This is a genomic window from Legionella lytica, from assembly GCF_044626755.1.
Classification (GTDB): Bacteria; Pseudomonadota; Gammaproteobacteria; order Legionellales; family Legionellaceae; genus Legionella; species Legionella lytica_A.
Window position 1 is genome coordinate 57,672 of sequence record NZ_JBGORX010000005.1, and the last position, 57,671, is coordinate 115,342.

Below are 57,671 nucleotides of genomic sequence, written 5' to 3' on the forward strand. Positions count from 1 at the left end.
TTATATTTAATAAATCCTGTACATTAAACGCAGGCTCACCAAAGAAATCGCCACCGCCCTGCGCCTCTAACTCTACAATTTTACGCATAATGGTGCCCGTTGATGAAGCGGCAACTGAACCATAACTGGCTTCAATTTTGGCATTTCCTTCCTTCGTTTGTACAAATTGTAATAGGCATTTAACATCGGCTAAATCAATAAGGGGTAGATTTTCTTGCTTGGCGTATTGAAATAAGATAGCAATAACCCCTTCTTGGGTGTCATTTACATCCAGCATTCGAGAAAACAGGACAGAACCAAAACTTTCTACAGTAGCGCGTAATGGAACTCCCGCAGATGACTCATTCAAGGTCAAAAACTCGACCGGATAACCTCTAGGAGTGTAGGATAAGTTTAGCGAATGGCTTCTTGCTTCCAGTGTATCGCTCATTTGCCCTGGCATTGCTATTCCGGACACATCTCCTTTGATGTCCATTACCAAACTAGGCACCCCTGCTAAGGACAGTTGTTCACTTAAAACTTGAATGGTTTTTGTTTTCCCACTGCCCGTTGCACCAGCAATAAGACCGTGTCGATTTAATGATTTTAAAACCAAAAATACAGGGGCATCGGAAATTAATTTATTATCCACGATAATTCCACCTAATTGCAGTGCCGGTGTATCGGTTACTTTATAAGGCGCACGCAAGTCATCGTACATGATTTTTTCCTTCCATAAGCAATAGCTTAAGTATAATCCTTAATTATTTTTCTTGCCTCATCTGTCTTATTTTAATTGTTAGCGCGGAGGATTTGCAGTCACCCTCCACGATCAGAATTGCATTGAGGCCGGACCATCCGTTAGTTACGGGGTAGAGTCGGTACGAGTGAGTTCTGTTGCGCAGCGTTCATTTTGTTATGCTTCTGAGGAGGAAAAAAACTATTCAGTGAGCCAAAATGTTGTGCTGTAATGCGATCTATTTTTTTTAAAAACTAATTGCATTAGAAACCCAGCTGCCCGTTCGTAGTCAAATCGAAAATTGCCCTCCAAAGCCTGTGCCAACATATATTAAAAATGAGAGGCTCTTAGCGACTTAACCCATTCCTACATAAAAAGGTTTATCCTCTTGCGAATACTGAGACTCTATTAACTCAACTACCTGGGGAATGAGGCTTTGGCAGCTATCAATTCGTTCTCCACCCTTTAAATTAGCATCAAAAAAGCGACAGGTTGTGCTCTGTCTACTTTTCTTCCCTAAATAGACCTCATGAGCATCTTTCTGTTGAGGAAAAGTAATTAATAGATGCTGATTATTTTCCAGTAGATGAGTCACTTTTTTGGGGCTCAGCTCATTTTTTTTAAAGGTTGCGTCGGTATGGAAGATATTATTTTCTTTAAAAGAAAAATGATCAATGTCGGTCTCCCCTGCTTGGATCGCAAACAGCTCTTTATTTTCCTCATGAATGGATAATGCTAAAAATTCTTTATCGTCTGCTAAATATTCCGTTGGATTTTTTTCTTTTAAAATAAGATCTAGATAGGTATTACTCATCGGTCTACACATTCCCACCAATTCACCATTATCGTTAATACCTTGGTCATATTTTTCTAAAATTTCACGTTGGTTAGTGAAAGGCGTCTTCTTCTGAGTAATCCCTGAAAAAAAAGTCTGCAAAAATTTCAAAGCAATTCTCCTCGTATGCATTTTTAAATTATCTCAAGTTTTCTTTAATCCTCTTAAAAACAAATTCTAACTGCGTTCACAGTTAGAATTTAAAATGAGGTTAAGATTGCCGTAGCGAACTTCGGTTCTTACTTACAGTTACGATAGTAATCCAGGGTGACGCCCGTAGCGAAATCATCCTCATGAGCGGTATAAGCATTTTGAGCAGCCTTTGCTGCACCAAACAGAGTATGAGCGAATACACCCACACTAGCGTACACCTTTATTCTGGGATCGGCGTTAGCACCTTTTAGTGTTTCATTCGTATATTCTTCATGAAATGAGGCTACAATTTTAGTTTCATTTTTTATGCTTTTAGCGTTTTTAATGAAATTATGAATATAGGCACACCCATTCATAGGTACGGTGTGAGTATCAATATCAGTTCCTCTTTTAAAATGATCAATGTGCCCTTTATGTAAATCAATTCCTTCTTTATCAAGATACTCATTAACTGATTGGACATGAGGGGGGACATGATGATGCAAAGTTTCTCGAGTGGGGTAGGTATACTTATGGTCTGATTGCACCCTTGGAAATAGCCCAGCCTTGATCACATTAACCGCCGCACTGAATAGGTTTGGATCTTGATTTGTTTTTCCATTATTCTTAGACATGATTATTCTCTCTAGTGGTTTATAATTTATCTTAGAGATTACAGAATATACAATTAGACTTAAGTGGGTCTTAGGATGGAATGAAAGAAAATACTGATTAATTCTTATACAGAATACAGGCGCCCAGGGCTGAAAACTGGCTTATCAGGAGTAACTTAAGGTTTTTACTGCTATTATTTATTAATAAGCAAAAGATTTTAAGGAAGTTCACGATGGATATCGTAGAAATTAAATCGTTTCTGGCTGTAGTAGAATACCGCTCTTATACACTCGCGGCCAAAAGAGTGTATGTTACGCAATCGACGATGAGTAAAAGAATTCGCAGGTTGGAAGATGAATTAGGTTCTCGATTATTTATTATGGATGGGGCACGTCTGATTTTAACTGAGGCTGCCAATCATTTTATTCCCTACGCCCGCCAAATAGTGGCCGCGTATAATAATATGGTCAAATCGTTTAAAGAACAGGCTCAGTCTTTTGAACACTATTTATTAATTGGCGCCACCGTATTTGTATCCCACTATGTATTACCCCAATTTATTAGCTTTTTAAAAAATACAGATTCGCGATTACAAATTTATATAAAAACTATGGCGGAATATGATGTAGAAACTTACTTAAATCATGGTTTAGTCGATGTGGTAATTAGTCCAGAAAGGGATATATCGGATGCATTTAGTACTGTCAACCTATGGAATGAGGCTTATGCACTTAAGGTTAATAAAACCCACGATTTGGCAAAACAAAAAAAAATCATCTCGCTTGCTGAATTAGCATCTTTTCCTGCAGTGTTAAATGAACAAACTACCTCATTACGCGATAAAATTGAATTGGTATTTCAAGAAAATTCTTTGGATTTAAATATAGGGTATGAAATATCCACTGTAGATGGCATCAGGGCCATGGTAGAACATGGTTTAGGTTGGAGTTATTTACCTAAAGATGTAACTTCTAACGAACTATGCGAACTTCAAATAAATGAAATAGATGTCAATCTCAATTTTAATGCCTATTTTCAAAAACGCAGGAGCCATGAAGTGAGCATTCAGACCTTTCTTAATTATTTTAATAAATGGCAAAAAACATAGCCTCAGGATGGTTGGGTATTGGCCACCTAATTGAGTGGTGCCAAGCCCCACCTGAAAGTAAAAATTCATCGATAATTTCCCCATCTGAATTCCTTATTTTGCTTTGCTAACATTATTTATGTAACTCATTGTGCTATAAAGACTTTTTATCGGGTGTCAATAGCAGGTACAATGGGGTGGGATTGGCAGGAATAGACCAATCCTTTTATACCCATAACATTGAAAGCAGTATTGCTTAAGGACTTTTATGAAAAATACTTTTTTATGGCGCGGCACGCTTGCTGGTGCAAGTATGTTTTTGTTATCAACTGCCTATGCAGGAATACCCTTATGGAGCTTTGAAGCCCTAACGAGTACTAATTTTCCACTTGGTCCGACAGATACCGCAACGGTACAATACACCGTTTATAATCAGTCCCAAAGAGCAAAAACCTTAGTTCTTCACTCCTCCCTAACCCCCGGCGTACAACAAACAAGCCCCTGCATTTTGGCCCCTAAAAGCCAACAAGGTACTTGCTTGTTAACGCTTAAGGTCAGTGGTAATGCCTTACCCGCAAATGGGATTCATGGTGGACCTGTTCTTTGTCAGGCAAATGCTGATGGAAGTCCCAATCCAAACCAATGCTACCGACCTAGCCCAGCCTCTGCACTCAATATACAAAAAGTAAATACTCCGGTCCTTGCTTCTTTAGCGGTGAGTTCAAATGCTTTGCAACTGCAAACTTTTGGTTCCGCACAAACCATAACAATTACCAATCTATCAACAAATATCACCGCAACTAATGTTAATGCTCTGTTCATTGGAACCCCTTTAGCAGGAGCGGTGACTGCAAGTACCTGTACTTCGATTGCACCTCAAGGTAGTTGTACGATGACATTTACCCCAACCCGTATCGCGGTAGCGCCATCGATGTTTACCATTCAAGGGGCAAATACTAGCGTTGTTAGTACTCAATTAAATGTTCGTGAATCGTATGTTTATGTCACAAAGGCCGACGGTGTGGCTCGTTGTATCATTGATGACAATGCTGCTCCGGGTAACTGTGAGCAAATGACAGGAGAATTTAATCTTCCTCAAGGAATTGCATTTAATAAAACCAAAACATTAGCCTATGTGGTGAATTATGCTACGAGTGATGATACTCCTGTGGTTAAGTGTACTATTGACAGTGAGGGTAAATTTGATACCTGTAGTTCCGCTTGGAATTCGAGCACGCAAGGACTGGGAGGTATTGCCTTAAGTACGGATGGCAGTAAAGCATATATAACCCAAATAGCTGGGGGTAGTGGAACTACCATTTGGAATTGTGAGGTAGCAGATGATGGCAACTTAAACTGTAATGGCCAAGCAATTAGCGCGAGTTACTCGCCTAATGGGATTACCCTTAATAAAAATAATACACTCTCATATGTCGCTACACTTGGACTTTCTGGTAATGATCAAATAGGTCTTTGTCCTATCATTAATGGCTCTTTAAATAGTTGCGAAGGGACGCCTCCAACCTCTTCTGGGTCTACTCCATTTTTAGGTGCTCACAATATTGCTTTGAATAATCAAGAAACCATAGCTTATGTTACGAACACAGGGTATGACGTTCATACGGATCCTACTAACCCGGGATTTATCTCTGTTTGTTCCATAAACAGTGGGGGTGCATTTAGCGTATGTAATTCCATTGCTGATCCATATACTCCGGTATCTGGTTTAATTAACCCAACTGGTTTGGCTTTAACAGTCAATGGAGCCTATGCCTATATTGCGGATTTTGACGCGAATATTTTGGTCCGTTGCCAGGTAGGAAATAACACTCTAACGAATTGCCTCTCATCATCTCAGGTTGAAGGAAGTGGGTTAGTTTATCTTGCTTTAGGCTAATCATCACTTCGGAAGGAGCGCTATAGCGCCCCTTCCGGTTTAATTTAAATTAAGCATGAAGTGTTTTTTCCTGATACACTCCTTGATGTTCCAGTTGTTTTCTATATGCTAGCACTCGCTTATCCATCACTAACCGCCAAAGAGGGGGAATTAAGGCAAGCACGATCATGCCTAGATATCCCGATGGGAGCTGAGGACTTTGCTCCATATGACGTAAAATTTGATATGGCCGAGCTCCATAGGTGTGATGATCTGAATGACGTTGCAAATGAAATAAAATGCTATTACTTAACCAATGATTGGCATTCCATGAATGGTAAGGGCTGACTTTTTCATAGCCGCCATTTGCTAATTTCTTCCTTTCTAAGCCATAGTGCTCTATATAGTTAACTACTTCCAAGGTCATTATGGCCATGAAGGATTGCAATAGAAAAAAGACGAGGCTCCCTACTCCTCCAAAGAATAAACAACTTAAGCTGATTGCAACAGGAATGCCAATTATCCACCAGAAATTATTATGAATGCTCCATAACGCACATTTCTTCTGAGCAAGGCGTTTTTTTTCCAAATGGAGCGCTGATTTCAATGAGCCTATCAATGTCTTAGGTATAAATTGATAAAACGTTTCACCCAATCGGGCGGTCGCTGGATCCTCGGGCGTGGCGACCCGAACATGATGCCCTTTAACATGCTCAATAAAAAAGTGTCCATAACATACACTAACCAATAAAACCTTGCTGTAAAATTGCGCCACACGATTATTTTTATGCATCATTTCATGAGCTAAATTAATACCCGCACCTCCGGATATTAATCCTAGGGACATAGTAAAACCTAACCACTCATTCCATAGTAAATGCTGAGTACTCACTACATAAGCGCCATACGCGAACATGAGTATTTGGGCGAAGACATACACATAGGTTAAGTATTTGAAATAATTATCTTTTACTAACTGCTTTTCCTGCTCTTTGCTGGGATTCGAAGGGTCTCTAATGAAGAAATCGACGAATGGAATAAAAGCAAAAACGATAAGAAAGGGAAGAAAAGTAAACCATCCCTGAAAATATAAGCCCATAAGGGGAAGAATTAACAATAAATAGATCATTAAAAAACTATATTTTTTCAATAAACACATGACAATGACTCCTAGCCTAAACTAATTACTTGCTTTATGAGTGTCCATGTTGTTTCAATCTAGGACTTACACATTTACGGGCCCATACAGGTGTTGTTTATTTATCAGAAATACTGCATTCCTGATTAAAACTGCAGGCCCCATTGTCTTCGATGGTTTGACACGCTCCGGCCCCTAATTTTGAGACTTTCAACGTAAAAACTCAATCCCTAATTGTCATGAAATAATCGACGAGGTCATTCCAGTTTTTCGTTTGCCAAACCTATTTTCATGGATCTGGGGGCAATTTAAGCTTTCAACAAATTTACACTACTCCCGATTCAAAATCTAATTACAAGAGTTATCAACACTAATCCCAGAACCCTTTTAAATTGAATTACAGCCCGTTCAATACTGGGGACTCAAAGCCCCCCATTCTCTTTTAGCACATGCCATTCCTCTTATTCAAAGCAGCTTAAGCCTGCCAACAGACTGGGGCGCTATGATTAACATAAGAAGCTTATGAGGAGAATGACATGAATGAGCAAACAAAAGAAATACACTCTACTCTTAAACAAAAAACAGAGGAACTTGCAGAACAGATTTCCAATGCAAAAACTAATAAAACTCAAGCAACCAATTTACCCGGAGAGGCAGCTGGCACCCCAGTATCAGAAAAAATTCCTGGCTTTATTAGTTTCTTGCATTCGCTCACCACACTTGGACACGGATTAACATCCATTGCTCAATTGAAACACCTGCCCAGAGCCACCAATGCAGGTAATGCATTTAGCATTATTGATGCAGCCTTATCTGGTATTAACTTTATCAGTATGCCACTTATTTATTTTTCCGCCCTACTGGCTGGAGAGAAACCTCCTTTTCCTATATCCACCCCAATGAAGTGGGCCTATTCTGGTGTTGTTTTTGGTTTAGCACTTGCAGGAATACTCGCCCCTGCGGTAGCAGGATTGCCTATCGCGTTAACGGGAGCCAGTTTGGGTATCGCTACAAGCCTGCTTTTTTTAGGGCAAGATATCTATAATCGTTATAAAGCCTCACGCGAAGCTAATAAGTTAAATAGCAATATAGAAACCACAACCGAAGCTTTAGAAAACGAACTAAAAAATAACCAGGAATTGCTTGCTCAACTAGAAGCCCCTGGGCTTGATGCGTTGCAAATTGCAAACCTCAAAGCAAATATTGAAAAAAATAATGAGTCAATGACGCAACATCTGGAAACCATGAAACAATTAAATGAACGTAAGCAAGGCAATGAAGCAGTTTTATCTGAATTAGGGGCCTCCCGTTTTGTTGGAAACACCGTGGGAATAACCTTATCTCTAGCTGCTCTGACCGGACTTGTTTTAGTTCCTTTTTTCCCACCAGCAGGTCTTGCTGTACTTGCAGCAACGTCAATTACTGGAGGCTTATTGACCGTTACTCCAGCCTGCGTTAAAGGAGCAAGTTTCCTCTATGAAACAATAAAAAACCGAATAATTGGCCAAGCTTCAGAACCAGATGTGCAGGCAAGCGCCAATAATTCAACAGCACAAATGCTCTCTGCATTGACCAACAATGCCAGTGTGGCAGTAGCCAATACAGCCGCGGTGGTAGCAACCAATGATGCCAGTGCGGCCGTAACCAATGACGCCAGTGCAGCAGTAACCCATGAGGTCATTGCAATAAAAGCCAATCAGGTTAATGTAGATGGAGACGATGAATATTTAACGCGTTGTGCTCCTTCCCTATAAGAAGCCATCTACAGTAAGCCAATAATTCGTTGAAGTAATTCCAGGATGTATCTCTAATAAAAACGAGATGCATCCTTTCAATCCACATCATTCACAATATCCATACTCAAATACTCCCTACTTAGTCATAATCCAAAAAGTATTTTGCAAAGAGATTGAATAAATCACTTGCCCATTCCCTATTAAAAATCATCATTTCAAACCACAAAAATCAATCGTTATTTGTTGTACAGATAGTGCAGGCTATTTAATTGCGATGATTCCTAAGGGAACGTGAAGCAAGGAATTATTTATTTAAAATCAATTGCATTGGTAAGGAAATTAAAAGCTTGCTTAATCAACGCGGTATTAGGGGTGATAATCCGGGCATTTTACTTGCGCCATAAAGGGGTTCTTCCACAGAACCCCTCAGAGGTGTTAACTTGTAAGACTGACACATGAAATATTTTTTTTTGGTACTTTTTAAGACATCCTCTAGGTGGGCGGATGCCTTAGGCAGGTGTTATATAAAACATTTAGGCTGTTGTATTTCTTCGATCTGGTGCAAATGCAATTTATTTGGAATTTGCCATAAATCGTCTCTTGATTCATCATTTAAAATAGCAGTTAAATTATATCTTTGTTTATCTACCAAGGTATTAGCTACTTTTTGAATCATGTATGCATCGATGAACTCACTTTGCACGAGCGGATTCATTTCTAAATACTCCAAAAAAACAGCCAGTAGTTCATCTGCGTCAATTCCTAAATTCGCAAGAGAGATCGCGGCAATTTTCCCGGCAATTTCTGAAAAAAACAAAGGCTTCTCTTCAGGATGACGCATGAAATGTGACATTTCTTTGGGGATTGTATTGAGTTTGGTTATTATTTCTTGCAAATAGGTTATGGTTAGCCCCATATCTTCTAATTTTTCTCCCGTATGCAAAGTCGAGGTAATGAGCTCATGGAGAACCTCTTGTGTTGGGGTTTTCAGGCATTTTAGAATGGGCGTTAATTGTTCAAAGTTCATACCTTTATTTTCTTTCATGGTACGCAGAATGCGAAAAGCAACTTCTTTAATATTACTAGTTAGTTTATTATCGGGCAACGTAAATATAGGAGCAGAATTTGAGGCCGCGCAAAAATCTTTTTGACATGAAATTAACAGGTTAATGTAACTTTCTTGAAATAGGTGCAACTCGTGTTCTGTTAATGACTGATTTAAGGCCAATTGAGTAAGCCCTTGTTTGATGCATGCGGCATGAGCCAATCCTTCTTTATTTTTTACCCACTCATGGAATCGAGGGCCAATACATGTACGTGAATTATAAAATGCATTCAAACTAATGGGTAATAGATTTTCAAAATGAATATATTCTGGATATCTACCAACCGCTATATTTAAAAAAGGAACTAATTTGTTTTTAGTTGCATCAATGCGTTGTATTTGCAGTGTGAAACTTTCTTTGCCACCAGGAGAAAAACTGATAAATAATTGCCCTAACTTTACCTGAACCATGCTACGTCCGTTGGATTCTGGTGGAATGACGAAGTCTTGAGGAGCAAACAACATGGATGGTAGGAACTGTGCTGTGCTGACTTTTTTAAGTTGGGTAATATCATATACTCGTTCCGCATAGATATTGAGTGTTTTAGTAGCCATGGAGTAATGCACTTCTGCATTATCTTTCGAGTCTTTTTTTACTTGATGACTCGACTCATCATGTATTGCATAGGTTTTTGTCTTTTCATTAAAGCTGCTTGCAAAAACAGTCATTTTATCATTCATCACCTCTATACTCAGAGAGACAAAATCAAAGTCTGGATGTGTTGTCGTCTGATAAGCTTTACTCCAGGACAATGCTCTGTAAGGCTTTTCGGCACGTAAGGGATGTCCTTCAGGGGGATTTTCTGTAGTTTCAGAATCGCTTTTTACTACCTGTAGTTCACTGCACGTATTTTTTATGTTTGTCAGCATTTAATTATTTTGAATTGGGACGGTGTAATGGAGTATAACACCGGGGATTCAATAATCGAAGCGTATCTTCGCGCTCTTCATTTGATCATGCCCTTTTACCAGGCTCCCGGTCGGGGGGCAGAAAGGTGTCTGTGAAGTAATAGATATGAAACTCGAAGAAAACCAGGCAGCTCATAGTCCCGGGGCATAAAGAGAAAAAACCCTTATCTCAGAAGAGATAAGGGTTGAGTATTAGTGAGGAGAGACAACAGATTGATGTTGTGGGGCATGTACTTCAAAAAGATTGTCCAATGAAGCACATTCCAGTTGCTGAAGATTCTTTTGAATGCAATCCTTTAAGCGTCCATTTGAATAAATTCCATTAGCTAAAAATGCTGTATCCACAGAATGACCCTCTCTAAGAGCTTTTAAAGCATCATTAAGACGAGTTGCACTCTCTATTTTCGCACTCTTGCTATAGCCCGCAAAGAAACTCCCGTAGCTATTGGGCTCACGAGCAACAGCCTCGATGTATGCCCCCAGAGAAGCTATAAAATTATCGAGAAGGGTCTCTACAGAGGACTGCGCACTCTTGGGTGTCTCTTTTGTTAGCACTACCGAGCGTTTCATCATTACCCAACTGCTCGAGTTTAAATCGCTCTCAGCCAGACTTGGAACATTAGGATGTTCAGTAGGTTCTTCCGCTGCACTATTCTCCGCTGAAGCAGGTATTGGTGCATCAACTAAATTATCCCCAATATCAATAAATTCCGAAATACTCAAACTTAAATCGCTATCGGCAAGATTCTGAACATGGGGATTTTCAGAAGCCTCTTCCGCTACATTGTTCTCAACTAAAGCAGGTAAATTCTCAGAATCATCAGCAGACACCGACACCCAAGCACTCAAATCATTAATAGAGTCTTGTAAGGACTCCCAATCATTAAGAAGCACACTTAAATCAATGGAATTTTTACCAAACTCACTAATGTTCAGAAAGGAATTTAGCAGGTTAACAGGCGCCTTATTAAGCATGATATTTAATTCATTTTCATACTCCTGCAATAATACCTTCGCTTGGATAAAGGGTTCAAAGGGCAGGCGATCCGACTTCGAGTCCAATTGCTCGTAATTACTAATTTGTCCTTTTAATGCTTGAACCTCACGAAGTACACCATGAAGATAACTGCTCAATGCACCCGATTTTACTAATCCATTATTTTCTGACATTGTTGAAACAAATTCGTGCGTTGTCTCAATAGTTTGCTTGATTAGTTCGGCATATTTAGGATTATGCGCCACTCTCAACTTATCCGATGAATTGTGATAGCTAAACATTGTTTTTTGTGCTTTAGAAACTAAGAAATTGCTCGCCTCCAATTCAATGAGCATCGAAGGAGTCATCGGTTTAGATGCATAAGCTAAATCAACTCGAATTACATCAGCGACATAGCCAAGGTGTTCCACCGAGAGCGGAACCTCTAAAGGGCTGTTAATACGAGGACCATCCTTATCAGGCTCAATAAAGAGCATTTGGTTTAATGCATTATCCAGTACTATTTTTGCATCCAGCAGTAATTTTTTCTCAACAAATTTCTCAATTTTACTGCGGACTTCAGCGTCAACTCCCAAATTATTGGAATCGTATAAATTGGCTAGTTGTTTAATTAATAAAGTGCGATATAAAATGAATTCATTGCTGTTGTTAAACGGAGTGTCTAAATTATTTGTGGAATCAACCTTTGAGCTTTTATTAAGTGAGTAAAGAAAATTGAATGAACTATTCAGATACTCTTCAATATTGGCAGAACTTATTTTGTTTTCCATTCGCTCTGAGCCATTCTCAATGGGCAAGCCTAGCATCGCTCTATATTGAGCGTCTCCCAGCAAAATAGACTCTTTTTCCCTCTTATGCAAAGCATCGTCGAAACGCTGTGCTGCAACCAGCATTAAAGAATAAGGATGTTTTTTGTCAGGGACTACAGTCTCATCCACCACAGGTGCCAATTTATTTACTTGAGATAAATCTTGAGCTAATCCACCAAGTCCACCCTCTGCAATTGGGCTAGTGTAGAATGTCATGAGATCTTGAGGTATATATCCCCCCGCAGGCACAACCGCGACAATCTCCAAAACTTGTTGTTTAATTTTTTCCACCAACCCGAAATTCTTGATGAATTCCTGATTATCAAGTTTACTTAAATAAGCTCTGGTATTAACAATATAATCGCGTAATCTAGGAATATTATCCGCGTTTTCACTACTTTGAACTAACTTTAAGGCATCTTGTAATGAACTGGTTTGCTCTACAGCCTGATTGATTATATCTTTTTGCTCCTTTTGCAAATCAATTTCAATGGCTTTGCTGTGTCGATAGCGTGAGGCATAGTCCCTTACCCAAGCAGTGGCAGCTCCCATAGCTACTTCAGTATTTCTATTCAAAATATAATCTACCCAGCCCTTCTCAGCTCCTTGGCTTTTAAACTTGCCGGCTTGGGTTATGTCTTCAGGGCTAGTTTCTACGACTTTTTGGACCAGGCTTTTTAAACGCTCCACTTCCTTACTTATATTTTCTATCGTGTTTTTAATCGCACTACGATTTTCAGTACTGCGCGCAAATTTTAATGATTCGATATTATTAATAGAGAAGTAGATAGGCACAGCAGTTAAGCAAGCCACCACTAAAGCAATTGAGGCAATACCAAGAGTAATCGGGCCACCAATTATAAGGGTAGCCAAGCCAAGTACAGCAGCGCCCGCGATTAATCCACCAATACTTGCCGTTGCAGAAGGATATTTAGCAAAAAAGCTGGGTTCTAACATTTCCTTTTCCAGAAAACCCAAGCATTGTTCCATAAATTCGATTTGCATTTTTTGGGTAAACTTCTGTCGTTCCTGAGGATTGTTGAAATAGCTCTTAATCCAACTTAACACGGGATGCTCATTTTTATCATCTTGAATTTCTTGTTCATGAATCTCATAAATGTCGCGAAACGCGTTGTTAAACAGCTTATTTAATTGAGCTAAAAAATATACTTCAATCGCTGCATTTAAGGTCTCATCGGTGTAATCTGCAGGGTAGTCTTTCTTAAATTCAGCTCGCATATTCGCGCCGCTATTATCGACTAAGCCTAAAAGAACACATTCTCTAAAGTGAAATAATCGAACCAATTCTTCTGATAATTGAGCATATTTTTCATTAGTAAAACCTGCACTTTGCATCATGCTTTGAAATTCTGCCAAATTAACCCCGGCTGGATTTTCTGCACTGGCCTGCCACGCTTTATAAGCTAAGGCAGTAACTCCGACCCCTAAAGCGGCACTAAATGTTCCTGAAATCAAGGTACTCGCGCCTGCCAAGGGATTGAGAAAAGCAATGGGCGAAAGATTATTATTTGTAGCCAAAAAGGCCACCCCACCAGCCCCTGCTCCTATTAAAGCGGCTAAGGCACCATGCCCAATCTTCGCACTGGTAGATAATTGCTGAATCGCATCATTCAGGTAACGTGTTTTTTTATTGTGATAAAAGGCTAAGTTCTCAGTATATTTTTCAATAAGACTTAGATTTTCACCTCCTGCAGCTTCTAAGTGGGTTACCATATTGTGCTCTAAATATTTTTTATGATTTTCTTTAATCATATTGAAATAAGTGTCCGCATTGAGTCGTTTAGGCATGATAATCTCCAAGGTTTTAATGCTTCTATATCACTTATTATGGCAAGCAGGGTTTAAGGAAAGCTTAAACTGGCGCGAATAATATTCATGCTCAATAACGTTATAGAATAAGCCCCCCTATTAAGTCGTATGAGTTTAATTTGGGTAGGAATAGGGATAAGGAAAAAATGAATGAATCATCAACGTGATAGACAATAAATAGTGATAGTGAGGTGTTATCGAGAGAAGATTTAGTGGAAAAGCACCCTACTTAAAAATCCTAACTTTAAGTACCTAAATAAACCGCGATAAAGTACAATTTAAAAGAAGAAATGCAAGCAGCATAGTAAATTGATACCTAATTACGTCCCATAGTACCGAGGCATCAGAGCCAATTGAGAACTATTTAGCACCCATCTAAGCTAGGGTTTGTACGGAGATACCTATTGATAAATCACCAATAGTAACATGTTGTAAAAGAAAAGCTCGGTCATGGATTGCTTCAACATAGGGGGAAAAGTGAGGAAGCCCCAACATTATTCCTCCATAAATATGCTCATTAAGTCTGGATTTAATGCCACCCGAAATAATGTTCAGCGCCTCATTTAATGCATCACTCATCTGCTCATTATCCACTAGCTCCTCTGGAGTTAAAGCAAGCATTTTTTGTGTGATCCGCTTCATGTTTTCCATATTGGCATGTAATCCAATTTCAACCTGATGATCATCACAGCTAAGTATTAAATAAGAACCAAAGAGCTGCTGCGGGTCGTCGATTTTGGAACGCTCCATAATTGAAACTGCCGCATTTTCTTCACCCAACCCCATACCTACAAAATCGTTCATCGCATCAGTTGCCGCATTGAGCCAGATTTCAGAAGTATTCACGATAGACATAGCATTATCCTTTAATTGATAAATTAATGTTTGATCTTCAATTGATAGCAAGGGACTTTATCAATACCTGCACGTTCAAATTGATCATTAATACCCATGGTTGTTTCCGCACCACCCAAAAACAAATATCCTGAAGGGTGTAATGTATTTTCTACTCGCTGTACGATTTCTTTTTTGGTTTCTACACTAAAATAAATTAAAACATTACGCATAAATATCAAATCCATTCGGGGTATTGTCCAAGGCTTCATTAAATTAATCTTCTGGAACTGCACCATATCCCGTATTTCTTGGCTAATTTGCCACTCCGAACCTTTTTTTTGAAAATATTTTGCTAAGTAGGGTAAAGGTAGACCTCGATTCACCTCCAGCTGGTTATAAATTCCATTTTTTGCTCTAAAAAGCATCTTTTCAGAAATATCACTGCCGATAATATTAATTACCCAGCCTGCAAGAAGCGTTTCAAGCTCTTTAATAATCATGGCAATAGTATAAGGCTCTTGCCCGCTAGACGCCGCAGCGCACCAAATCTCCAGTTTTTTCTCTCCTTTTTTAGCAATTATTTCAGGTAAAATTTTATTTTTTAAAACCTCAAAAGGATGAATATCACGGAAAAATAAAGTTTCATTGATCGTCATTGCATCAATCATCCTCAATTTTATATTTTCGCTGGGATTACCTTTGAATGAGTTAATCAGTGCATCCAACGAAGTAAACCCTAACTCTTTGGAAAGCGGAGTTAAGCGTGATTCCACTAAATATTCTTTTGTTGGATCAAGAACAATAGCGGTTTCTTTCTTTAGAAATTCTCTGACAAATTCAAAATTATTATTGTCCATGATGTTTTCTGCTTCGATTGACACGTTGAATAATAGCCTGACCTATATTTTGCAAAGGCAGAATCTCATCTGCTAAACCTGCATTGGCCACTGCGCCAGGCATCCCCCAAACTACACTTGTTGTTTCATCCTGCACGATTACCTGAGCATTATGTTCCTTAATTAACTTGCATCCTCTCATCCCATCTTGTCCCATCCCAGTCATGACCACGGCAAGTGTATGCGCACCAAAATGTTGTGCAACAGAACGAAATAAAACATCCACCGCAGGGCGGCAATAATTTTCTGGGGACTCTTGATTTAAGCGTGCTACGTAATGCTTCCCTTCCAATGCTACCGTCAGATGATACCCTCCAGGTGCAATTAACGCTTTTCCTGGCACAATAAGCTCGCCATCCTGCGCTTCAGCAACCGTAATGTGGCTATTTTTGGATAAACTATCTGCCAAAGCTTTAGTAAAAACTGGGGGCATATGTTGTACAATAACAATGGGGACGGGGAAGTCGTTTGGTATATGGGGTATTACCTCTTTGAGCGCATTGGGGCCTCCAGTAGAAGTACCGATGGCAACAAGATTAATTTGCTTTATCGAGGCTGAAGGCGCTGGAGCCGCATCTATTTTTTTAACAATCGCCGCGGATAAAATGGGCTTTGGTTTTACCAACTCTTTAATCTTATAAATCAGTTCTTGCCCGACTCGCTGCAAATTTTCCTGAACAGAAAAGCCACTCGCCTCTTTAGTAACATAGTCATTAGCGCCATAATTTAAAGCGGTTAATGTCGCCTCTGCTCCTTCTGTAGTTAAGGAACTAAACATAATGACGGGTAGCTGAGGTCGATTTTTTCTAATTTCAACCAGTGCCTCTAATCCATTCATTTCCGGCATTTCGATATCAAGAATGACAATATCAGGATTCATTTGATTAATTTTTTCAACCCCAATCCTTCCATTAACTGCTGTTGCAATTAACTCAATATCAGGATCTTTTGCTAAAAAATTACCAACCAGATGCCTAATAACTACCGAATCATCTACCACAATTAGGCTTATTTTTTTCACGATAATACCCACCTACAGTTCATGTATTTCATTAAATTATCTAAGAAATTAGCCCCATTAGTTCGAGCTTTGCTCTAATAACATCCTTTGTAAAAGGCTTCATTACATATTCATTAGCACCCGATACCATCGCTTTTTTAACATTATCCATTTCCGTTTCGGTGGTCACCATCATCATCCAGGTATTAGAAAAATTAGGATGCTGCTTCGCGGCTTTCAAAAAATCCAAACCATTCATTACGGGCATATTCCAATCAATGCACGCCAAGCTAATATTATTAATTGTGGAGAGCTGCACTAACGCTTCTTGGCCGTTAGCTGCTTCATAAATCTCCCAATCTCCCAATTCCTTAAAAATGCGAATCAGCATCATACGGGCTGTTTTTGAATCATCAACTAATAAAACTTTCATCATCCCTCCTTTGCTGCTTAAACCAACCTATGCTTTAGCCCGACGCAGCCGTGGCCGACGTCAGGCTAAATAGCGGTCCTTATTCATAGGTAAATTGTGCGACAATTTCTTTTAACTGCTCTACCATTTGCGATAATTCTTCAGCAGCGCTTTTGGTGTTCATAGAACCATTAGCAGTTTCTTGTGCCGTTTGTGCTACCCTCATGATATTTTCAGAAATTTCAGAGCTACCTTTTGCGGCCTCAGAAATATTACGCCCAATTTCACTAGTTGTTGCCGTCTGCTCTTCGACTGCACTGGCAATGGTAGTTTGTGCTTCATTAATTTCTCTAATAATAGAGTTAATCTTAGTAATTGCCTCGACTGAGCTCTGCGTGTCTTCCTGAATGGCCTCGATCTTGGAGCTAATATCCTCCGTTGCTTTAGCCGTTTCTTTAGCAAGCTCTTTAACTTCATTGGCTACTACCGCAAAACCTTTGCCGGCTTCACCAGCACGTGCTGCTTCGATGGTTGCATTCAAGGCCAGCAATTTGGTTTGCTGGGCGATGGCCGTAATGACTTTGACGACATTACCAATCTCGGTACTGCTCTCACCCAACTTCACGATGCTATTATTGGTTTCCTCAGTAACCACTACTGCCTGATTGGCAACCCGAGCCGCATCGACTGCACTTTTGGCAATTTCTTTAATGCTCGCATTTAACTCTTCGGTTCCTGCAGCAACTGTTTGTACGTTCGCGCTGACTTGTTCAGAAGCCGCAGACACAAGCGTTGACTGCGCGGATGTTTCTTCCGCATTTCCCGACATTTTTTCCCCAATATCGGTTAATTTCTCCGCAGATTCTGACAAAATAGAAGAAGTGCTTGCTATGGATTGAATTAAGTCACATAAATGAGCGAAGAACTTATTCAATACATCGCTGATTTGATCAATCGGCGTGTTGTTACCTAATACCGGTAAATTGCAGTTGAGATTACCTTTCATGGCTTCTTTGAGAAATCCCAGGATCATTTGAGCCCGATCAACCAGCTCTAATTTCTTTTCCGTAATGTCTGTGGCAATTTTCACCACCTTAACCACTCGATTATTTTCATCACGAACAGGGGCATACACAGCCTGTAACCAAACAGTAGTACCATCTTTGGCAATGCGTTTAAATTCACCATTAAACAGCTTGCCCTCGGCTAAATCTTCCCAAAATTGCGTGTACTCCTGGGTTTTTGCATATTCTGGATCGACAAACATGCGATGATGTTTACCTACAATCTCAGATGACTGATACTGCAAGGTCTTCAATAAATTATCATTTGCCTGAAGAATATTGCCTTTATGATCAAACTCAATGTAGGCATAGGCTTGATTGATTGCCTCTAAAATACCTTTCATATTTTGACGTTCTAATTCTTCATTCGTGATTTCATAGCGAACGCCTAGATATTTAATTGGTTTTCCGTCATAGCCTAAAACGGGGCAAATAACCGCATCGACATAATAGGGTGAGCCATCTTTCTTTTGATTCTTAATTCTGCCTCTAAATAGTTTCCCAGAACCAATCGTATTCCATAAATCCTTAAATACTGCCTTGGACATATCAGGGTGACGGAATATATTATGAGGATTACCAATGCATTCTTCTTTACTGTATTGAGATACTTCGCATAGTTTGTCATTAACATCCAGAACATATCCACGCTTGTCTGCGGTGGAGACAATGCTGGTAGTATTGATAATTTTTAACAACGCTTCGCGCTCGAGCTGAATCATTTCTTCTTCGGTGTATTCTTTGTCTTTAGCGGCTTTACCATTTGCTTTTGGAGGCTTTGGTAGTTCACTTTCCATTGAATTTTCTGAGCTGTTCATATGCACTCCTTATAGTTTGCAAAATACATCCCATTTTTAATTTAAGGTTAAAACCTGCCCTATATCTAAAATAAGTAAAAGCTTATTCTCATACTTACATACTTCTTTAAGTACATTACGAATTTCGCCCTCCAAATTCTCCGGAGGTGGTTCAAAGGTATCCCCCGCCAAATCAATGACATCACCAATGTCATCAACCCATAGACTCACCGCGCCATCATCAGTGCGTACAATAATATTAGTGGAGTTCTGTCCTTCTTGAAGCATTGGGAAATCCAATCGCTTACGCATATCGATTGCTGTAACAATTTGTCCGCGAAGATTAATCAGACCACTGATGGTTTCATCCGCCAATGGAACCGCCGTTATTTCATGATAACGAATCACTTCTTGAATCTGAGAGACATCAAGGCCAAAAAAATAATTATCCAGATAAAAAGTACATATTTTTCTCTCGTGCTGAGTCATAGTTATTCTCTATGTAATAGTCTTGTTATAGTTGGGTAAGGCGCTGTAAATAATATTTTCTATATCAATTACTTCCGTCACTTTTTCCTCAATCACCGTCGTTCCTATAATCCCCTTACGTAGCATGTGGGTGTGCAGGGTAAAAACTCCTTCGACAATGTCATAAACATGATCCACGATAAGACCAAAATTATTTTGAGCGCTCGAGTACACTATGACCTGAACTTTATCTCGATTGTGAATTGGCCGAGCATCATTAATCATGGAATCAAGGTGTATTAACGGCATAATTGAATTTCTATATTGCACCACCTCTTGTTTGCCTGCTTTTTCAATTATCTTAGTGGAGAACTCTTCAATACGATTTACTTTATTCAGTGGAACGGCAATTAAATTATCATCGTTGGAGCCGAGTAAAAGTAGGGTTTGTTTTTCACAATCCTCCGCATTAGACACGCCTACTTGCATGCTGTTACTTGCTTTAAGATTTGCAGAGAGTAAACCAGCCTTGTGTGCCAATCCCGTTACATCGAGAATTAAGGAAACATTACCATCTCCCATAATGGTCGCTCCGGCAAATACAGAAATATCACGAAATAATTTACTTAACGGTTTTACCACAATTTCCTGGGTATCATTAATGTCATCAACCACAAGACCAAAGCGAGAATCTCCTGCCTGTAAAATCACCACATAGATGGATTCATCATTTTTATTAAAATGAGGTGCATCACTAAGTTCTAATTCCTTGGCCAAATAAACTAAAGGCAATAATTTGCCTCTTAATTTATAAACAGGAGTATTTTTAATGTAATGTATGTCTTCTTTAATCTGCTCTTTATCCAAACGAACTAATTCAAGCAAACTGACTTGGGGGATCGCATAGCGATTATTTTTACACGTAATAATTAAAGCGGGAATGATCGCTAAAGTGAGCGGGATTTTTATCTTAATCGTGGTGTAACAATCCACCTTGCTTTGTACATCGATGCTTCCATTAATGCGTTCAATATTGGTACGCACCACATCCATGCCTACCCCACGCCCTGAGACATTAGTGACCTGTTCCGCAGTAGAAAAACCAGGTAAAAAAATTAAAGCATAGGCTTCCCGTGCACTCATACGTGCAACTTGATCCGGGGTGATTAAACCTTTGGCCAGCGCTTTCGCTTTAAGTTTTTCTGGGCAAATTCCGGCACCATCATCGGTAATTTCGATGTTCACGTAACCACCTTCATGATATGCCGTAAGTTTCAAGGTTCCGGTTTCAGATTTCCCCATCTCTTTGCGTCTCTCAGGCAATTCAATTCCATGATCCACGGAGTTACGCACCACATGAGTCAATGGATCCTTAATCGCCTCAATTAACGTTTTATCCAGTTCAATTTCCTTACCAAACATTTCCAGATTAACTTGTTTTTTACAGGTATTGGCTAAAACACGAATCACGCGAGGAAATTTACCCCAAACATTCCCGATAGGCTGCATTCTGGTTTTCATTACCCCTTCTTGCAATTCAGAGGTAATTAAGTTTAATCGCTGAGAGACAGCAATAAAATTAGAATCAGACTGCATGGAAATAAATTGCAATAATTGATTCCGAGAAAGTACTAACTCGCCCACAAGATTCATCAGCTTATCGAGTAACTCCACATTAATGCGTATTGTATTATCAATGTTCGAAGCACACTTATTCTCTGATTCATTTAGGAGTAGACCAACACTTCCCCCACTATTATCCAACACTGGTTCCAATAATGGCTCATGGTCTACAAGATCTTCCTGATTCTCCTCTTCCTGCGCGTTGATTGCCTTAACTTGTTTGGGCGACACCAACTCATCCTTATGCTTCATCGATTTGGCACGCGGTGTGGACTGTGTGAGTCCGCTACCTCCAGAACGCAATTCGTTTAATAATTGAATCAGTGCACTATGCTCTTCAGTGCCATCTTTACCCGTTGACTCAATAAGTTTTAGCATTCCGCGCACCACATCTGCCGCTTGTAATAAGGCCGTAGTACAGACAGCATCTAACACCATTTTTTTATCACGCAATAAGACGAGTAAGTTCTCTGCGGCATGTGTCAATTTTTCCAGATGAGGGAAAACCAACATTCCCGCACCACTTTTAATGGTGTGCATTGCTCGAAAAATTGCTGATAACAACTTCGGGTTCGTTGGGTCTTGTTCCAGGGAGACAAAATCATTTTCAAGATTATCCAAATGTTCGGTACATTCGGTTAAAAACTCTTTAATAATTTCATTATCTTCGTCATTATTCATCATAAAGCTCGCACTGGTTATCCATATTATTGAGGTATTGTTCGGTTTTATTATCCCTATTTAACCTGCAAAGACACTTTGCAATTTGGACTCAATGACCTCAATCTTGAATGGCTTAAGAATGTAAGCACTCACATTATGTTTTTTTGACTCAATAATTAGATCTACATCGTCCTCAGCAGTCAATAAAATAAAAGGTAAGGTGGATAAAGCTCCATCTTGACGAACTTTTTCAAGCAATTCCATGCCGGTCATGTCGGGCATATTGTAATCACTAATCACAAGGTCACATGGCCCTTCTTGTAAAATATCCCAAGCTTTAGGTGCATTTTCTGCCTCGGTAATTTCGTTAAAGCCAAGTTTAACCAGCATTCCCTTAAGGAGCTTTCTCATTGTTCCAAAATCATCTACTATTAAAATCCGTTTATTGGTGTCCATATTCGTTCCTTGTGTTGATGTTTTATTTAAATACACCTATAACGAAGAAAACTTATCTAATCTAAACGCGGAAACCAGAACATCGTGTTTAATATTTTTAAACGATATTTTTTCAGGAAGTTCTAATTCATGCTTATACGTATCATAAATTTGCTCTACTAGTTCCTGCATTTTACCCACGGAAGCGCGTAGATCTTTTTTCTCTTGGCGCAATTGTTCAATTAAGTCCATGTATTGGGAAAGCTCTTCGGTCTTTTCTTGGTTTTCTATAAAAACGGTCTCTATTTTTTCCTTTAAATCCACAAGGTATTTATTAGTTGCCTCAGAATCATGGAATATTTCTTCATTAATATGTTGATTAGACACCCCGGACATAGTGTTAATAAATTCTTTGAATTCAGGATGAATAGATGGATGCGCACCACGCTCACTAGGGTTTTGCGCTAAAGCTTGATAAGAGTGCGATGCTTCATAAAGAGAATCAATATAAGCATTATTCAATAGCTCCATAACACTAGGCAATGTTTTAACTACATTGGGCTTATATTCCAATATTAAAGTAATTATTTGATTACAAAATAATAAATTTTGCTTTTTAATGGCTTTTAAATAAAATTCGCTTTTGTCACCATAGAAACGCGTAAATATGGGAGTGAGCCCTACTTCACTTTTCTCAATGGACTCTCTGCTTTGCTCTTTTAGCGCCTCCAAAATTTTTATCTTTTCGCGATTTGATTTAATTTTTTTTACAAAGAATAGAGTTAAGAACACGGTTATTATAGTGATATTGGATAACAATATTGGAAATAAAAAATCAAATGTCATTCTTGTCCCCTAGCTTATCCATTTGTTCTTAATGCCATTTTTGGATTTACTTTGAACAAACAAAGTCCGGTACCAAGCCCAAAAAAAAGACACCAACATAAGACTGATGGATAAACTAGATTGACCGCTCCCATGCTTCCTGCATTAAAAACTTCCAATTTGTTTCTCCTGGCTATCATCTAGTGCTTATTTATATATAGCATGGATTTGTGAGAAAGGTGGACCTCGAATGGTATTGATATATTTTCAAGTTAATTTTTGTTAGGTAAGTCCTAATTATGTTTGCATGTGCGGTGCAACTTTATGTCGCCATATTTTACTCAATGTGCTATGTTTGCAGGCTTATTTTAGTATTTGAGTATAATCATGAGATTAGCCATTAAAGTAATACACTATTTTATAATTACAGGATTATTATTTAGTTTAACCGCTTGTGTAAAAACACATCAGGGGCATGGTATAACCTCCTATAAAGTTAAAGGTAAGGTTTATACACCCCTTAGATCGGCTAGAGGTTATAAAGCACGAGGGCTTGCTTCGTTTTATAGTAAGCGTCTGCATAATCACAAGACCTCTAATGGAGAGCGTTACAATATGTATTCTCTGACGGCCGCACATACTACGCTTCCATTTAATACCCGAGTACGAGTTAAGAACGTAAAAAATGGACGCACAGTGGTGGTGCGCATTAATGATCGAGGCCCTTTTTATAGTTCGCGAATTATAGATATTTCTAACGCAGCCGCACGCCGCCTAGGAATCACAAGTACTTCGATGGTAGAAATAAAGGCTTTAAATTAGAATCATAAATTCGCAAATTTTGTAGGATTTATTATCGGACTAGATAGAAAATTAAGGGGGAGTTTTGCCTACTCCCTTTTTGTAGTAACAAACCTCACCAGAGTGGTCATTCTTCCTCAATCGTTTTTTATAGTGAGCATTTCAATAAATTGTTTAAATCGTCTTTGTCTTGTCTCCACTTTTTTGGCAGTATGAAGACTGTATAGAATATGATATCTTTCTGTTTTACTTAAAGCTTCAAAATTGTTTTTGATCGTTAAATTAACTTCAAGTGCCGATAAAAAGTCAGAAGGAATCATCATCTCGCTAGGTGGAGCATAAGCAGCCTCCCAACGCCCATCTTCTTTTGCAGCTTGAATGTGTTTCAAGCCAGCCTCTGTCATTCGACCCTCTTTAATGAGTCTTTCCGAGTGTTCTGTATTTCGTCTCGACCAATTACTACCCAAACGCCTTGGAGTAAAACGCTGCAGGTAAGCTTGGCTATCAAGAGATTTTTTAACCCCATCAATCCAGCCCCAACATAATCCTTCAATTACCGCCTCTTCCCAATTTATAGATTCCTCTCCGGATCCTTTTTTAAAAATTTTTAGCCATAATTCAACTTCCGTATCATGGTTGTATTCAAGCCATTTTGAAAATTCTTTAGGTGTTTTAAATGTTTTTATCCGGAATGGATCTACTTCGGGCATAACTAATTCTCACTTATTGTACAAAAATTATGGCGCTAAAGTTCCTGGGAGAGTACATACTTGGATGGACATTGAACCTGCCGGTGCACACGGTGCGGTACTCTAATTACTAACACCTCAAAATAATTCTCCACTAGACGCACCCAAATTAATTTTACGCTATAATAAGGCTAATTAAAAATCAACCTGTGATTTCATTATGCACTACTCTGACTGCTATAAATACGTCAAGAATATAAAAAATAAAGACTTTGCTAAAAAGCTGGAGCAAGATTTAAAAAATTTAGAGTTAGAAGCCAATAACCCTAACTTTGCCGATTTTTTAAAAGAAAATAAAGAGAGTGGCGAAGATATTTTTGCGTTACGTAAAAAATATGACTTAATGCAATTAGAAAAAGTAGTTAATGGCATTCACGCCATGCTGGAAGATATTGATCAACAGGCGGCCATTAAAAATGAAGCTAACTTTTCATTAATTAGTCTGGTTCTTAAAGATATTCAAAAAACCGCCCACTCTCAAATCAATAAGTATGATTATTATGTAAATAATGCTCATTATTATGATCTTGCAAAGAAATATGCGACCCACTATATTCCTTTTAACCAATCGAATGATCCCTTTAAAGGATCCGATTTTCGAGGATATTGTTGGGGACATACTCATGAATATGGAAAATTAGCCTCTGAAGGTCGTTTGGAACATCTCACTCAGGCATCAAGCAAAAAACTATATAACACCTATCAAACTAACTTTACCTTGGCGGATATTTTTTTTAGGCGAGTTGGCTGGTATTTCTCCGTACAACAAGAACAAAAAATGCGAGACGCGATTTGGAATGCATTAAAAGATCTGGATGAGAAAGCCATTTTCAACTTTAATTTTTTAACCAGCGGCTTTCACTCCACAGGATTAAGAATGGTCGGAGACCACATTGAATACTATGAAAATAACTACGGTATAGTTCGCTTTGATACCCGGGAAGATGCGGTTAATTTCCTGGCAGGTCATCTACTGCATGAGGCCCAAGCCAGCAATGCAGAGGTGAATTTTATTACCGTCTATAAATTACCTTACGAAAATGATCCCAAACAGGACCTTTTTTCTGGCTTAACCGATATGGGCTGCATTCAAAAGCCACCCAAAGCTCCAAAAGTTGAGCATTCAGAAGAATTAGAAAAAACCATTACTGCATTAAGAGAATATGGCCAAAAATTAAATGAGGGAAATGGGATCAAAGGGAAAATTAAAGCCAATGAAATAACATTTTTAGTCGAAGAGTTAGATACCTTACCAGCAGAAGAAGTAAAAGAGCGTGTAGAGGGTATTCTTAAAAACAAGAATCACAGTTTAATTCTCAACAGAGGCACTGGGCTTTATTATATTGGTTCAAAAATGACAAGTCACAGCACCACGGAAACTCTTTTACAAAACATTTCTAAATCAGCAAAGAGTAATACTTTAGACTTAAAATCTGGGGCTTCATTTTGACCTCTGGCCTAGACCTTTGTAAGGATCATGAATATTGAAAAGAATTAATGGCCCTTCCAATGCTCTTTGATTAGTAATTAACAAAGAGAGAGATACTCGCATCTATTGGACTTTCTAATCCGTTGATAAAATTAAAAAGCGCGCCCTCAACAGTATTTTACGTTAACCCATTAAACAAATAGAAACTTGCTAGCTGATTTGCAACGCATCCTTTTCTTGGAGGGAGTGAGCGGACGTAGGGCATGCATTTAGGAAAATATTCTCATCAAAAATTTTAGGGTATTAACCTTGAATTTTATACACGAGTCCCTATCTACAAATTAACCAAAAACATATTTAAGGAGACAGCATGAACACATTAATAAGAACATTGCCCATGTACCGGGATATGGGCCATTTGCTCGATGATTTTTTTAACCTGCAAAAGCAAGACGACTCTTCCATCGAAACCAGCACTTGGTCGCCGTTGGTGGACATTAAAGAAGAAAAAGACTGCTTTTTAGTCATTGCAGATATTCCTGGGGTAAAAAAAGAAGACATTAGTATTTCTTTAGAGCAACACGTTCTTACTTTAAAGGGTGAACGCCAGTTTGAAAAAACGGAACAACATCAGGGTTATACCCGAAAAGAACGAACTCAAGGTCAGTTTTATCGTCGGTTCAGTCTCCCTCAAACTGCAGATGATGCCAAAATCACAGCACGCTATACCCATGGGGTTCTTGAAATCAAGATTCCTAAAAAAGAGGCTACGGCTGAGAAAAAAATCGAAATCAGTGTAGAAGAATAATCAAGGTAGGGGCCGATAGGCCCCCTCCCCTTATACCGCATCCTAACTTAGCAATGTTTATATCATCCAGCACTTCTTAACTGCGAAAATGGCATTTTATATACACCAAAGTTATTTTTAATCATTCGGTAAATCAATTTTAATTTTAGAGCCAAAAGCCAATCGTAATGCATTAATAATGGCAAGAATATCAATGCATTCTTGAAGAATTGCACCCATAATTGGACTGATAAAGCCCGTCGCCGCAAATCCCATTCCAATGAGACTCAAAAGCATTCCTCCAACAGCACTTTGGGCTGCAATATTTCTTGTACTGATACTTAGATGCAGTAATTCATCCACTTTACTTAACGTGTTTTCCATAATAACAGCACCAGCTGCCTCTGCAGTAACATTGCTATGCTGACCAAAGGCAATGCCCACCGTAGCGGCGGTTAAAGCAGGAGCATCATTAATACCATCCCCCATAAACACAGTAGGGGCTTTTTTTATTTCACCGCGCACAATAGCTAATTTATCCTCAGGGCTTTGTGACGCATATATCTCAGTAAATGGAATTAATTTTGCGAGATAATTAACCTCGGATTCCCGGTCACCGGAAACTAACATAATTTTTTTAAATTGATGAGCAGGAGTCAGATGAGTAATAAATGATTTACTTTCCGCCCTGGGTGCATCATGAAAATGTAAAGCGGCCGCATATTGGTTATCTAGCAAAATAAGGCATTCTAAACCAGGAGAAACAGGAGGGAGTAATGAGTTACATTCAGGCATCATTTCTAATAATTTTTTTCGGCTCGTAACACTTACTTTTCGATGATTAACGATTCCATTTAAACCTTGTCCCGGCTTTTCAGAGACATTCGTCGATTCCATTAAATCAATATGCCGTTCTTGTGTTGCTTGAATTACAGCACTGGCAAGGGGATGCTTGGAATAACGCTCGAGACTACCCACATATTGTAAGATTTGCTCTTTTGTATAATTTTGAGCGGTATAAATTTCAGTTAACGTTGGTTTTCCATAAGTAAGTGTTCCAGTTTTGTCAAAAATGGCGGTTTTACAGGTAGGTAACCGTTCCAAAACAATAGGGTCTTTGATGATAATAGCTTGTTTCGCAGCTCGTGAAATAGCACTAATAATTGTAATGGGAATAGCGATTAATAAAGGACAAGGTGTTGCAATAACCAGCACCGCAAGAAAACGAATGGCATCCTGTGTAAAATACCAAGTACCCGCTGCAAACAACAGCGCTACCGGTGCAAAAATAGCGCCAATTTGATCCCCTAAACGGCGAATTGATGGGCGCTTTTGTTCGGCTTCTTCTAATACTTTTACCATAACCGCATAGCGTGAATCCACGGGTAGCTTGGTTGCTTTAATGATGAGTACCGACTCTCCGTTGATAGCCCCCGATAAAACGGAGGCACCAGGTGCCTTGGAAACTTGATAAGGTTCTCCGGTAAGATAAGACTCATCCATAGACCCATTGCCTTCAATGACAATACCATCTACAGGACAGGTTTCATGAGGATAAATAACAATTTCATCATTAATATTCATCTCAGCCAATGGAATATCTTCAATTTCACTATTCGTCTTTCGGTGAGCAATAGCGGGCATTCTTTCCGCTAGTGCCAATAAAACAGAAGAGGCTTTATGTCGCGCATAGCGCTCTAAGGTTTGGCCACTGGCTAACATGAGAATAATTAACGATGCAGCTAAATATTGTTGTAAGATAATCCCAGTAACTAACGCAATTGCAGCAAGAAAATCAGCACCCAAATTCCCTCTTAGCAACTTCAAAAAAATTTGTACAAATAACGGGATTCCTCCAATGATAATTAAAAGTAATAAAGGGATATTGGTGAATGTGGCATTTAAAGAATCCAGGATAAGATAGATACCAATAGCTATAAGGGAAAGGAGCACAATAAACGATTGCCATTGAGAGTGTAAAAAGCGCGATAGAACACTTATTAAGTTTTCTTTCTTCATTGATTAACCGCCGCCTTAATTTAATTAATAAGGATAACTGCCGACCCAATAAATCGCCCTCTTAAAGTATAAGTATGAATTTCAGTTTTTACCGGTATTTGAGTCATCACCTTGAAGATCGTCAATTAAATTCGTGTCGCCTTTATCTTCATGCTGTAACGATCTAAAAAATAAATAAATTATAATTTATTGGAATCTTACTCAGTTTCTCCATAAAAAAAATAAAAGTGGTATAGTAAAAGCATAATATAAAGCCATCTCATGATAATACGGAGAGTGTATGCATTCGATAGAAGTCGTGTTAATTATGTTGCTTGCAGTAATTGCAAGTAGTTATATAGTTAGGATGTTACCTTTCTCATTACCCCTGCCTTTAGTACAGATTATACTGGGTATCGCCATTGCGAGCGTGACTGAACAAGAGGTCACCCTGGACCCTGATGTCTTTTTTCTTTTGTTTCTACCTCCATTACTCTTTTTGGATGGATGGCGCATTCCCAAAGAAGGTTTGTTTCGGGATAAAACGATGATCCTAGCGCTGGCTTTAGGACTGGTGTTGTTGACTGTAATGGGAATTGGCTTATTAATTCACTGGATGATTCCGTCAATGCCTTTAGCAGTAGCTTTTGCGCTCGCAGCTATTGTGTCACCCACTGATCCGGTGGCAGTTGGTGCAATTACAGCACGTGTTCCTATTCCAAAGCGTCTTATGCATATCCTTGAAGGTGAATCTCTCCTCAACGATGCTTCTGGCCTCGTATGTTTCCGTTTTGCGGTGGCTGCTGCACTAACCGGGACCTTTTCACCCCTGTCCGCTTCCCTGACTTTCGTTTGGGTAGCCCTGGCTGGATTATTTATAGGCGTAGGGGTTACTTGGGGAGTAAGCTTAACTCAGCGTGGGCTGGCATTAAAAATCGGGGAAGACAGTGGCTCAGCTATTCTCATTAACTTATTAATACCTTTCGGTGCGTATCTAATTGCTGAAGAAGTACATGCATCAGGTATTCTGGCAGCAGTTTCGGCGGGTATAACTATGAGTTATGTCGAGCTCAGCGGACGTGCACTTGCTGCCACACGTATTCAACGAACCACTGTATGGAATACAGTGCAATTTTCACTTAATGGTATTGTGTTTGTATTATTGGGCGAGCAATTTCCGGAAATTATGAGTTCCGCTGTTTCCACAGTGCAGCAAAGCAATAATAAAGAAGCGGGGTATTTAATTATTTATGCATTGGCCATAAATATTGGTCTTGCTACGCTCCGATTTGTTTGGGTTTGGGGGGCTTTTAGGGTTTGGATGTGGCGATCACAGCGACGCGGAAAGGTAGGAGTGAAACAGGGGCATTGGCGTCTAGTTGCTGCGGCCACCCTGGCAGGAGTTCGTGGGGCAATCACCTTGGCGGGTATTATGACATTGCCTTTGGTAATGCCTGATGGAACACCCTTCCCAGATCGCGCTTTAGCAATTTTTTTGGCCATGGCAGTAATACTGATGTCGTTAGTGGCTGCCAGCCTTATCCTCCCCTGGCTGCTCAAGGGATTACAATTACCCGCTGATAACAAAGAAGTACGTGAAGAAGACCTGGCACGATACGAATCGGCCCAAGCTGCAATAATGGCAATTGAGCAAAAGCAACATGATTTAGTGGCGTGTGCAGCGACTGATGCTGAGCTTTATTCTAGTGCCGCATTACGCGCAATAGCTGGATATCAGCGGCGCATGGAAAGTATGGATGCGGAAGTAGATACGCTGCGAAAGGCGGACAAAGCGGAAAGAGAGCTGTGGCGAACGGGATTAAAGGCAGAACGTAATCACATTTTTCTTATGGCCAGGAAGCGTAAAATTTCAGATGCAACATCACGCAGACTTGTAAGAGAAATTGATTTAATCGATGCACGTCTTGGGGAATCCACTTAAATCCTTCGTTTTTTTGCGGGTAGATGCAATTTAATGAATAAATGAAGAATGCAAATATACAATAGAGCCGAAGAAATACCACAGACAGAAAAGGGGCGATTACTAGAGGACCTTCTTCTATCACCTCTTAGAGACCATAGGAGTTTGGACCTCTAGCGAGATCTTTGTAAAAAGGCCCCCAAATAAAAAAAGCACGAAACATCTTGTTCCTATTTATCCAGTGATTGGCCTGCTTTTAGTGTAGTTTCAATATATATTACAACTTATGGCTTAAGGATAAATAAAAATTAATTTAAGCCCCTGCTCTTCCTTATCTGACCTTCAAATCTGAGAAGAACAATTTGACGCACTGGATTCTGCAACAGGCACTAGCTCTTCCGCAAGCGTAATCCAACGCTTGTTTAACTCGCCCGATAAAATTACCATAAATAATGCGCTAAATCGTGTTTCAGCCAATCCTTTTGCATAAGCTGTAATAGCAGAAACTTTTTCATCCACACTGCTAAGCTCATCAATTTTTTCTAATTCAAGCTGCACACGCTCAGTTGAAGAGTTAATCATAGCTATTCTTTCCATAAGTCCAGGAACAGCATCAGGACACACATTAGCGTAACGCTCTTGATCATTCCGGTATTCACAATATTTTCTACAGCGTTCTTCTGTTCTATTTAATAAAAGAGTAAACGCATCTTTCAATTTAATATATTTCTCTTCTAATGTATCGGTTTGAAATAAACCGTATTTTGCTAACAAGCGCTCTGGCTTCATAAAAATTCCCCTAGTTTCGCAAAAACTGACAGTACTTCTTTTAGCATTACTCTAAGAAGTAAAATTTATTGTCTGATTATAATTAATAAAGCCTCATTGAGCAATTAACAACCTATCAAAATCATGTTCCATTTCCTTGTGTAAGCCCCTACTAAACCTGATTATAACTAAATGATTCGAGCAACCCAGTAAAGATGAGTCAGGCAAAGAATATCGATTGATTGCTAGAGCTATATGGAAAAATGCACCCATTTTAATTTAGATAAGGCTACCCGTTCGCTAGCCTCCGTTATTTTGAAGAATGCTTTGAGGTACCATTAAAGGAATTTTCTATGTCATGGATAAATTTGCTGGATTTAATATCATCCCATGCTTCAGGCAGGGAAATGGATTTATCTGCTTTATGGTTTTGCCCATCCAGATATATTTGATAACCATACCAACAACAAATCAAGAGTAAAATAATATAGAATAATCTATTCCTTAAGCGAGAAAACACTCCGTTTAGCAATAAATATTGACGTACTGGTTGTGGACCGGAGTTATTCATTTCATACCTTTTATATCTTAAAGAAACGATTTAATTTTTAAATTTCAAGCGCTCTATAGTGTAGCTTATTTTGTCGTCGCACGAATAGAACCGTTTTCAGGGTAAAACACAAGTCTGCTCAAGAGAATGTATTGTAGCCATACGTTGATGATGTGATAATTTGAATTCAGCATCCAACCATCGAAACCGCGAATACAATCATAGATATTATTTAAGCAGTTTGGCTCTAGATTAGAGCAACTCAATTATTTTGCTGCGCCCATATGCCCATTTTGTTATCATGATGTTTTTTTATGATTTAAAATAAGAATAATAATATGACGAATACTAAACTGCCCTACCTGGCGATATATAAAACGTGCTTTGTAGGTAATGTTGTTGGAAAAACAGCGCTGATCGCACGCTTACGAGGTGAAGAATTTAATCCGGAATATAAATATACTATAGGAGCGAGCTTGCTCAAAGGTACTCTAAGTTTGCCTTCGTCATCGGAACTACGGAGTGATCCAGCTAAGCCAACCAAGAGAACCACACCCAAGGCACATATACAATACTGGGATACAGCCGGCCAAGAACGATTTCAAATATTGAAGCAAGCATTTTATGCGGGCACCGACGTTATGTTCCTCTGCTTTGACCCCCTTGATGAACAATCGCTCCAGACGTTAAGTAGTGATTTGGAATCAATTACTCAACCCTATATGCCTATTTTGGTTGAAACTCGTATTGATAGAATGCTTGAACAAGATGCTGATTCAGTTCATAAGCCCATAGCGGAGCAAATAGTTACTGAATTTAAACAAAAACACCATATTAGCTATCACTTTAAAACCAGTGCCAAAACAGGTCAAGGAATTGAGGAGATAAATAGCTTCCTCTCTGAACTATACGAAGCAGCATATAGAGAACATCTAGCTGAACGAGCTGAGTTTGTTGCTAAATTTTCAGCAGACCTTGACTTGAGGCATCCAGAAAATAAAGAGGAACAAGGACTTAGCGCTGCATTCATTTTAAATTTTTATCCCTACTACGCTGTAAGTGGTATTGCAGTTATTGCTGCGGCTATTATTATTGCTTCCACATACACTATCCCTCTGGCAATAGCCGGTACGGGTCTTTTAGGATTGGCAACCATTAGCTTTTTTAAAACCCCTCATAATGAATTAAAAGAAACTCAAAAAATAGCAGCGGATTTAACTTTATCCGAAATTGAAGCCCCCCCTCAACCAGATTTCTAAATTTTCTGTTCATTGATGCATTCTTAAGATAGATTAGCTCAAGCTCCTATATAGCCTTGAATAAAGGCTATATATTTTTACCTTCCAGTGAGTACAAATTGATGCATATGCATCAATTACGGACCATAAAACACCCATTTTATAGGATATTTCTCCCTTTTAGCGATCGATGCTTATTCATCTCAACCTCTCGGTTAGCAATGTAATAAACCGATTAACTGGACAATGAGCTAATCTCTTTAGAGTTATATTATTATGGTACATTTGTAAGTACTCATGCACTTATGATAAGTTCAAAATACTAAAGCCGTATATTGTACTTCCCTGCGCTAGAACAGCCAACGAGCATTCCTAAATGATAAAGCCCATTTATGAGTGATTACAAGGAACAGGCTAAATTCATAGTTACCATTATCGAATGGGATATATACTTAATGGCATTTTTCAGATCAATAATTAATGGCGTGGGTACAGGGGCTGGTGTTGCCTGGCCACTCTATGGAATAACCTTTAGTGTGGTTGGCGCATCAATGGGTGGCTTGTTGTCCTTCACCCTAGGGGGCCTAGCCACCACTCTTTTTTTAACAGTCTCTACGGCTATATTTTATTTGTCTTATGAGCAAGCTCTGGAAGAGCAACAGAAATTTCACCTACTATTGCAAAAAAATGAGCAAAAATTACTGGAATTCATTAAGGAATACATCACCACAATGGACAAGAACTATCAGTTAACCGATAGAAAGATGTCTTTTGAATCCTATTTACTTTTACAACTTAATCAACAAATTGTAGATAAAAATGATAAACAGTCTCCCTTAAACCAATCTTTAAGCATTATAAAAATCATGATTGAACAGCAATTATTTAAAGAAAAATCCATTCTGTCGTTAATCGAGAAAGAACTGGTTAAATCATGTTCCATACCTTTCTCCAAAGCTGGCCCTCCTATGTTTTTCGCTTTTGTTGGTACATTTGGTTCTATAGCGGGTTGTAGCGCGGGATTATCGGGATTATTGGCGGGCTTAGGGTTATTTAGTAGTTTTGCGGCGTTTCCCTTACTGGGCTGGGGAGTGCTTGCGACAGCAGCTTCTATGGGAGTTTTTGCAGCGAATCATGCATTGGTTGAATCACAAAAAAATTATAAAAATGAACTATTGAATCAAACCATTAAAACAATGTATCAACACTTAAAAAATCACGTGTATCTCTGGGCTGCCAAGGTCAATTCAAACATCCCGAATTTTTTAACCAATAGACCACCCCGAAATTTCCCAGCTCTATTTTTAAACGAGGGTAAACAAGATGTTACTAACCATCTCATACAGAGTATTCCGTCGCTGACTGAAGAATCTACTGTTTCAGCCAGCCTATAATGTAAGCGTTTACGGAACATGTAAATTTCGTAATTGCGAACACCGAAAACGATGCTTCGTTAAAACTCAGCACTAGGTTGCTCCATTTTGTTCGCATGACGACTTTTTATTTAATTTAATAAATGATATACCTCATGAATGCCTACCGATAAACCCTTCTCGTTGATATGGCTCATATGGCATTTAATGTCTGCGGGGGATTTTTTATTATGAAGAAAGGCTTTCTAGTGTTCCGAGGAGACAGGCCACATCCTTGTGGCGGTGCATCGTCCTTGATGCGTTCAAATAATCCTTATTAAGACATCCGCTGTCTGTCCTCGTACTGAATTAATCATAGCTAAGAATTATCAGAAGTTAAACTCAAAATAGCTCATAATCATGTAAGAAATCTCTTAATCTGACTTACAGGATTGAGTATTTAAAATTTCATAGCCCCTGATAGGTAGTATCACAGGGAAAGGACATATAATTCGATATAGCTTATAACCCACAGCTTTCGAACACTAAAAAGATAAGAAGTGGGTTTGATGTGATCCATTGAACCACATCATTAAATAGCAAGACTCTTAGTTGCTAAACACGAAAGAAGAAGATTCCTCTGGATTAACCGCATCAATCAAAAGAGAAACTGGGTAGGTAACAAACATGCTGGCTAAAGCAAGACTTGCAGTAAATGCAGCAGCCACAAATGTAAATGATGTTATTTGGGGCAAAATAGGTACTACTGTAGATAAAAAAATACAGGCGCCAACACCTAAAACCAAATCCTTTTCTGTAGGCTGAGACCCCATAAATGCTTTTAATGTCAATGAATAAGGGCTAACCGCCATTTGGCCACAGCCGAAAAAGAAAGAGCCATAGAGATTAGTTAGTGAACGAGTTGCTGACATGGGATCTCCTAATAAATCACATCTTTAGTAAGTTGTGCTAAATTTTACAGGATAATTATTAAGAAATTATTAAATAATGATCAAATGGATTAAATTAAGAACAATAAATTCATCTCATCATGTGTTTGCCTCAAAGAGGCGTATTATGCATCAGTGGCAAATCTTTATTGGTTCTGATAATTTTTTTTATTTTTCTGCGCCTATAATTTAGATACCTTTATAAAAATTAAGATTTTTATGCCCAAAAATCCATTTAATATAGGTACATCAGGGTGGAGCTATTCCGGTTGGTTAGGCAATTTTTATCCTCAAAAGATAAAACCCAATCTGATCCTGCCGTATTATGCTAACATTTTGGATAGTGTGGAACTTAATAATAGTTTCTATCAAATTCCTAAAGAAAAAAATGTAATGAATTGGGTAGATTTAACACCATCCAATTTTATTTTTTCATGTAAAGCAAATCGATATATTACTCATTTGCAGAAATTAAAAGATTGCACGGAAAGTGTGAATAAGTTACTTAACGCGTTTAGTCACTTTGAAGAAAAATTAGGCCCCATATTATTTCAGTTTCCACCCTGGTGGAAAATAGACATCCCTACTTTAAAACAATTTATTGAGCAATTACCTGAACAGTATTTATATACTTTTGAATTTAGGCATAAGAGCTGGTTTTGCGAAGAACTGTATGAACTATTAGATAAAAATCAAATGTCACTTTGCTTTTATGATCATAAAATGTATCGCTCACCAGAAATAGTCACCAGCCCCTTTATTTATATTCGAATGCATGGGCCACACGAACAGGCCTATAAAGGGGCTTATGAAGATTCAACCTTAAAAGAATATGCGGATAAATTTATTAATTGGCATAAACAAGGTAAAACAATTTATTGTTATTTTGATAATGATGAAAAAGCCAATGCGCCGCAAGATGCGCAACGACTAAATCAGCTATTAAAAAATAAAAATAATATTAATGATTAATTAGTTAGAACCTATCGACGAGCTTTTACTTTAAATAGCGCAGTATTAGTTCCTTGAGAAACTTACGGGCATTTTAAAATTACCACCTGCATATCTTGAAAACACTAACGTCCATCCTAATTCTGCGTTACCATTTACCCCATGAGAAATTTATTTAAAACCTATAAGTATTCTAATGATTAAACAAGCTCTTGATGCATTATCTCAACATCCCGATTTTCACGTGTTAAAACGAGTACCAATGCGCTTTAACAACACTATTCCAGGGCCTGCATCTAAGGTATTTGTCGCCACCGTTATTGATTTAGAAACCATGGGTATCGATGCCACCCAGGATGAAATCATTGAAATTGGCTTGCTTTCATTTTCATTTTCCAATGAGGAAGGAGTTCTTGAAATTAAGCATTCTTATAATGAACTCCAGGATCCTGGAAAACCAATACCTCCAGAAATTACCAAAATTACCGGTATTCGTAACGAAGATGTACTTGGAAAGACCATTAATTGGAATTTTGTTTTACAAGCCCTCAACGAGAGTCATGTAATCATCTGTCACAATGCCCAATTTGACCGTAATTTTTTAGAATTACAAACTCCTGAAAATATAAGAACCAAAGTTACGTCCCTCCCTTTCGGTTGCACAATAAAAGATATCGATTGGAAAGAACGCGACTATGAAAGTTCAAAGCTTGATTACCTTAACTGGAAGCTTGGCTATTTTTATGACGGACATAGAGCGATTAACGATTGTTGGGCGACATTAAACCTTCTTCTACATGAATCTGGCGCATTTGATGAGCTTAAAAGTAATGTGCGCAAGAAACAAACACTTATTTGTGCTGAAAATGCTCCTTTTGATAAAAAAGATTTATTAAAAAATCGACAGTACCGCTGGTCAGATGGAACCGCAAAACTACCGAAGTGCTGGTGGAAAATTATAGATAACGAGGTATTAACTGAGGAAAAAACGTGGCTCGATACAGAAATTTATAAACAAGAAAACAAAAGCAACACCTTGCCACATAACACTATTACCGCTCGGAATCGCTATTCCTTTAGAGCCGAATTAATTGAGTAAAATAAATATGATTGAAATTGATCCTACATTACTAAGTGAAGAGGCCCTGGATAATTTAATTATTGAGGTTATTACTCGTCAAGGCACTGATTATGGGGAACATGAAATGGAGATTCAGACTAAGAAAAAGCAACTAGTACATAATCTTCAATCAGGGAACGCTATTATTGTATTTTCTTCCAAAGAAAATTGTTGCGATATTATCACTCGAGAAGAGTTCCTAAAGTTAAACCCATGAACTTCCATATAAAATTATGCTTCTTTATCCCTAGCATCATGGATTTTTGCAGGATTAAGAAATACTTCTATTATTATGGGCGAAATGAAATACCCACTCGCTGTACTTTGTCATTAAAGGCTTTTGTGCTTAGAATTATTTCCATGCTCGCTATTCTCAAAATCCCTCTGTCGATTTACCTTGAGCAAAACAGCACAAACAAATGTAGAGGCTGTCGTTAAGGTGAGTAATAAAGGTTTTGCGGAAGAAATGAAATTACGTTAAAGAGTATATCAAACCTAACTTTCTCCATGATTTCTCAGGCCTCGAATTCCAAATTCAAGGCCTGACTCAAGGGGTATTTCTACATCCCTGTAGTGGGAGTTGTATGGTGCTGCTCTGCTTCAGGTCGCACGCTCAGATTAGGTTCCCCCTGAAGATTTTGCCTATATTCATCTTTGTAATCTTTGAATGAAATAGTTTTATCATTCTGCTCAGTAACTCCTTGCTGAGCTGTATGGTATTGGGAAGAATGCTTGAAGAGCTCGAAATATTCTTTGAAATCCTTTTTCGTGCCATTTTGCACACATTTTTTAAATTGCTCTTGCTCTTTTATACAATCCACTTCAGTCTTCTGTCCCCGCTCATAAGATTTTTCAAATTTTCTATGGATCTCAACGGCCAGCCCAACTAATTTCAACTGGGACATTTCGAGTTTTTCCTCTGATTGCTTGTCCTGGAGCACTTGAGTCTCATTATCCTCCGTCACCAGTACTTCTGTTTGAGCAATTAATTTACTCATGCCTTTATTATTTTCGATCAATATGTTGCCATTCACTGCTGTACTAATAGCTCGTGATGCCAATTTTACAGGAAGCACCAGGCTTTCAGCAGCTAAGGACACACCAAATAAAACACGTGATGCCCCTTCCCCCACTCGGGTAAAGAAATTTTTAGTGCATTCCTGCAAATTACCCATGCGTGTTTCTAATTTATTCGGCGCAATAACCCCGACAGCAGCATTCACTAATTCAATTGGTAAAGCTAATGCCAACTGGAAGCATCCTGCAACCATGTGATATACAGACCTTAATGGAGTAAGCAGATCCCGCGCTAGATGATAAAAAGATTTATAGGGTTTAACGCTATCAACCATTTCTTTACCTATTCGCTCCAATAATATACGACCTGACTGGGGCTGAAAGGTGATAACATCTTGTAGAGAACGTCCGTCATGCTCATATGCATGCTTCCATTCAGGGAGGGCTTCACCTTTGTTCGCCTTAGCCTGTCTCACATCTGCCAAATGTGCAAGATACATATCCACCGTCCTTTCGGCAGCATCAGAGCTCATTAATTTATCAGAACCAATAATCACTTTTAATGTACGAAAAGCGCCCAGCATCGCCCCAATCACATAATTACTATAAAAGCCAACTTCTTTGACTTTTCTCGGAGCAAAATCGTTCTCAAACCATTGCTTATAGTGTTGCAAGCTCGTAGCTCTTTCTGCTGCTGGTTGCGTTATTTGATCTAATAATTTGGCACCGGCTGCAAAAGCTGCGTTAATCCCTTTAAAATAAGAAAGTCCCATTGCGGCATCACCGACAACAACTATATCCCGTTTTTTTCCCTTATTATCAGTGACCTGCTTATATACCTCTTTGGCATAGGTAGCCGGTGCTTCGTTGACACTGATGGTCGCCGTATCAAGATTTACAAGGTCATTTTCCTTTGTGTAATGCCGCAATCTCATTCCCAAATAACCTTTAACCTGCTGCATTACCACTTCGGGTACTATCCCTGCTCTGGGATCATCGCCGCTAAAAGGTCGGATTGGGTTACCTGATTTTGCTTCAGCCTCCAAAATCTTAAATTGCTCTTTGGTAATCATGATTTGGAATGTCATGGCTGTTTTGCCATTTTCATCTTTTTTACCAATAACTTCCTCGCCGGTTACTCCAAAATTTTGCATGAATCGGGCAAGGGTAGGAACTGGGATTGGCTTGATGTTCCCTTCAACCTCAATACGCAATTGCAATACAAAATCAAATTCTTTCTTATTAGAATTTTCGATTATTTCTATATCGCCATTATGGCTCGCGATGTCAAAAATATCTTTTTTCATTTCCTGAGCTTTTTTCATGAGCTCCTTTTCACTAAGCCCCGGGGTAACTTGAATGCGTTCTTTATCAAGAGGTTTATCGATAACCTCTACTCCGTCCTGATTAATGACTGAATATAAGATTTGTCCCCCTACCTCCCGTAGATAAAGCTTACCGGGTTCAAGCAGGATATTATCCCGCATAGGAGACAAGACATAACTTTTACCAATTCCCTGCTCGGAAACGACTCCACGAGTACCATCCGCCCCTATAATTAAATCAGCATTTTCATATTTATTTATTACTTGCTCATTTAAATCAGTGATACCTGCCCCCGTAATAATCTGCGCGCCTAATTCTACCGCACGATTTTTAAGAAGCCGTTCGATTTCACTAATCCGAATAGCCGATAAACCAAAAGTTGCCAGATCATAACCACGATTTTTTCTTAATCGATCTGCTAATTCTGCCAATGCAGGATCGGGTGGCGGCCCCATCGCATCGATGTATTTTTCGACCTCTTTATAATCCATCCTCAAGGTATGATTTCTTTTATATTCATCATATTTTTCCAGCATCACAATCTTAGCACCTGGATTTTTTCTCATGATGCCAATAGCATTTAGCAAACCAATGGGCCCTGCTCCGACGATAACTGTATTGACTTCATCATCGCTATAATTAATCGGTTCTCTAGGGATCCCATTAACAATATCTGTTGCATTGGGATAAATTTTCTTAATATCAGCATTAACATTACTAATATTTAAGACCGGATTCACATCCACCCCTAATTTAGAAGCGTGTGCCTCGATCATAGCAATTAACTGTTGTACTGAAAGTTTGGGATTTTTTTCACGTGCTGTATTGATTGCTTCTTTTAATTGAGGATTTTTACACCCCTCAATGATAGAATAAACATCTTCGACAGAAAATGTTTCGTGAGTCGGCAAATATTTCTGTAAATGAATTATTTTTTTCTCAGGATGCTCTATGAGTTCATTAATTGAATCAACTAATTCTTTAGGATCTGTTCCAATGACTACTTTATCTACGGATTCACGAGTATGTTTAGGTTCTACGACCACTTGAGATGATTTTTTAGGCATGATGCACACAAATATTACACGTCGTATTTTAAATATAGCATATAGCTTAAAAATAAATCACTCGCCGCTTCTGTAACTAAACGATGAAATTTGTGAGTAATAAATCATGTTCGCCTTTGAACATTTCGCCTGAGTCGGATCCATAACTCCCCAGCAATCCGCAGTATAGGCTTGGATAAAGTGAATTTATAGTCCGCGTCATGCATGCAAATAAGAGATTTCTTACATGATTATGAGCTATTTTGAGTTTAACTTCTTACAATTCTTAGCTATTATTAACTGAGTACGAGGAACGACAGCGGATGTCTTAATAAGGATTATTTGAACGCATCAAGGATGATGCACTACCACAAGGATGTGGTCTGTCTCCTCGGAACACAATTTCCCTTCCCCTGGTATAAATAATTACGAATCAGAGTGTTTCTGTCCTCATTTACCCAAATCCAATGGAATAAACCTGCTGTTTAATAGAGAAAATCATAGGATTTCGCATATAATCTGTATGTGCCAGTCGAATTATTGGATGCATCGAAAATGCTTTTATTTGATCATCATCTATTGTTAATGCAAGTGCGAAATGGGGAACTTATCAGTTGATTCCAATAAAAGCCGAGAATGAAGCATTTATTTGCAGCAGCAATTCTCTATCTATATAATCGGTTTCTTTCACTTGGAACCACCATGCAAACAAAAGCAGAAGATGCTACGCGAAACAGCCCAGCGATAAAGCCTAAAGAATTAACGCAGATAAGTCCATACCCCCAACGCGAGCATACACAGCCAGCGGCTTCAAGCAATGAATTAGCAAATGAACGATGTGATTGGTTGGCAGATAAAAACTCATTAAACGCACTGAAAGCGCGAATCAATGCAGCGCATGATTCATTTACCTGGACCAAACCAAATAACAAGCAGAGCACAAGTGAAGAGAGCAACCCTCCTGAGCTTGTTAGACAACCCGCATTAGGCCGATAAAAGAGTAAATGAACCCCATTAATTGGCTAGATGGGTAAGTATTAGTTCCCCGCGCCTCTCTTATTCAAGACAAAAGATGGAAATGGCTTTTATTAATGCAGGCAAAGACTTCGAAAATAACAAAGAAAGTCCTTTTTCCTCTATTGAATCCTTTTCATTTTTTTGAATTTGCAAAGGGCTTGTCCCATTGCTTCAAGGAATGGGAGCACGCCCTAGGAGCCCTTATGTGCAAATTAAGAAATCTCTTACATGATTATGCGCTATTCTGAGTTTAACTTCTTATAATTCTTGGCTATGATTAACTGAGTACGAGGAATGACAGCGGATGTCTTATAAGGATTATTTGAACGCATTAAGGACGATGCATTGCCACAAGGATGTGGTCTGTCTCCTCGGAACACTACTCCCTTCCCCGACAATCAAAAATTTACTGTGTCTTTTCGTAAAGACTCCATTTCGTTGCACTTCCATTCTCCATGCAAAAAAGTAATTTCAAGGTACACGTGAAACATGTCACTGCTTTATACCTTAGGGGATCTTCTTTGCTATCTCCCCTGCTTAGAACATGAAGCAATTCGCCAGGAGACTCATATCCTCGGCTATCTAAAGCAGAAAGCTCCTTTCTGAATACCCACCATAATTTATACCCATCTATACTTTATAATAAAATAAGTTATTCCATAGAACGGATTTGGAGAAAACGATGAGGAATAACTCCTCCATACGTCGAGCTCAATCTTGTCTGGCAAATGCGCGTGATGCTGTGCGTGAATTTTACGAAACCGTAAAACAGCCAAACATGGAGTTAGTAATTTTCTTTTGCTCAAGTGAATATGATCTGGATGCCTTGGCAGACGAAATGAAACGTCTTTTTACAGGCATACAAGTTGTAGGTTGTACTACAGCAGGAGAAATTGGCCCTGCCGGGTATCTAGATCACAGCCTGACAGGTGTTAGTTTTTCAGCGACTGATTTTAAGGCTGTAGCCGGTCTTCTTACTCACTTGCAACAATTACAAATTTCTAAATGCCAGCACTTTACCCAAGAGCTGTTGCACCGTCTGGAACGAGAAACGGATATTCAAAACAGCTTTGCCTTTTTGTTAATTGATGGCTTATCAAAACGGGAAGAACCGGTCGCTCGAATATTGCAAAGTGGGCTGGGAAAAATTCCTCTAATTGGTGGTTCAGCTGGTGATAGCCTTAACTTCAAATCTACCTATGTGTATTTCCAAGGGCATTTTCATTCAGACAGCGCTATCGTCACTTTGGTTACTACTAAATTACCCTTTAAGATATTCAAAACCCAGCATTTTATTGCTACTGATACCAGATTGGTTGTCACGGAAGCAGATACCGCCCACCGTAAGGTAAAGGAGATCAATGGACTACCCGCAGCACAAGAATATGCAAGAATACTCGGTATTGATGTGCATAGTCTTGATTCGATGCGCTTTGCTGCCTCACCTATTGTCGTCATGATCGACGGTACCAACTACGTGCGTTCTATCCAAAAAGCCAATCCGGATGGTAGCTTGACTTTTTTTTGCGCCATTGAGAATGGATTGGTCCTTCGAGTGGCTAAAGGAGTGAATTTATTAGATAACCTGGAGGAAAATTTCGCCCAACTTCGTTCTGAAATCGGTCCACCACAACTGGTTCTCGGCTGTGATTGTATTCTACGCAAGATTGAGGTTTCTCCTGAAACAATAGCGTGTATTAGCGATATTTTTCAGCAAAACAACACCATTGGTTTTAATACTTATGGTGAGCAATTCCGAGGCGTGCATGTTAATCAAACTTTAGTTGGAATTGCGATAGGCTCAAATTCAAAGGAGATGGATAATGCTTAACACAGCGCAACCCAACTCTAGGTCAAACGAAGAAGAGTTAAAGAGGGAAATAGTTCGTCTTAACAAAATAATAAAGGCATTGATGGATCGTGCCGAACGCAGCACCAGTGTTCAAAGTTCTGATTACAGTCTGTTCCAGACCGCGGTTATATTAGAAGAACAAGTACGTATCCGTACAGCAGAACTAGAACAGGCATTACGGGAAAATGAAAAAATAACTCGTGCCTTAAGTGACTCCGAAAAGAAATTCCACGGTTTGGTGAACCAGTCTCTGGTAGGTATTGTAATCATTGAGAATGGAAAATTCAGTTATTCAAATGCCAAATTTAATGAAATTTTTGGGTATAGTGCCGAGGAAATTCGGGAATTAGGGCCACTCGATATCATCGACCAAAAGGATAGACCACTCATATCAGAAAGTATCCGAAACCGACTTTCTGGCCAAGAAACGCGGGTTGTTTACCTATTTCATGGCTTACGTAAAAATGGTGAAGTCATTGATGTGGAGGTTCATAGTAGCGTCATGGAAATCAATGACAAACCCGCATTCATTGGATTAACTATGGATGTAACCGATCGCATTCGTGCGGAACATGAATTGCAGGCATTACAAAAAATATTGCTTGACCAATCAATACATGATGCTCTGACTGGTCTTTATAACCGTCGCTATCTTGAAGAAACATTAGATCGAGAACTGTCCCTCTCTCAGCATAATAATTACCCTCTTAGTATAATCATGGGCGATCTGGATCACTTCAAAATGGTGAATGACCACTTTGGCCATCTTGCCGGTGATGAAGTATTACGGGTTTTTAGTAATATTTTGAGGCAACAGGCTCGCCAAGGTGACATCTATTGCCGCTATGGTGGCGAAGAATTTCTCCTGTTGTTACCGAAAGTAGATAAACCTCTAGCCATTGAGCGGGCTGAACAATTGCGAAGCACACTGGCTGCTGCTCCCATATTGTACGGCAGCTCAGCGATACCCGTTACTGTCTCGTTCGGTGTTGCATCATTCCCTGATGATGGCCGAACTGCTGACGAGCTTATTAGTGCTGCTGACGATGCACTTTATGCAGCCAAGGCAGCGGGGCGTAATCGAGTGAGCGCCACCCGCGATTAGATGAGTTAGCTTATGTGCTCACCCATATAGCACCCTATTATTCATTGGCATGAATTTCCACCTCAATGTCTATGAATTAAATTTATTCCATGCTATTTTTTTCTCCTATTTTGAATTTTTTCTGATTGAATTATAAGGATATTCTATGCCTGGTTTTTTTAATAATGCGCTCACTACTCTAAGGAACACCTTCAACACACGCGGCCCATTTTCCTCATCGACAGGACATCGTAATGCTCAACGAAGTAATGCTGCTACAGAAGTAATCAGCTCGAGTTTAGAGGCATTTACTCCCGCAGCAATGATCCCCACAAAATTAGCACAAGTGGCTATTTCAACCTATTCATTCTTTCGTTCAGATACACACCTATCAGAAAAAACGATGCATTTACTGCAAGCTGGTCTTTCTGCGGCTCAAATGGCTCTTGCTATTACCATGCTATTTGAAAGTACTCAATGCTCATCCTATGACAGTAATGACCTATGCAAAGCGGTCTTTTTGTGCCAACTTCTCTATCGTGGCACACTACTGACTGGCTGGATTCCCAGTGAGTTTTCCAAAGATGCCTATACTCCGCTAGAGAATTCCAATAATTCTGCACCAGCACAGGTTTAAGGTGGTGTGCCAATTGGGTTCAACGAAGTGAAATTAAAGATTTGGGTTATGTTTAGGGCCATAATATTTTTTGTTTGACCCTGAATTCCCAGTTTTTACAGGGCAGGTAAATCTAATGACATCCGCAGAAATTCTCGCCATTCACTGCTAACTTATTGATTTTTTTCCTATTAGGAAGTAATAAGTACCCCATTTATAATAATGAGAATAAATTATCTGCAAATTAAGAGATTTCTTACGTGATAATGAGCTATTTTGAGTTTAACTTCTCAAAGTTCTTGGCTATCATTAACTCAGTACGAGGAATGACAGAGGATGTCTTAAGAAGGATTTGAATTGCATCAAGGATGATGCACTACCACAAGGATGTGGTCTGCCTCCTCGGAACTAATCTCCCCAAATCCAAAATAAATGCAATCCCCACCACTACTAAAAATTTGCTCTTTTATCTCCGCTGCCATTGATATTAAAGGGGTCAGTATCTGTTTAATGTGAATGTAACATTTTATTAGGGAGAAAATTCCTATTTTTTCATTGATAGCCTCTTAAGTGTAATCAATAATAAACATTATAATCTTAAATCATCCATTGCGACGAAGCTTCGTAAGGAGATAACCATGCAGAAAAACTCTATTTTGATTCAAAATGCCTTGTTATTAAATCCAGAATCCCCTCAACACTGGCAAAAAGTGGATATTTTAATTGTAAATGACACGATTAAAGAAATTAGCCCTCATCTAAATCCTGTAGATGCAGAAATCGTTAATGCACAAGGCATGATTGTGATGCCCGGTTTAATTAATACCCATATTCATGTATGGCAATCCGGGTTGCATGGTGTTGCCGGAAACTGGAGTTTATTTGATTATTTCGAAAAAATGCTTGATAGCCTTGGCGGCCAATTTACGCCAGAAGATATGTATCTTGCTAATCTATTTGGCGCCTTGGAGCAAATTGATGCGGGAGTAACTTGTGTCCTGGATTGGTGTAATAACATTAATGGTGTTGATTGGGCGAATGCCGCATTAAGCGGTCTGGAGGAGTCAGGAATTCGTGCTGTTTTTGGCTATGGCCCACCCGGAATCGATGCGAGAAAATGGTGGTTTGATAGTTCTGAAAAGCATCCTGAAGATGCAGTGCCATTTTTTAAAAACCATTTTTCTCGCCCCAATGCTCGTATACAGATGGCCTTAGCGGTTCGTGGTCCTGATTCAACAACCGATGAAGCGCTTTTTAGTGATATTAGATTAGCTCGTGAATTGAATATTCTAGCCTCTATGCACATTGGAGTTCGATCGGCAAAATTCGGAGTAAAAAAAATTTATGAAGCAGGATTGCTAGACAGCAATATTAATTTTGTGCATGGGAATAATCTGACCGATGAAGAATATAAATTAATTGCTGATCATGGAGCCTCACTCAGCATTACACCCGAAGTGGAAATGCAAATGGGAATGGGTTTTCCAGCCACCGGAAAAATAGTGCAAGCCGGAGGCTTACCCGTATTAGGGACAGATATTGCCTCGAATATAGGGGGGGATTTGTTTACCCAATTACGTTTTGCGCTGCAGACACAACGTGCAATTGCTAATCAGAAAATAATTGACTCCGGTGACTTAGTGAAGCATCTCAGTCTAAATTGCGATAATGCTTTGGATTGGATAACAAGCAATGCCGCACGGGCACTTAATTTAGAAAAAATGGTAGGCAAAGTAGCCCAAGGCATGAAAGCTGATCTGATACTTCTTGATTTTCAAGATGTAAATCTTTGGCCCGTACATAATCCCTATCAATCCATAGTGTTCTACGCTGGAAGACAAAACGTCAAAACAGTCATTATTGATGGAAAAATTGTGAAACATAATGGCAAATTAACCTACTCTAATTTAACCCAGCTGAAAGAAAAATTATTTGAGTCAAGCGCACGCATAGTAAAAAAGGCCAGGATCCTCTAATGACATGGTTGGACTCTCTTTTTTAAATTATCGAAGCCCCAAAATCCAATGAGTGCTGCTCTGCAGGTGAAAAGGCATTCTTTACATAGATACGCCTGGAAATAGAACAGTGCAAGCGTTCGATCTCGATAAAGTAAAAACTATTATTCTCGTCTTTGGTACGTTGACAACACAAAGAGCCCGCATGCAGCAAGGCGCATGGAAAACCTTGCCTTTTAGGAATTAATTGTAAATTAGAATAATGCAAATGCCCTGTGCAAACCAGATGAATTGGACTGTCTTTTAAATACTCCAAAAACTCTTCCGCATTATTCAAAGGATGATGCATTCCCGAAAAATATTTAAGGTTATGATGAAAAAACAAAATATTTAATTGCGTAGAGTGAACAGAAAAATGATTTTTAATTCGAGTTAAGGTCTTAATACTTAATGCCCCGTCTTTAAGTTTATAAGGCGTAACACTGTTAACACCTAGGATATTAACTTCATCATTCTCATAACTCACCTCCAGATCAGAGGAAATGTACGTTTTAAACTGTTTAAACGGATGACAAAAGCGCATCAGAGGATTATGCATAGGAATATCATGATTGCCGGGAACTATCAGTTGAGGAACCGTTATACGCCTTAAAAACTCTGATAATTGCTGAAATTGCTCCGCCTTTCCCCTTTGGGTTAGATCTCCTGAAATAATTACAAGTTCAGGTTTCAACAAAGCGCAATCCTCAATGAAAGGCTCGATAATATCAGGATTATGCATACCAAAATGCAAATCAGAAATATGAACTATTCGCATAATGGACTCATTAAAAGTGTTAAGGACCCCGGCAATATTTCATAATATAACGGGGTTTTTACTTTAATAGTTTCCCCATCTAAAGAAATAGTAACTTCTTTCTCATTCCGAAAATGCACTTCAATAGGATGTTTTGAATGCTTTATTTCTAAAAGGTTTTTGCTCGTAAATAGGCGCTTTATTAATTTAAAAATACGAATTTTTCCATGTTTAAAATAATAAATTCCTAATAATGCTTTTTGAAAACTCTCTCGTTTAATGGCTACAGGAAACTCATAAGAATAAACATTATTACTAATCATCAAAAAGGAAGTGTGTAAAGAAAGCTGCAGATTTTTACTTTTGATAATGAGCTTAAAGGATTTGTGTTTTTTGAGCCCCTCAAAAAAACCAGGAATATAACTCAACCATTTATTATAATATTTACTGTATTGATCTCGTTTATCCGCAAATTTAGGATAAAAACCAATGGATGAATTATTAATAAAAATGAAATCGTTTACTTTAGCGACGTCAATTTTGCTCGTTTGTTGCTCCTTCAGGCAAGTAACGAACTCATCCACACCCTCAGGTAGTCCCATTTCTTTGGCAAAGTGATTTAAAGTTCCTAAAGGAAGTACTCCCAAAATGATGGACGTATTGGCACAATGATGTGCAGCAGTTCGGATTGTCCCATCTCCTCCACCCACCAGAATAACCTTATAAGTTTGAATACATTCTTTTATAGTTTCTGATAAATCTTCAGGAGTTGTATCATAAAGGTGATACGCGATTTCAGCTTCGTGCAACCCTTGCAAATAGGGAGTAGCTGCGCTGTGATTGCGAGCTTTATTGTTGAGAATCACTGCAATAGTATCCATCTGCACCTCTCATCATTTCGATAAAGCGGTTTTAGCTCATCGGCTTTTTTCTCCTGACACTGGTCAATTATAGCACAATGCTGTTTGAGGCTATCTTTTGGGGGAAATCGTTGCAAAACCAAGCTCTGTTTTTGCAACGATTTTTTATTTAATGATGCAGATGCACACCAAACACACGCTGAATTGCGGCACCCACTTCCATTAATTTAGAATCTTGACCTTTTAAACCATCAATTTCCAAACCAACTGGCAGACGATCTCCAGCCGTTAACCCCACAGGCATGCTCAATGCAGGAGTTCCTAATAGAGGAGAAAGCAAACCATTTTCGTTATAAAACCCACTAACGCCACCTGTTCTTCCTGTTTGCGTTGTATAAGCAAAATCATACAAACCATTTGTCAATGGATTACCGCCATTCACCACAATAGTTTCTATTTTTGCCGCAGCAAGCAAGGAGGTTGGATAAATAACGGCATCCAAATTATTATCAATAAAATATTGTTCATAGGCTTGAATCGGTCCATTCGTTGCCGGAATTAAGATATTAGTATAATAAGCTTCTTCTGCAGCTTGAGTTGGGTATAGAAGGCTTAATATCTGATAAATCAATGCCATACCGGCGGCAGTGTCAGCACCAATAGGGTTAAGCGTAATATTATTTGCTTGCGCCCAATGACGAGTACCACCTAAAAAGATACTGGATTTTGCAAACCATAAGCCTTGATAAGTAGTAATCGGACTGAGAAACCCAGGAATAGGTTGAGCCGGGTCAATATTCGGGATATTAGGCGTTTTTACTAAAATAGCGCCCCGTCCTTCTAACTTCTTAAATGCTTTTTGGATTACTTTAGCAACATCTGGCTCCATATTGGTATAAAAATTTTGTGGAACCCCTAGACGCATACCACGTATTTTTCTATGAAGATTCGGTTGTACCCCACCATCTTCAGACAAGAACTTATCAATAAGTACTACGTCACGAATGCTACGCGCAACAATACCGCGAACATCCATTTTATCCTTTTCATCAATAGTGGAAGGATAAGGAGCAAAAGGAACGGTCAATGAAGAATTAGTAGGTGATGCATAACGAGATACAGAAGGTCGGTATCCAATTACTCCATTTAGAGCCGCAGGAACACGCAGCGAACCTGCAAGATCATCACCAATCGCAACCGGAGCTATTTTACTGGCAACTGCCGTAGCGCCACCACTAGTACTACCCCCTGCAATTCGCGCACTATCATGAGCATTTCTTACTGGCCCATAAGAGAAGTTAATTCCAGTTAAACCTGAACCAAACTCGTGCTGGTTATTTTGACCAATAAGGATAGCGCCTGCATCGAGTAAACGTTGAATGCCCGGATCGTTGTTAGGCGGAGTATATTGATTGCTTAGGTATAAATTACCACTGGAGTTAGGATATCCGGCGAGAGGAACGGGTATCGTATCTTTGATTGCAATGGGTACTCCTAATAAGGGCTTTTTAACCCCTGATGCTCTTAATTGATCTGCCTGAATCGCCTGCTGCACTATATTAGGATTTAAATAAACATAGGCATTCAAGCCAGGAAAGGTTTGTAACCCCTGATAGTCACTCACCACATGTGGGGTATTCACTGGTGATAGAGTATTAATTCTTTGTAGCAACTGATTTACGCAAGATTGGCTAGTAATCCAATGATTATCAAGAGCACGTTTGATTTGCGAAACGGTCATCTTCGTACAATCAAACTGTGTTGCGTACACACATTGAGCACCTAAAAGCGATGAAACAGCAATGGAACTATTGAAAAAAAAACGCGTAACCTTTTTCATTAATAATCCTTAAGTTCATTTCCATATTAACAAGAGCTATATTCAAAAATATTCCTCGCTACACACTGACTAGCGTTGCAATCCCTGAAACATCAATAACCTACGAATGTATTAATTTAGGAGTAATATAGTAAAATAACAAATATTTTGAAACTAATTTTTAACCCCATCTCAGGGAGCGATTCTTGTTGGTGGAATAGTCGAGGGAATATTCTCTTCTATGCGTTTAATCATGTAGGGGAAAAATGGATTAGATGAAAGGCGCAAGATTGAATCCAAACTGACAATGAGTACTTGTCGTTCACCACGCGAAGCAATGGTTCCTAGCTGAACACCATATTCTTTTGAATCAGGAGAAAGGCCATATAGACTATCATTTATTGGAAAAGGAATCGCAACATGTGACAACGAATAGACATCTCGGGGATAAGCCAATCCTAAAGGAGAAACACGCTCATTTATTGCCCCAGCTTCAGTGACACGTTCAACAACCTCGATACTACCCTCGTTTGCATTGGTGATGATGGCACTACGAAATGTTCGCGGAGGGGCATTTAACAACCTAGCTACCGCCGTATCTGCGGAAGGACGTAATAAAAGACCTAATTTAGCGGCCCTATTCAAATCAAATAACACCAATTCACTACCATTTGCAGGCAGATTAGCATAAAAGGCAGTAATGATGGCACGCGTGCTTACAGTAAAATCCATTACTGACTGAAAGGTTAATACCGGTGGCAGCTCCATTAAGCGCTCTTCATTAGCAAGGCGTGCTATTTGTTGCTGTAATGCTGCTGTTAAACGATGAGACTGACTTGCTCCATTAACTGGAAACGAATTGTATTTAAAGGGATTAAATTCGGGAAGTATATTGAGCCATGCGGCTTTTGCAAATGGCGGTAAAATCGCCGGTAACGCCGCAAATCCCGCAAAACGTGCGAAACGAGTAATTCCAATCATCGGTGAAATTAAAATAATCTTATCAGGTTTGGTTAATTGCTTATTTTCTAAAGAATCCAGAGCATATTTTAATGCCAGTGCGCCACCATTAGAAAAACCTACGAGATGCAGAGGTTGTGAGGGTCCGATGCGTCTTCGGGCTTCGCGTACTGCGAGTCGAGTAGCCGCTGACCAATCTTCCCATTTAACATCAGTTAGCGCGGCCGGCACCGTCCCATGAGCAGGGAGTCTAATCGCGATTGCCACATAACCATGAGCAACATAGCGTTGAGCAATATGACGTAAACTATAAGGAGAGTCAGTCAACCCATGTAAGAATACTACTGCTCCAACAGCTGGGCCTTGGGGTTCGAGGATATAAGAACGATTCCAATCGGTGGTAAATTTTTCGGGATAAACAGGGCTGCCCGAGAAATATCGGTTACCCGGAATACGCTGTATGTTATTTAATTTTCCAGTTACCTCAGTGCGTACCCCATCAAAAAGAGCATTTTCTATTGCGATGTATTGCGTCCAATTAAGCTTATCAAGTTCTTTAGCATGTTTTTCTTTGGGCACATACGTATGCCATAACTCCAATGCAGGTCCACGTTGTGAATCAATTATCCTTAACGTAAGCAAAATTATAAGGCATAAACAGACCAACTTAATTAGTGATTTTATGAATTTAAATAGTCTAGCTCTCATTAATGGAACTCTTCTTTTCGCTGATGAAAATTTCTGCAAAGACTTTTTAAATACACCAGTTTATCAATTCATAAATTGAATTCAAATGCATTGTCTCTGATGTACTCGATGAATTAGCATAGCTCGCTTACTCGGCAAAAGCTAGACGAACTCCCTGTTTCTATTGGTTACGCAATGAATTTTAGATTGGACTCTGGGTCCAACCTAACAATTTATAAATACATTTGACGAGTGTCGATTAGTGAATTCTACTCAATCACAATAAAATAGTGAGATGTAAAATTTACTTCCCATGCTTAAGCTTCAACAGGGTTTATAAAATGAAAATTAATTTCTGATGAATAAGAATAAAATGCCTTTATTTCCTCTTGTCGTTCATAAGAAGGTAAATCCCCTACCTCAACATGCAATATCTCCGCTATTTCTGCTAAATCTACGCTGAAATGCTCTTCAATCTTATAAATGGCATCAACCATTTCTTTAGATAACTCAATATAGGCGAAATGATTTCTAAATAATGCATCGAAACTGGGCACAAAAAACCTCACCGAATCAGAGCCTGTCTGGGGGCAAAATTTTTTTAAGCAATTAGCGCAGAACCTTAATGAAATAGCATGTGAATTAGCACTCATTTTATCAAACATAAAAATCCCTCTTCAATTTTAATGTATAAGAAGTTGAAAGCATTACATTCAAAAAAACAAATGTCAATGAGAATGATTATCAATCGCATTTAAGACGCGAAACTCTAGTTTATAACTCTTTAGCATGATATATATTAAAAATCGAACTACGGGTACGATGAAATTACTAAATGTATCTTGCCTCATACTAGTGAGCTATTTATGGACAAATCAGAGCTGGATTATTACATCCCTACAAATCATCCCCTTACACAATTAGCTGAAAACCAAAAGCCCTGTGCTCGAAAAACGCTTAGGGCATTGCCCTTTGCAATGCAAGTAGCAGACAATCCAAATGTTAAAGGGGTTATCTATGGTTCCAAAGCAATGGTGGCATCTGGAGCACAACAAGAGTTTATCGCTGCGAATATGACACAAACTAGCGCTCTCAAATGTGCCGTTATTCTAAGAGCAGGCGATCCACCTCAATATAATAAAAATCGCAGCGCTAAAAGTGGTGTTAATCTTTCAAAAACAAGCCAACAAGGTTTTTTTAAAGGTGCAATCGCTAAAGAGTTGCGCTTTTCTCGCATGGATAGTTATAGAAATCCTTTGCCTCATAATAAAAAAGATGCCTCCAATTTGCTTTTAAAACCAACAGATCCCAACTATCAACATACCATGCAACTTGATATTAATATGGGAGACATCATCCGCGAACTAAGAGTGGGAGGGGATCTTAAAATATTAGGCTTTGATGAACATTCCAGTTTATTAAGATTAATTTATAAAAAAGGGCGAGGGCCTAAACGCACGGCATTCCATGGTCAGTTTACGATCAACCTCGCTCAAGGAAGGTATAATCCTCTTTTCTATTCCCGTGATTGGGATCGCCCAGATAACGATCCCAACTGGGATTTTGAAAAAAAAATTATAAAGAAACCACGGGAACTAGAAATAGTACCCGATAATATCTACAACAAGGTATTTGAAAATACGTTCGATCTAGGATACACCGAAGAGCAAGATGCAAATCCCGCACCCTCCAGCATTAAAAAAGCAGAAGTCTTCGCGAATCGTCCACGTTCCGCAAAAGAGTTTAAAATGGCAATGGGAGAAAACCATCCTTTTTTTAACTTAATTCAACAAAGCAAAAATCTACCGGAATTATTAGAAAATCTGCGTCAACAGCTAACCGAGGAAGAGACTCATAAGACTATTCTTGAGGTATACAATAAAAGTGGCCGCATTGTGGCAGGTGACTGGGATGGACTAGCATTAGGCCATCCCCCATCAATAATACCTCAATTCGCCGAGGTTATTAATGTTTTTAAACCAGGCCTGGAAGGGTTTTTTAATATAAAAAAATTAATGAGTACTACTCAAGAATATCTTGTAGAAATACAGCAGCAAGCACGACAGAAAGAGACACAAGGAATAACGATTTCATCTTTCGAAAAAAAAGTTTTATCAATTAATCATATCAGACACATTACCAGTGAATTTGCGCTATCTCGCGCTGGATGCATCACCCCACATGAATTCCTCTTTCAACAAGTTCTTAATGATGCCTACCGAGATAAGACGAATACACATTATGGATCACGGTATAATCACAGAGTAATACAAAAAGCCTTCGATCAGCTAATTCAAGAAGGCAAGAATTTGGCTAAAGACAAAATATTTGTTTTAGCACGTAGGATATTAAAGCAGGAAGCGCAAACAGCTCATTATAAATTATCAGATACACTACTGAACAAGTTTGCAGAGCATTTATGCAATAATTTATCTCTCGCATTAAAAAATAAAGGCCAAAAGTATATTCTGCCTCATGTACACCATGATATGAATGTACATGACCTCTACCAGCATGGTTTTGACATGCGTAATCCCTATGGAAGCAACCTCGAAGGGGCTTGGCTGCTTATTACTGAAGATGCGGGCATTCTCTATGGTAAGAAGCAAGAACAATTAATTGAAGTGTTATTAACCGGTGATTTTCTTGAAAAAAATCGTATTGATATTAATCATGAAGCAAATTGGGCCGTAGGTTGGGATCGCGTTATCGAACGGCAACTGGCATTAAAACAATCGATTCCAGAAAAAACTCTAAAAAAATATAGAAACTATATTGAAACACAACAAGGTATAACGATAAGTTCATCCCCCGCTTCTTCTCCTTAATACGGGGACAATACGATAATCCCTGTTGTTGACTGAACACCCGGAAAAAGCGTAAAATCGGGACAATTTGATTCTATATTACCACCAAAGTTTTTGGGGCATTGAGCGTTATAAATTAGAGCACATTTAAATGATTGAACATCAAAAATTCCCACTTATGCGTCTTACTGCATGCCACGTTTTTTTAATAACGCTTAGTAATATCTTAGTGCAATATCCTTTTGAGCTTTTTGGTTATCATACGACCTGGGGTGCATTTACTTACCCCTTCATTTTTATTTTGACCGATCTGACTACGCGGCTTTCCAATGTAAAAACCTCACGAAAAATCATTTTTATCAGCATGCTCCCTGGACTAATCATCTCCTACTTTATAGCAAGTTACCTTGAAATTATGGGTGCCTTCAGTTGGGATAATGCATTCATCCTGCACTATATGCCGTTACGAATTGCATTAGCATGCTTTGTTGCTTACACCATTGGGCAACTAATGGACGTCTTTATTTTTCAGAGTTTGCGCAATAGCTCCTCTTGGTGGGTTGCTCCAGCTATTTCAACAACGATAGGTAATATAGTAGATACTCTTCTATTTTTTACTATCGCGTTTTACCACAGCAGCAATCCCTTTTTGAACCAACATTGGCCAGAAATTGCGATGGTTGATGTGTGTTTTAAGATTCTCATTAGCTGGTTAGCCTTTGTCCCAATATATGGCTTTGTGTTACACTTTTTTAATATCAAAAGTAAAAATACCGTTACGGCTTAATCAACAAGGACATACTCTTTTCATGTCTGCAAAAATAATCATATCAGAACCCGATGTCTTAGATGGGACTCTAATCCAATTAGAACCTATTGTCATTCACCATCGAGAACCTTTATCTGTAGCCGCTGATTGTGAACAAATATGGCAATACATGCCACAAAAAGCGACCAGCAATTTATTTGATCCTTGGTTTAATGCTTGCCTTGATAAAATGCAGACTGGGGAGCAAATTACTTATGTCGTGCGTTGCAAAATCAGTCAAGAGATTATAGGAGCCACGGCCTATTATGCAGTTCAATTAGAAAACAAAAGTCTTTCTTTAGGTTATAGTTGGTATACTCCTAGCTACTGGGGTAGCAAGGTAAATCCTGAGGCGAAATTATTGATGTTAATGCAGGCATTTGAACGCTGGGACATTAATCGAGTTGAATTAGGGACTGACTCACGTAATAGCCGCTCCTATCATGCCATCAAGAAACTAGGTGCCACTGAAGAAGGCCTGTTACGACAGCATATGATTCTTCAAGATAAAGAAATCACCGACACAATAGTTTTTAGCATTCTTCGCTGCGAATGGCCTGCGATTAAAAAGAACTTAATAAATCGTATAACGCATGAGGATGCATAATCAGCGTTTTTGCCAGGAGCTCTTATAATGTTTGCTCATTAACGAAATAAGTTTCTCGATTGACGGTTTATACTAATTCCTGGAGCACGCTTATTGAAAACCGTTGCTGCATTTCCGGTAGATAGCGCATGTAATCAGAAAATTAAGCATATTTTGTTTATTATTGATATCGGGGAGAAGCTTCATGAATGAGCAGGGAAGATAAAATAGAGCGCACAAATGATCCTTTATTTTACATAAAAGCCAATTCTATTTCAATAAATCCACTCATTAAGCATGAGGACCATCGGGATAGAACAACAGCCAAATCACTCACTATAACCAGGTAGCCTTTTAATAAAATCTACACCCATTAATTGCGAGGGTGTTTTATAACCACCTTGGGGCTTGTGATTTAACACATACTCAGCAATTTCTAAGCTGCTCGCTACCGTAAGTGCATAACCATTCGCGGTGGTAATCCGAACTATTTTGCTTTCACCTTGGGCGTTGGTTGCTTCACCCCAGACATAAGTTCCTGGGCTTTTAAACTGCTCCATATTAGGCCTCGTTTGCCCAGCAGCTTTTTCCTTTAAGAAATTTTGTATAAAGCCCCAACCTAAAAGCCAACGGATATAATTCGCCCGTTTCAAAAGCGATAATCTTTTAGCATTTATTGGGATATATACCTCTATATTAGGTATGCCCGTTGTATAAAATGCGGTGCTGACATCTCCCCAGGGAATGGTCGTTGATAATTTTTCTCCTTTACCAAAGTCAATAAGACGGGTTTTCCAGGCTAGCGGAACGGTTTTTATTTCGCCATTCATACGAACCTTTCCACCCATAGCCAGTCCTTCTACAGCTGTTTTCGCCGTCCCCGGAGATAGGGCAGAATTCGAATCAAATCCGAGTGCTAAATAAGTTGCATCCGGCAGCATTTGTTTTAATTGAGCGGCAAGACAGTCCGTTGGTGTGACATCAAATCCCACTCCTGGGCAAAGAACAATGTTC

General features: G+C 38.9%; 47 protein-coding genes (2 of these 47 cut by a window edge). 20 read left to right on the forward strand and 27 right to left on the reverse strand.

The features are described 5' to 3' along the window. The 3 genes from ACD661_RS12005 to ACD661_RS12015 all read right to left on the reverse strand — a co-directional run. Positions 1–700: the 5' portion of a helicase HerA-like domain-containing protein gene (locus ACD661_RS12005; protein WP_400188105.1), read on the reverse strand. The gene continues 806 nt to the left of window position 1, outside the view; 700 of the gene's 1,506 nt are visible here — the first part of the coding sequence; the start codon lies at positions 698–700; its stop codon lies beyond the left edge, outside the window. 373 nt (positions 701–1,073) lie between these two features. Then, positions 1,074–1,664, reverse strand: a complete 591-nt coding sequence (locus ACD661_RS12010) for a hypothetical protein (protein ID WP_400188106.1) — start codon at positions 1,662–1,664, stop codon at positions 1,074–1,076. Between the two features lie 128 nt (positions 1,665–1,792). Continuing rightward, positions 1,793–2,320: a hypothetical protein gene (locus tag ACD661_RS12015; RefSeq protein WP_400188107.1), complete on the reverse strand. Its 528-nt coding sequence runs from the start codon at positions 2,318–2,320 to the stop codon at positions 1,793–1,795. A gap of 212 nt (positions 2,321–2,532) precedes the next feature. Between ACD661_RS12015 and ACD661_RS12020 the strand changes: the two genes are divergently transcribed. Both ACD661_RS12020 and ACD661_RS12025 read left to right on the forward strand, forming a co-directional pair. Beyond that, the gene (locus tag ACD661_RS12020; RefSeq protein ID WP_400188108.1) at positions 2,533–3,408 is read left to right on the forward strand and encodes a LysR family transcriptional regulator; all 876 of its coding nucleotides are present in this window, start codon (positions 2,533–2,535) and stop codon (positions 3,406–3,408) included. A gap of 247 nt (positions 3,409–3,655) precedes the next feature. Next, positions 3,656–5,284, forward strand: coding sequence for an NHL repeat-containing protein (locus tag ACD661_RS12025; protein WP_400188109.1), 1,629 nt, complete (start codon positions 3,656–3,658; stop codon positions 5,282–5,284). Between the two features lie 49 nt (positions 5,285–5,333). Here ACD661_RS12025 and ACD661_RS12030 read toward each other — a convergent pair whose 3' ends face one another. Then, positions 5,334–6,422: an alkane 1-monooxygenase gene (locus ACD661_RS12030; protein ID WP_400188110.1), complete on the reverse strand. Its 1,089-nt coding sequence runs from the start codon at positions 6,420–6,422 to the stop codon at positions 5,334–5,336. A 515-nt stretch (positions 6,423–6,937) separates the two neighbouring features. Here ACD661_RS12030 and ACD661_RS12035 point away from each other — a divergent pair. Continuing rightward, positions 6,938–8,155 carry a hypothetical protein gene (locus tag ACD661_RS12035; protein ID WP_400188111.1) on the forward strand — a complete coding sequence of 406 codons (1,218 nt, stop codon included), beginning with the start codon at positions 6,938–6,940 and terminating at the stop codon, positions 8,153–8,155. Positions 8,156–8,657: 502 nt separating this feature from the next. On the opposite strand, the gene ACD661_RS12040 is transcribed toward ACD661_RS12035, so the two are convergent. From ACD661_RS12040 to ACD661_RS12090, 11 genes are all read right to left on the reverse strand, one after another. Then, positions 8,658–10,112, reverse strand: coding sequence for a hypothetical protein (locus tag ACD661_RS12040; protein WP_400188112.1), 1,455 nt, complete (start codon positions 10,110–10,112; stop codon positions 8,658–8,660). Between the two features lie 231 nt (positions 10,113–10,343). After that, entirely contained in the window at positions 10,344–13,766 is a 3,423-nt protein-coding gene (locus ACD661_RS12045) for a hypothetical protein (protein WP_400188113.1), read from the reverse strand. 396 nt (positions 13,767–14,162) lie between these two features. Further along, a complete protein-coding gene (locus ACD661_RS12050) occupies positions 14,163–14,642 on the reverse strand; it encodes a chemotaxis protein CheX (protein ID WP_400188114.1) in 480 nt (159 codons plus the stop codon). A gap of 23 nt (positions 14,643–14,665) precedes the next feature. Beyond that, positions 14,666–15,481, reverse strand: a complete 816-nt coding sequence (locus ACD661_RS12055; RefSeq protein WP_400188115.1) for a CheR family methyltransferase — start codon at positions 15,479–15,481, stop codon at positions 14,666–14,668. After that, the gene (locus ACD661_RS12060; RefSeq protein ID WP_400188116.1) at positions 15,471–16,541 is read right to left on the reverse strand and encodes a protein-glutamate methylesterase/protein-glutamine glutaminase; all 1,071 of its coding nucleotides are present in this window, start codon (positions 16,539–16,541) and stop codon (positions 15,471–15,473) included. Before ACD661_RS12060 ends, ACD661_RS12055 begins: the two co-directional genes overlap by 11 nt. A gap of 40 nt (positions 16,542–16,581) precedes the next feature. Further along, entirely contained in the window at positions 16,582–16,956 is a 375-nt protein-coding gene (locus tag ACD661_RS12065) for a response regulator (protein ID WP_400188117.1), read from the reverse strand. Between the two features lie 76 nt (positions 16,957–17,032). Continuing rightward, positions 17,033–18,814: a methyl-accepting chemotaxis protein gene (locus tag ACD661_RS12070; RefSeq protein ID WP_400188118.1), complete on the reverse strand. Its 1,782-nt coding sequence runs from the start codon at positions 18,812–18,814 to the stop codon at positions 17,033–17,035. A gap of 36 nt (positions 18,815–18,850) precedes the next feature. Beyond that, positions 18,851–19,282, reverse strand: a complete 432-nt coding sequence (locus ACD661_RS12075; RefSeq protein ID WP_400188119.1) for a chemotaxis protein CheW — start codon at positions 19,280–19,282, stop codon at positions 18,851–18,853. A 9-nt stretch (positions 19,283–19,291) separates the two neighbouring features. Next, the gene (locus tag ACD661_RS12080; protein WP_400188120.1) at positions 19,292–21,568 is read right to left on the reverse strand and encodes a chemotaxis protein CheA; all 2,277 of its coding nucleotides are present in this window, start codon (positions 21,566–21,568) and stop codon (positions 19,292–19,294) included. A gap of 57 nt (positions 21,569–21,625) precedes the next feature. Continuing rightward, complete coding sequence (locus tag ACD661_RS12085; protein ID WP_400188121.1) at positions 21,626–22,003, reverse strand: response regulator; 378 nt, start codon at positions 22,001–22,003, stop codon at positions 21,626–21,628. Positions 22,004–22,039: 36 nt separating this feature from the next. Further along, positions 22,040–22,828, reverse strand: coding sequence for a hypothetical protein (locus tag ACD661_RS12090; RefSeq protein WP_400188122.1), 789 nt, complete (start codon positions 22,826–22,828; stop codon positions 22,040–22,042). A gap of 366 nt (positions 22,829–23,194) precedes the next feature. Here ACD661_RS12090 and ACD661_RS12095 point away from each other — a divergent pair, with 366 nt between their 5' ends. After that, positions 23,195–23,629, forward strand: a complete 435-nt coding sequence (locus ACD661_RS12095) for a septal ring lytic transglycosylase RlpA family protein (RefSeq protein WP_400188123.1) — start codon at positions 23,195–23,197, stop codon at positions 23,627–23,629. A gap of 116 nt (positions 23,630–23,745) precedes the next feature. On the opposite strand, the gene ACD661_RS12100 is transcribed toward ACD661_RS12095, so the two are convergent. Further along, positions 23,746–24,318 carry a YdeI/OmpD-associated family protein gene (locus ACD661_RS12100; protein WP_400188124.1) on the reverse strand — a complete coding sequence of 191 codons (573 nt, stop codon included), beginning with the start codon at positions 24,316–24,318 and terminating at the stop codon, positions 23,746–23,748. Between the two features lie 199 nt (positions 24,319–24,517). Between ACD661_RS12100 and ACD661_RS12105 the strand changes: the two genes are divergently transcribed. Continuing rightward, the gene (locus tag ACD661_RS12105) at positions 24,518–25,807 is read left to right on the forward strand and encodes a hypothetical protein (RefSeq protein ID WP_400188125.1); all 1,290 of its coding nucleotides are present in this window, start codon (positions 24,518–24,520) and stop codon (positions 25,805–25,807) included. Positions 25,808–26,156: 349 nt separating this feature from the next. Then, complete coding sequence (locus ACD661_RS12110) at positions 26,157–26,594, forward strand: Hsp20/alpha crystallin family protein (RefSeq protein WP_400188126.1); 438 nt, start codon at positions 26,157–26,159, stop codon at positions 26,592–26,594. A gap of 117 nt (positions 26,595–26,711) precedes the next feature. Here the strand turns inward: ACD661_RS12110 and ACD661_RS12115 are convergent, their stop codons facing one another. After that, the gene (locus ACD661_RS12115) at positions 26,712–28,592 is read right to left on the reverse strand and encodes a heavy metal translocating P-type ATPase (RefSeq protein WP_400188127.1); all 1,881 of its coding nucleotides are present in this window, start codon (positions 28,590–28,592) and stop codon (positions 26,712–26,714) included. A gap of 280 nt (positions 28,593–28,872) precedes the next feature. On the opposite strand from ACD661_RS12115, the gene ACD661_RS12120 reads away from it, so the two are divergent. Beyond that, positions 28,873–30,513 carry a Na+/H+ antiporter gene (locus ACD661_RS12120; RefSeq protein WP_400188128.1) on the forward strand — a complete coding sequence of 547 codons (1,641 nt, stop codon included), beginning with the start codon at positions 28,873–28,875 and terminating at the stop codon, positions 30,511–30,513. A 321-nt stretch (positions 30,514–30,834) separates the two neighbouring features. On the opposite strand, the gene ACD661_RS12125 is transcribed toward ACD661_RS12120, so the two are convergent. Next, on the reverse strand, positions 30,835–31,281 hold the full coding sequence (locus tag ACD661_RS12125) for a hypothetical protein (RefSeq protein ID WP_400188129.1): 447 nt from the start codon (positions 31,279–31,281) through the stop codon (positions 30,835–30,837). Positions 31,282–31,570: 289 nt separating this feature from the next. Further along, a complete protein-coding gene (locus ACD661_RS12130) occupies positions 31,571–31,831 on the reverse strand; it encodes a hypothetical protein (RefSeq protein ID WP_400188130.1) in 261 nt (86 codons plus the stop codon). Between the two features lie 317 nt (positions 31,832–32,148). On the opposite strand from ACD661_RS12130, the gene ACD661_RS12135 reads away from it, so the two are divergent. Continuing rightward, positions 32,149–33,069, forward strand: coding sequence for a Rab family GTPase (locus ACD661_RS12135; protein ID WP_400188131.1), 921 nt, complete (start codon positions 32,149–32,151; stop codon positions 33,067–33,069). A gap of 434 nt (positions 33,070–33,503) precedes the next feature. Next, positions 33,504–34,442 (forward strand): hypothetical protein, encoded by a 939-nt coding sequence (locus ACD661_RS12140; protein WP_400188132.1) that lies wholly within the window; start codon positions 33,504–33,506, stop codon positions 34,440–34,442. A gap of 566 nt (positions 34,443–35,008) precedes the next feature. Here the strand turns inward: ACD661_RS12140 and ACD661_RS12145 are convergent. Then, positions 35,009–35,332 (reverse strand): hypothetical protein, encoded by a 324-nt coding sequence (locus ACD661_RS12145; RefSeq protein WP_400188133.1) that lies wholly within the window; start codon positions 35,330–35,332, stop codon positions 35,009–35,011. A gap of 237 nt (positions 35,333–35,569) precedes the next feature. Here ACD661_RS12145 and ACD661_RS12150 point away from each other — a divergent pair, with 237 nt between their 5' ends. The 3 genes from ACD661_RS12150 (at position 35,570) to ACD661_RS12160 (ending at position 37,638) form a co-directional block, all read left to right on the forward strand. Next, a complete protein-coding gene (locus ACD661_RS12150; protein WP_400188134.1) occupies positions 35,570–36,322 on the forward strand; it encodes a DUF72 domain-containing protein in 753 nt (250 codons plus the stop codon). A gap of 175 nt (positions 36,323–36,497) precedes the next feature. Beyond that, positions 36,498–37,400 carry a 3'-5' exonuclease gene (locus ACD661_RS12155; RefSeq protein ID WP_400188135.1) on the forward strand — a complete coding sequence of 301 codons (903 nt, stop codon included), beginning with the start codon at positions 36,498–36,500 and terminating at the stop codon, positions 37,398–37,400. A gap of 7 nt (positions 37,401–37,407) precedes the next feature. Next, positions 37,408–37,638 carry a YheU family protein gene (locus tag ACD661_RS12160; RefSeq protein WP_400188136.1) on the forward strand — a complete coding sequence of 77 codons (231 nt, stop codon included), beginning with the start codon at positions 37,408–37,410 and terminating at the stop codon, positions 37,636–37,638. A 343-nt stretch (positions 37,639–37,981) separates the two neighbouring features. On the opposite strand, the gene ACD661_RS12165 is transcribed toward ACD661_RS12160, so the two are convergent. Next, positions 37,982–40,831: an FAD-dependent oxidoreductase gene (locus ACD661_RS12165; RefSeq protein WP_400188137.1), complete on the reverse strand. Its 2,850-nt coding sequence runs from the start codon at positions 40,829–40,831 to the stop codon at positions 37,982–37,984. A 681-nt stretch (positions 40,832–41,512) separates the two neighbouring features. Here ACD661_RS12165 and ACD661_RS12170 point away from each other — a divergent pair. From ACD661_RS12170 to ACD661_RS12190, 5 genes are all read left to right on the forward strand, one after another. After that, entirely contained in the window at positions 41,513–41,806 is a 294-nt protein-coding gene (locus tag ACD661_RS12170; protein WP_400188138.1) for a hypothetical protein, read from the forward strand. Positions 41,807–42,509: 703 nt separating this feature from the next. Then, positions 42,510–43,658: a nitric oxide-sensing protein NosP gene (gene nosP, locus ACD661_RS12175; RefSeq protein ID WP_400188139.1), complete on the forward strand. Its 1,149-nt coding sequence runs from the start codon at positions 42,510–42,512 to the stop codon at positions 43,656–43,658. Next, entirely contained in the window at positions 43,651–44,784 is a 1,134-nt protein-coding gene (locus ACD661_RS12180; protein WP_400188140.1) for a GGDEF domain-containing protein, read from the forward strand. Before nosP ends, ACD661_RS12180 begins: the two co-directional genes overlap by 8 nt. Before the next feature lie 145 nt (positions 44,785–44,929). After that, positions 44,930–45,400, forward strand: a complete 471-nt coding sequence (locus ACD661_RS12185) for a hypothetical protein (protein WP_400188141.1) — start codon at positions 44,930–44,932, stop codon at positions 45,398–45,400. Positions 45,401–46,017: 617 nt separating this feature from the next. Next, positions 46,018–47,355, forward strand: a complete 1,338-nt coding sequence (locus tag ACD661_RS12190; protein ID WP_400188142.1) for an amidohydrolase family protein — start codon at positions 46,018–46,020, stop codon at positions 47,353–47,355. 22 nt (positions 47,356–47,377) lie between these two features. Here ACD661_RS12190 and ACD661_RS12195 read toward each other — a convergent pair whose 3' ends face one another. The 5 genes from ACD661_RS12195 to ACD661_RS12215 form a co-directional block, all read right to left on the reverse strand. After that, a complete protein-coding gene (locus ACD661_RS12195) occupies positions 47,378–48,151 on the reverse strand; it encodes a metallophosphoesterase family protein (protein ID WP_400188143.1) in 774 nt (257 codons plus the stop codon). Beyond that, positions 48,142–49,011 (reverse strand): diacylglycerol/lipid kinase family protein, encoded by an 870-nt coding sequence (locus ACD661_RS12200; protein ID WP_400188144.1) that lies wholly within the window; start codon positions 49,009–49,011, stop codon positions 48,142–48,144. Before ACD661_RS12200 ends, ACD661_RS12195 begins: the two co-directional genes overlap by 10 nt. Positions 49,012–49,159: 148 nt before the next feature. Beyond that, complete coding sequence (locus tag ACD661_RS12205; protein ID WP_400188145.1) at positions 49,160–50,830, reverse strand: amidase family protein; 1,671 nt, start codon at positions 50,828–50,830, stop codon at positions 49,160–49,162. Positions 50,831–51,001: 171 nt separating this feature from the next. Next, positions 51,002–52,348, reverse strand: coding sequence for an alpha/beta hydrolase (locus ACD661_RS12210; RefSeq protein ID WP_400188146.1), 1,347 nt, complete (start codon positions 52,346–52,348; stop codon positions 51,002–51,004). Positions 52,349–52,773: 425 nt separating this feature from the next. Continuing rightward, positions 52,774–53,121 carry a hypothetical protein gene (locus ACD661_RS12215; protein ID WP_400188147.1) on the reverse strand — a complete coding sequence of 116 codons (348 nt, stop codon included), beginning with the start codon at positions 53,119–53,121 and terminating at the stop codon, positions 52,774–52,776. A 201-nt stretch (positions 53,122–53,322) separates the two neighbouring features. On the opposite strand from ACD661_RS12215, the gene ACD661_RS12220 reads away from it, so the two are divergent. From ACD661_RS12220 to ACD661_RS12230, 3 genes are all read left to right on the forward strand, one after another. After that, complete coding sequence (locus tag ACD661_RS12220) at positions 53,323–55,284, forward strand: hypothetical protein (RefSeq protein ID WP_400188148.1); 1,962 nt, start codon at positions 53,323–53,325, stop codon at positions 55,282–55,284. A 130-nt stretch (positions 55,285–55,414) separates the two neighbouring features. Then, positions 55,415–56,050, forward strand: coding sequence for a 7-cyano-7-deazaguanine/7-aminomethyl-7-deazaguanine transporter (locus ACD661_RS12225; protein ID WP_400188149.1), 636 nt, complete (start codon positions 55,415–55,417; stop codon positions 56,048–56,050). A 22-nt stretch (positions 56,051–56,072) separates the two neighbouring features. Beyond that, on the forward strand, positions 56,073–56,678 hold the full coding sequence (locus ACD661_RS12230; protein WP_400188150.1) for a GNAT family N-acetyltransferase: 606 nt from the start codon (positions 56,073–56,075) through the stop codon (positions 56,676–56,678). A gap of 308 nt (positions 56,679–56,986) precedes the next feature. Here ACD661_RS12230 and ACD661_RS12235 read toward each other — a convergent pair whose 3' ends face one another. Next, positions 56,987–57,671, reverse strand: the 3' portion of a protein-coding gene (locus ACD661_RS12235) for a saccharopine dehydrogenase family protein (RefSeq protein WP_400188151.1). The gene runs 353 nt beyond the window's last position; the window shows 685 of its 1,038 coding nt (coding positions 354–1,038); its start codon lies off the right edge, out of view; it ends in the stop codon at positions 56,987–56,989.

Coding starts and splice junctions, on each gene's coding strand:
- ACD661_RS12015 (WP_400188107.1), bottom strand. CDS start 2,320: ATGTCTAAGAATAATGGAAAAACAAATCAAGATCCAAACCTATTCAGT.
- ACD661_RS12020 (WP_400188108.1), top strand. CDS start 2,533: ATGGATATCGTAGAAATTAAATCGTTTCTGGCTGTAGTAGAATACCGC.
- ACD661_RS12025 (WP_400188109.1), top strand. CDS start 3,656: ATGAAAAATACTTTTTTATGGCGCGGCACGCTTGCTGGTGCAAGTATG.
- ACD661_RS12030 (WP_400188110.1), bottom strand. CDS start 6,422: ATGTGTTTATTGAAAAAATATAGTTTTTTAATGATCTATTTATTGTTA.
- ACD661_RS12035 (WP_400188111.1), top strand. CDS start 6,938: ATGAATGAGCAAACAAAAGAAATACACTCTACTCTTAAACAAAAAACA.
- ACD661_RS12040 (WP_400188112.1), bottom strand. CDS start 10,112: ATGCTGACAAACATAAAAAATACGTGCAGTGAACTACAGGTAGTAAAA.
- ACD661_RS12045 (WP_400188113.1), bottom strand. CDS start 13,766: ATGCCTAAACGACTCAATGCGGACACTTATTTCAATATGATTAAAGAA.
- ACD661_RS12050 (WP_400188114.1), bottom strand. CDS start 14,642: ATGTCTATCGTGAATACTTCTGAAATCTGGCTCAATGCGGCAACTGAT.
- ACD661_RS12055 (WP_400188115.1), bottom strand. CDS start 15,481: ATGGACAATAATAATTTTGAATTTGTCAGAGAATTTCTAAAGAAAGAA.
- ACD661_RS12065 (WP_400188117.1), bottom strand. CDS start 16,956: ATGATGAAAGTTTTATTAGTTGATGATTCAAAAACAGCCCGTATGATG.
- ACD661_RS12070 (WP_400188118.1), bottom strand. CDS start 18,814: ATGAACAGCTCAGAAAATTCAATGGAAAGTGAACTACCAAAGCCTCCA.
- ACD661_RS12075 (WP_400188119.1), bottom strand. CDS start 19,282: ATGACTCAGCACGAGAGAAAAATATGTACTTTTTATCTGGATAATTAT.
- ACD661_RS12080 (WP_400188120.1), bottom strand. CDS start 21,568: ATGATGAATAATGACGAAGATAATGAAATTATTAAAGAGTTTTTAACC.
- ACD661_RS12085 (WP_400188121.1), bottom strand. CDS start 22,003: ATGGACACCAATAAACGGATTTTAATAGTAGATGATTTTGGAACAATG.
- ACD661_RS12090 (WP_400188122.1), bottom strand. CDS start 22,828: ATGACATTTGATTTTTTATTTCCAATATTGTTATCCAATATCACTATA.
- ACD661_RS12095 (WP_400188123.1), top strand. CDS start 23,195: ATGAGATTAGCCATTAAAGTAATACACTATTTTATAATTACAGGATTA.
- ACD661_RS12100 (WP_400188124.1), bottom strand. CDS start 24,318: ATGCCCGAAGTAGATCCATTCCGGATAAAAACATTTAAAACACCTAAA.
- ACD661_RS12105 (WP_400188125.1), top strand. CDS start 24,518: ATGCACTACTCTGACTGCTATAAATACGTCAAGAATATAAAAAATAAA.
- ACD661_RS12110 (WP_400188126.1), top strand. CDS start 26,157: ATGAACACATTAATAAGAACATTGCCCATGTACCGGGATATGGGCCAT.
- ACD661_RS12115 (WP_400188127.1), bottom strand. CDS start 28,592: ATGAAGAAAGAAAACTTAATAAGTGTTCTATCGCGCTTTTTACACTCT.
- ACD661_RS12120 (WP_400188128.1), top strand. CDS start 28,873: ATGCATTCGATAGAAGTCGTGTTAATTATGTTGCTTGCAGTAATTGCA.
- ACD661_RS12125 (WP_400188129.1), bottom strand. CDS start 31,281: ATGAAGCCAGAGCGCTTGTTAGCAAAATACGGTTTATTTCAAACCGAT.
- ACD661_RS12130 (WP_400188130.1), bottom strand. CDS start 31,831: ATGAATAACTCCGGTCCACAACCAGTACGTCAATATTTATTGCTAAAC.
- ACD661_RS12135 (WP_400188131.1), top strand. CDS start 32,149: ATGACGAATACTAAACTGCCCTACCTGGCGATATATAAAACGTGCTTT.
- ACD661_RS12140 (WP_400188132.1), top strand. CDS start 33,504: ATGGCATTTTTCAGATCAATAATTAATGGCGTGGGTACAGGGGCTGGT.
- ACD661_RS12145 (WP_400188133.1), bottom strand. CDS start 35,332: ATGTCAGCAACTCGTTCACTAACTAATCTCTATGGCTCTTTCTTTTTC.
- ACD661_RS12150 (WP_400188134.1), top strand. CDS start 35,570: ATGCCCAAAAATCCATTTAATATAGGTACATCAGGGTGGAGCTATTCC.
- ACD661_RS12155 (WP_400188135.1), top strand. CDS start 36,498: ATGATTAAACAAGCTCTTGATGCATTATCTCAACATCCCGATTTTCAC.
- ACD661_RS12160 (WP_400188136.1), top strand. CDS start 37,408: ATGATTGAAATTGATCCTACATTACTAAGTGAAGAGGCCCTGGATAAT.
- ACD661_RS12165 (WP_400188137.1), bottom strand. CDS start 40,831: ATGCCTAAAAAATCATCTCAAGTGGTCGTAGAACCTAAACATACTCGT.
- ACD661_RS12170 (WP_400188138.1), top strand. CDS start 41,513: ATGCAAACAAAAGCAGAAGATGCTACGCGAAACAGCCCAGCGATAAAG.
- nosP (WP_400188139.1), top strand. CDS start 42,510: ATGAGGAATAACTCCTCCATACGTCGAGCTCAATCTTGTCTGGCAAAT.
- ACD661_RS12180 (WP_400188140.1), top strand. CDS start 43,651: ATGCTTAACACAGCGCAACCCAACTCTAGGTCAAACGAAGAAGAGTTA.
- ACD661_RS12185 (WP_400188141.1), top strand. CDS start 44,930: ATGCCTGGTTTTTTTAATAATGCGCTCACTACTCTAAGGAACACCTTC.
- ACD661_RS12190 (WP_400188142.1), top strand. CDS start 46,018: ATGCAGAAAAACTCTATTTTGATTCAAAATGCCTTGTTATTAAATCCA.
- ACD661_RS12195 (WP_400188143.1), bottom strand. CDS start 48,151: ATGCGAATAGTTCATATTTCTGATTTGCATTTTGGTATGCATAATCCT.
- ACD661_RS12200 (WP_400188144.1), bottom strand. CDS start 49,011: ATGGATACTATTGCAGTGATTCTCAACAATAAAGCTCGCAATCACAGC.
- ACD661_RS12205 (WP_400188145.1), bottom strand. CDS start 50,830: ATGAAAAAGGTTACGCGTTTTTTTTTCAATAGTTCCATTGCTGTTTCA.
- ACD661_RS12215 (WP_400188147.1), bottom strand. CDS start 53,121: ATGTTTGATAAAATGAGTGCTAATTCACATGCTATTTCATTAAGGTTC.
- ACD661_RS12220 (WP_400188148.1), top strand. CDS start 53,323: ATGGACAAATCAGAGCTGGATTATTACATCCCTACAAATCATCCCCTT.
- ACD661_RS12225 (WP_400188149.1), top strand. CDS start 55,415: ATGATTGAACATCAAAAATTCCCACTTATGCGTCTTACTGCATGCCAC.
- ACD661_RS12230 (WP_400188150.1), top strand. CDS start 56,073: ATGTCTGCAAAAATAATCATATCAGAACCCGATGTCTTAGATGGGACT.